The 45,119-nt window shown below is 35.6% G+C and carries 46 protein-coding genes, 6 tRNA genes and 1 rRNA gene; 37 read left to right on the top strand and 16 right to left on the bottom strand.

Going from position 1 to position 45,119, the window contains the following annotated elements; translation table 11 throughout:
- From JSS34_02160 to JSS34_02135, 6 genes are all read left to right on the top strand, one after another.
- Nucleotides 1-454, top strand: a 454-nt coding sequence (locus tag JSS34_02160) for a transposase (GenBank protein MBS0185145.1), incomplete at its 5' end; no start/stop codon positions are given.
- A gap of 301 nt (nt 455-755) precedes the next feature.
- Entirely contained in the window at nt 756-1,700 is a 945-nt protein-coding gene (locus JSS34_02155; protein MBS0185144.1) for a hypothetical protein, read from the top strand.
- Between the two features lie 250 nt (nt 1,701-1,950).
- Nucleotides 1,951-2,027 (top strand) — tRNA-Arg (locus tag JSS34_02150).
- 328 nt (nt 2,028-2,355) lie between these two features.
- Nucleotides 2,356-3,853, top strand: a 16S ribosomal RNA gene (locus JSS34_02145).
- Nucleotides 3,854-4,021: 168 nt separating this feature from the next.
- A tRNA-Ala gene (locus JSS34_02140) sits at nt 4,022-4,097 on the top strand.
- A 42-nt stretch (nt 4,098-4,139) separates the two neighbouring features.
- Nucleotides 4,140-4,216, top strand: a tRNA-Ile gene (locus JSS34_02135).
- Nucleotides 4,217-4,442: 226 nt separating this feature from the next.
- Here JSS34_02135 and JSS34_02130 read toward each other — a convergent pair.
- The 4 genes from JSS34_02130 to JSS34_02115 form a co-directional block, all read right to left on the bottom strand.
- Nucleotides 4,443-5,432, bottom strand: a complete 990-nt coding sequence (locus tag JSS34_02130; GenBank protein MBS0185143.1) for a hypothetical protein — start codon at nt 5,430-5,432, stop codon at nt 4,443-4,445.
- A 28-nt stretch (nt 5,433-5,460) separates the two neighbouring features.
- On the bottom strand, nt 5,461-6,498 hold the full coding sequence (locus JSS34_02125; GenBank protein ID MBS0185142.1) for a DUF2125 domain-containing protein: 1,038 nt from the start codon (nt 6,496-6,498) through the stop codon (nt 5,461-5,463).
- Nucleotides 6,479-7,066: a 1-acyl-sn-glycerol-3-phosphate acyltransferase gene (locus JSS34_02120; GenBank protein ID MBS0185141.1), complete on the bottom strand. Its 588-nt coding sequence runs from the start codon at nt 7,064-7,066 to the stop codon at nt 6,479-6,481. Before JSS34_02120 ends, JSS34_02125 begins: the two co-directional genes overlap by 20 nt.
- A 241-nt stretch (nt 7,067-7,307) precedes the next feature.
- Complete coding sequence (locus tag JSS34_02115) at nt 7,308-8,054, bottom strand: YdcF family protein (protein ID MBS0185140.1); 747 nt, start codon at nt 8,052-8,054, stop codon at nt 7,308-7,310.
- Between the two features lie 901 nt (nt 8,055-8,955).
- On the opposite strand from JSS34_02115, the gene JSS34_02110 reads away from it, so the two are divergent.
- The 12 genes from JSS34_02110 (at nt 8,956) to JSS34_02055 (ending at nt 21,205) form a co-directional block, all read left to right on the top strand.
- On the top strand, nt 8,956-10,122 hold the full coding sequence (locus JSS34_02110) for a transporter substrate-binding domain-containing protein (protein ID MBS0185139.1): 1,167 nt from the start codon (nt 8,956-8,958) through the stop codon (nt 10,120-10,122).
- Between the two features lie 268 nt (nt 10,123-10,390).
- Nucleotides 10,391-11,542, top strand: a complete 1,152-nt coding sequence (locus tag JSS34_02105) for a transporter substrate-binding domain-containing protein (GenBank protein MBS0185138.1) — start codon at nt 10,391-10,393, stop codon at nt 11,540-11,542.
- Nucleotides 11,543-11,567: 25 nt separating this feature from the next.
- Nucleotides 11,568-12,509, top strand: coding sequence for an FAD-dependent thymidylate synthase (locus tag JSS34_02100; protein MBS0185137.1), 942 nt, complete (start codon nt 11,568-11,570; stop codon nt 12,507-12,509).
- Between the two features lie 84 nt (nt 12,510-12,593).
- Entirely contained in the window at nt 12,594-13,757 is a 1,164-nt protein-coding gene (locus tag JSS34_02095) for a transporter substrate-binding domain-containing protein (protein MBS0185136.1), read from the top strand.
- A 49-nt stretch (nt 13,758-13,806) separates the two neighbouring features.
- Complete coding sequence (locus JSS34_02090; protein ID MBS0185135.1) at nt 13,807-14,961, top strand: transporter substrate-binding domain-containing protein; 1,155 nt, start codon at nt 13,807-13,809, stop codon at nt 14,959-14,961.
- Nucleotides 14,962-15,259: 298 nt separating this feature from the next.
- Nucleotides 15,260-15,730: a 30S ribosomal protein S6 gene (rpsF, locus tag JSS34_02085; protein ID MBS0185134.1), complete on the top strand. Its 471-nt coding sequence runs from the start codon at nt 15,260-15,262 to the stop codon at nt 15,728-15,730.
- A 109-nt stretch (nt 15,731-15,839) separates the two neighbouring features.
- The gene (locus JSS34_02080; GenBank protein ID MBS0185133.1) at nt 15,840-16,106 is read left to right on the top strand and encodes a 30S ribosomal protein S18; all 267 of its coding nucleotides are present in this window, start codon (nt 15,840-15,842) and stop codon (nt 16,104-16,106) included.
- A gap of 47 nt (nt 16,107-16,153) precedes the next feature.
- Nucleotides 16,154-17,152: a hypothetical protein gene (locus JSS34_02075; GenBank protein ID MBS0185132.1), complete on the top strand. Its 999-nt coding sequence runs from the start codon at nt 16,154-16,156 to the stop codon at nt 17,150-17,152.
- A gap of 64 nt (nt 17,153-17,216) precedes the next feature.
- On the top strand, nt 17,217-17,702 hold the full coding sequence (gene rplI, locus JSS34_02070; GenBank protein MBS0185131.1) for a 50S ribosomal protein L9: 486 nt from the start codon (nt 17,217-17,219) through the stop codon (nt 17,700-17,702).
- Between the two features lie 27 nt (nt 17,703-17,729).
- Nucleotides 17,730-18,671, top strand: coding sequence for a nucleoside hydrolase (locus tag JSS34_02065; GenBank protein ID MBS0185130.1), 942 nt, complete (start codon nt 17,730-17,732; stop codon nt 18,669-18,671).
- Between the two features lie 202 nt (nt 18,672-18,873).
- Entirely contained in the window at nt 18,874-20,055 is a 1,182-nt protein-coding gene (locus JSS34_02060; protein ID MBS0185129.1) for an MFS transporter, read from the top strand.
- Nucleotides 20,056-20,218: 163 nt separating this feature from the next.
- On the top strand, nt 20,219-21,205 hold the full coding sequence (locus tag JSS34_02055) for a hypothetical protein (protein MBS0185128.1): 987 nt from the start codon (nt 20,219-20,221) through the stop codon (nt 21,203-21,205).
- Nucleotides 21,206-22,215: 1,010 nt separating this feature from the next.
- Here JSS34_02055 and JSS34_02050 read toward each other — a convergent pair.
- Nucleotides 22,216-22,386, bottom strand: a complete 171-nt coding sequence (locus tag JSS34_02050; GenBank protein ID MBS0185127.1) for a hypothetical protein — start codon at nt 22,384-22,386, stop codon at nt 22,216-22,218.
- A 527-nt stretch (nt 22,387-22,913) separates the two neighbouring features.
- Nucleotides 22,914-23,387, bottom strand: coding sequence for a hypothetical protein (locus JSS34_02045; protein MBS0185126.1), 474 nt, complete (start codon nt 23,385-23,387; stop codon nt 22,914-22,916).
- A 695-nt stretch (nt 23,388-24,082) separates the two neighbouring features.
- On the opposite strand from JSS34_02045, the gene JSS34_02040 reads away from it, so the two are divergent.
- Complete coding sequence (locus JSS34_02040; GenBank protein MBS0185125.1) at nt 24,083-25,639, top strand: Fic family protein; 1,557 nt, start codon at nt 24,083-24,085, stop codon at nt 25,637-25,639.
- A 131-nt stretch (nt 25,640-25,770) separates the two neighbouring features.
- Nucleotides 25,771-26,190, top strand: a complete 420-nt coding sequence (locus JSS34_02035; protein ID MBS0185124.1) for a VOC family protein — start codon at nt 25,771-25,773, stop codon at nt 26,188-26,190.
- Between the two features lie 71 nt (nt 26,191-26,261).
- Here JSS34_02035 and JSS34_02030 read toward each other — a convergent pair whose 3' ends face one another.
- Nucleotides 26,262-26,651, bottom strand: a complete 390-nt coding sequence (locus JSS34_02030; protein ID MBS0185123.1) for a VOC family protein — start codon at nt 26,649-26,651, stop codon at nt 26,262-26,264.
- 220 nt (nt 26,652-26,871) lie between these two features.
- Between JSS34_02030 and rpe the strand changes: the two genes are divergently transcribed.
- The 4 genes from rpe to JSS34_02010 all read left to right on the top strand — a co-directional run bounded on the left by rpe (nt 26,872) and on the right by JSS34_02010 (nt 29,380).
- On the top strand, nt 26,872-27,552 hold the full coding sequence (gene rpe, locus JSS34_02025) for a ribulose-phosphate 3-epimerase (protein MBS0185122.1): 681 nt from the start codon (nt 26,872-26,874) through the stop codon (nt 27,550-27,552).
- 7 nt (nt 27,553-27,559) lie between these two features.
- Nucleotides 27,560-28,345 (top strand): methyltransferase domain-containing protein, encoded by a 786-nt coding sequence (locus JSS34_02020; protein ID MBS0185121.1) that lies wholly within the window; start codon nt 27,560-27,562, stop codon nt 28,343-28,345.
- A 22-nt stretch (nt 28,346-28,367) separates the two neighbouring features.
- The gene (locus JSS34_02015; protein ID MBS0185120.1) at nt 28,368-28,955 is read left to right on the top strand and encodes a peptide deformylase; all 588 of its coding nucleotides are present in this window, start codon (nt 28,368-28,370) and stop codon (nt 28,953-28,955) included.
- Between the two features lie 140 nt (nt 28,956-29,095).
- On the top strand, nt 29,096-29,380 hold the full coding sequence (locus tag JSS34_02010; GenBank protein MBS0185119.1) for a hypothetical protein: 285 nt from the start codon (nt 29,096-29,098) through the stop codon (nt 29,378-29,380).
- Nucleotides 29,381-29,683: 303 nt separating this feature from the next.
- On the opposite strand, the gene JSS34_02005 is transcribed toward JSS34_02010, so the two are convergent.
- Together JSS34_02005 and JSS34_02000 are read right to left on the bottom strand one after the other, a co-directional pair.
- On the bottom strand, nt 29,684-30,961 hold the full coding sequence (locus tag JSS34_02005) for a hypothetical protein (protein ID MBS0185118.1): 1,278 nt from the start codon (nt 30,959-30,961) through the stop codon (nt 29,684-29,686).
- Nucleotides 30,930-31,361, bottom strand: a complete 432-nt coding sequence (locus tag JSS34_02000; protein MBS0185117.1) for a hypothetical protein — start codon at nt 31,359-31,361, stop codon at nt 30,930-30,932. Before JSS34_02000 ends, JSS34_02005 begins: the two co-directional genes overlap by 32 nt.
- 310 nt (nt 31,362-31,671) lie before the next feature.
- On the opposite strand from JSS34_02000, the gene JSS34_01995 reads away from it, so the two are divergent.
- Nucleotides 31,672-32,313 (top strand): hypothetical protein, encoded by a 642-nt coding sequence (locus tag JSS34_01995; protein ID MBS0185116.1) that lies wholly within the window; start codon nt 31,672-31,674, stop codon nt 32,311-32,313.
- Between the two features lie 13 nt (nt 32,314-32,326).
- Here the strand turns inward: JSS34_01995 and JSS34_01990 are convergent, their stop codons facing one another.
- The 5 genes from JSS34_01990 to JSS34_01970 all read right to left on the bottom strand — a co-directional run bounded on the left by JSS34_01990 (nt 32,327) and on the right by JSS34_01970 (nt 34,772).
- Nucleotides 32,327-32,548, bottom strand: coding sequence for a hypothetical protein (locus JSS34_01990; GenBank protein ID MBS0185115.1), 222 nt, complete (start codon nt 32,546-32,548; stop codon nt 32,327-32,329).
- A gap of 178 nt (nt 32,549-32,726) precedes the next feature.
- Nucleotides 32,727-33,143, bottom strand: coding sequence for a (deoxy)nucleoside triphosphate pyrophosphohydrolase (locus tag JSS34_01985; protein ID MBS0185114.1), 417 nt, complete (start codon nt 33,141-33,143; stop codon nt 32,727-32,729).
- Nucleotides 33,144-33,154: 11 nt separating this feature from the next.
- Nucleotides 33,155-33,766 (bottom strand): SIS domain-containing protein, encoded by a 612-nt coding sequence (locus JSS34_01980; protein MBS0185113.1) that lies wholly within the window; start codon nt 33,764-33,766, stop codon nt 33,155-33,157.
- A 90-nt stretch (nt 33,767-33,856) separates the two neighbouring features.
- The gene (locus JSS34_01975; GenBank protein MBS0185112.1) at nt 33,857-34,588 is read right to left on the bottom strand and encodes a hypothetical protein; all 732 of its coding nucleotides are present in this window, start codon (nt 34,586-34,588) and stop codon (nt 33,857-33,859) included.
- A 108-nt stretch (nt 34,589-34,696) separates the two neighbouring features.
- Nucleotides 34,697-34,772: transfer RNA gene (locus tag JSS34_01970), tRNA-Thr, on the bottom strand.
- A 296-nt stretch (nt 34,773-35,068) separates the two neighbouring features.
- Here JSS34_01970 and JSS34_01965 point away from each other — a divergent pair.
- The 7 genes from JSS34_01965 (at nt 35,069) to JSS34_01935 (ending at nt 39,531) form a co-directional block, all read left to right on the top strand.
- Entirely contained in the window at nt 35,069-35,464 is a 396-nt protein-coding gene (locus JSS34_01965) for a hypothetical protein (protein ID MBS0185111.1), read from the top strand.
- Between the two features lie 37 nt (nt 35,465-35,501).
- A complete protein-coding gene (gene mlaD, locus JSS34_01960) occupies nt 35,502-36,011 on the top strand; it encodes an outer membrane lipid asymmetry maintenance protein MlaD (protein ID MBS0185110.1) in 510 nt (169 codons plus the stop codon).
- Nucleotides 36,012-36,050: 39 nt separating this feature from the next.
- Nucleotides 36,051-36,554 carry a DUF2155 domain-containing protein gene (locus JSS34_01955; GenBank protein ID MBS0185109.1) on the top strand — a complete coding sequence of 168 codons (504 nt, stop codon included), beginning with the start codon at nt 36,051-36,053 and terminating at the stop codon, nt 36,552-36,554.
- 12 nt (nt 36,555-36,566) lie between these two features.
- On the top strand, nt 36,567-37,514 hold the full coding sequence (trxB, locus tag JSS34_01950; GenBank protein ID MBS0185108.1) for a thioredoxin-disulfide reductase: 948 nt from the start codon (nt 36,567-36,569) through the stop codon (nt 37,512-37,514).
- A gap of 50 nt (nt 37,515-37,564) precedes the next feature.
- On the top strand, nt 37,565-38,497 hold the full coding sequence (locus tag JSS34_01945; protein ID MBS0185107.1) for a LysR family transcriptional regulator: 933 nt from the start codon (nt 37,565-37,567) through the stop codon (nt 38,495-38,497).
- A gap of 434 nt (nt 38,498-38,931) precedes the next feature.
- Nucleotides 38,932-39,261: a hypothetical protein gene (locus tag JSS34_01940; GenBank protein MBS0185106.1), complete on the top strand. Its 330-nt coding sequence runs from the start codon at nt 38,932-38,934 to the stop codon at nt 39,259-39,261.
- A gap of 27 nt (nt 39,262-39,288) precedes the next feature.
- Nucleotides 39,289-39,531: a hypothetical protein gene (locus tag JSS34_01935; GenBank protein MBS0185105.1), complete on the top strand. Its 243-nt coding sequence runs from the start codon at nt 39,289-39,291 to the stop codon at nt 39,529-39,531.
- A gap of 354 nt (nt 39,532-39,885) precedes the next feature.
- Here JSS34_01935 and JSS34_01930 read toward each other — a convergent pair whose 3' ends face one another.
- A complete protein-coding gene (locus tag JSS34_01930) occupies nt 39,886-40,980 on the bottom strand; it encodes a hypothetical protein (GenBank protein ID MBS0185104.1) in 1,095 nt (364 codons plus the stop codon).
- Nucleotides 40,981-41,157: 177 nt separating this feature from the next.
- Entirely contained in the window at nt 41,158-42,270 is a 1,113-nt protein-coding gene (locus tag JSS34_01925) for a hypothetical protein (protein MBS0185103.1), read from the bottom strand.
- Nucleotides 42,271-42,542: 272 nt separating this feature from the next.
- Between JSS34_01925 and JSS34_01920 the strand changes: the two genes are divergently transcribed.
- The 5 genes from JSS34_01920 to tuf form a co-directional block, all read left to right on the top strand.
- On the top strand, nt 42,543-43,448 hold the full coding sequence (locus JSS34_01920) for a glycosyltransferase family 25 protein (GenBank protein MBS0185102.1): 906 nt from the start codon (nt 42,543-42,545) through the stop codon (nt 43,446-43,448).
- Nucleotides 43,449-43,701: 253 nt separating this feature from the next.
- Nucleotides 43,702-44,415 carry a hypothetical protein gene (locus tag JSS34_01915; protein MBS0185101.1) on the top strand — a complete coding sequence of 238 codons (714 nt, stop codon included), beginning with the start codon at nt 43,702-43,704 and terminating at the stop codon, nt 44,413-44,415.
- Between the two features lie 218 nt (nt 44,416-44,633).
- A tRNA-Tyr gene (locus JSS34_01910) sits at nt 44,634-44,719 on the top strand.
- A 69-nt stretch (nt 44,720-44,788) separates the two neighbouring features.
- A tRNA-Gly gene (locus JSS34_01905) sits at nt 44,789-44,862 on the top strand.
- Between the two features lie 120 nt (nt 44,863-44,982).
- The coding region (gene tuf, locus JSS34_01900) for an elongation factor Tu (GenBank protein MBS0185100.1) at nt 44,983-45,119 on the top strand (137 nt) is incomplete at its 3' end.

Genomic DNA, 45,119 nt, shown 5'->3' with positions numbered 1-45,119 from the left:
CAAAAACCAAGCAATCCTTGTTGTGGAAAAGTTGAAAATCGGCAATATGTCAGGGTCTGCTAAAGGAACGAAGAAAGAACCTGGACGCAATATAAAGGCAAAAGCAGGAGTGAATCGCTCTATTCTCGATCAAGGATGGGGAGAGTTCATCCAATACTTGGGCTATAAGCAGAAAGAACGGGGTGGCCTCTTAATTTTTGTTGATCCTCGGTACACAAGTCAAACATGCAATCGGTGTGAATATGTAGATGCGACCAATCGCACCTCACAAGCCATGTTTAAATGTCAATCTTGTAGACACGAAGATCATGCGGATGTAAATGCAGCGAAGAACATATTAGCGGCAGGGCATGCCATGCTCGCCTGTGGAGAAGAGGTAAGACAAACTCTATCAAAAGTAGAGAAGGCAGCTTCGATGAAGCAGGAACCACCCTTAAATCACCGTGTTGCGTGAATTTAAGGAATCTCGTTCTTTTAAGGACGAGAGGATGTCAATATAAGCTCGGGAACCAGCTCGGATCTTTCAAAAAAGGATAAAATGATCCGCTTCTCATGATTTCTCATAGGATCATAAAGAAACGAGCTTTCATCAGGTTTAAATGAGTCTCTGCCTTTTCTGACAACGCAGGTTCATTGATATTATTTAAATATTTCAGAAGGATTGATAAATTCCTTGAAATGAGGAAACGATGTTCTTATATTTTAGAAAGGTGTTTATATATATTTAAAAAAGACATTTTTAAAGAAATTTTAAAATGAGAACGGGATTAATTTTTCGAACAATTGCCATCGTTCTGTGTTGCAAAGCTGCTTTTGCAATGGAGGCTTTTGAACAAGGTAACCAAGAAGAAATCGGAAGAATATGCGCTCAAAAAATCCAGCAGTTTCAACATAACCCAGAAGTTGTTGAAAAATTTATTATGTTACAATCTTGTTTGGGGGATTGTTTTTGGAATTCAGTTTCTGATGGTTCCTATGAACAAGCTTTTAAAGCAATTAGACCTTATCTTGGAGAAGTCAAGGAAGAAGGTGCTGCTGCTGACGGCAGAGCACGTATACTTCAAACAGAAATGGGTGATACCGTATTTTCTCTAAGAGACATGAACTTAGCAGCGTCTGGAAGCCTTTCTAAAAAATTTTTGGGAACTTTGGATAAAATTCGAGAAAATCCTGCTCTTGAAGGAATGAAAAGTCAGATAATGCCTATTTGGCGTCATCTTGAAAGTCTTCCAAATATGATGGATGTTCACGTTCTTGATGCTTATGTTGGGGCAAACTTAAAAAATGTCATCGAGATTGGAAAGACACTCAGGATTGGAAATCCTGATCTTTCTTTTGAGGATGTTCATGTAAATATGAAGCGTTATTTTCAGGAAAATCCGATCACGTTGAAACTCAATGGAGAAGTTATTCCTCAAGCTACGTTTTTAGGGTATGTTGATAATGTGTTTCAAGCAGATTTTAAAAGCCAAGGTGCCTTGTTCCAGGAGCTTGTTTCACGTTCATGGAGCTTTGCGATTGAAGTGCGCACAGAAAAGTATCATCATACAGGAAAATTTGAAGATGGTTTTTTAACCGAGCTTGCGTCTGGGATCGTTGAAAACTATGTCACAGGTGAAGGATGTCTTGAAGAAAGGGTAAATCGATTTTTTGCAGCTTATGTTCGAATGATTTATGATGCGATACACCGTGCTCAATAGGATATTTTTTACTAATATCAATTAATTAAGTGGAAAATAGTAAAATAATTTCTCTTTCTCTTGAAATTTAAATCGAGAATACCTATCTCTCTTTAAGGACGTAAAATCCTTAAAAAAATTTAGATTTTTGAAAATGGTTAAAGAGATTTGGTATTTTAAGAGAAATTTGTTTTCTTAAAATAAAATCAAGAATATTTTTCTTGAAAACCAATTCAGCTTGCAGTAGGGTGCCGGAGACGTTTCTAAAAATGCGCCCGTAGCTCAACTGGATAGAGCACCTGACTACGGATCAGGAGGCTAGGAGTTCGAATCTCTTCGGGCGCGCCATTTCAGCTTGATTTTCCTTGAAAAAGGGCTTTTTTAAAATTTAATTTAAAAAAAGTAAAAAAAAAGCTTGAAAAGATCAAAAGAATTGATTAGGTTACGTTCTACCGGGCGACGGACCTTTTTAAAAGGTTTAAATTGTTTCGGAAAATTGTTCTTTGACATTGTAGAAAAGTAAGAGAAATCTATAATTAAATGTAAAAATTTAATTATGTTAAAAATGGGATGCATAGGCAGAAGCTATATCGATTAATATAGTTTGCTGTATATGTATTTAAGACAGCGTAAATAAATTATATTCGTCAAGATTTAAAGTTTTATACTTTAAAGTGAACATGAGAGTTTGATCATGGCTCAGAACGAACGCTGGCGGCACGCCTAACACATGCAAGTCGAACGGAGTATAAACTTCGGTTTATGCTTAGTGGCAAACGGGTGAGTAACGCGTGGGAATCTACCCATCAGTGGGGAACAACTTCGGGAAACTGAAGCTAATACCGCATACGTCCTTAGGGAGAAAGACTTCGGTCGCTGATGGAGGAGCCCGCGTTAGATTAGGTAGTTGGTAGGGTAATGGCCTACCAAGCCTACGATCTATAGCTGGTCTGAGAGGATGGCCAGCCACACTGGGACTGAGACACGGCCCAGACTCCTACGGGAGGCAGCAGTGGGGAATATTGGACAATGGGGGAAACCCTGATCCAGCGATGCCGCGTGAGTGAAGAAGGCCTTCGGGTTGTAAAGCTCTTTCAGTGGGGAAGATAATGACGGTACCCACAGAAGAAGGACCGGCTAACTTCGTGCCAGCAGCCGCGGTAATACGAAGGGTCCTAGCGTTGTTCGGAATTACTGGGCGTAAAGGGCGCGTAGGCGGCCTATTAAGTCAGGTGTGAAAGCCCCGAGCTTAACTTGGGAACTGCACTTGATACTGGTAGGCTAGAGATCGGAAGAGGTGAGTGGAATTCCTAGTGTAGAGGTGAAATTCGTAGATATTAGGAAGAACACCAGTGGCGAAGGCGGCTCACTGGTCCGATACTGACGCTAAGGCGCGAAAGCGTGGGGAGCAAACAGGATTAGATACCCTGGTAGTCCACGCCCTAAACGATGAGTGCTAGATGTCGGTGGGTAACCATCGGTGTCGTAGCTAACGCGTTAAGCACTCCGCCTGAGGAGTACGGTCGCAAGATTAAAACTCAAATGAATTGACGGGGACCCGCACAAGCGGTGGAGCATGTGGTTTAATTCGAAGCAACGCGCAAAACCTTACCAGACCTTGACATGGGTACTATGAGCTTGGGAATCTGAGCTCTTCACTTCGGGTGGGTACCACACAGGTGCTGCATGGCTGTCGTCAGCTCGTGTCGTGAGATGTTGGGTTAAGTCCCGCAACGAGCGCAACCCTCGTCTTTAGTTGCTAACGGTTCGGCCGAGCTCTCTAAAGAAACCGCCGGTGATAAGCCGGAGGAAGGTGGGGATGACGTCAAGTCCTCATGGCCCTTATGGTCTGGGCTACACACGTGCTACAATGGTGGTGACAACGGGAAGCGATAGGGCAACCTGGAGCAAATCCCTTAAAAGCCATCTCAGTTCAGATTGCACTCTGCAATTCGAGTGCATGAAGTCGGAATCGCTAGTAATCGCGGATCAGCATGCCGCGGTGAATACGTTCTCGGGTCTTGTACACACCGCCCGTCACACCATGGGAGTTGGTTTTACCTTAAGCTGATGAGCTAACCGCAAGGGGGCAGTCAACCACGGTAAGATCAGCGACTGGGGTGAAGTCGTAACAAGGTAGCTGTAGGGGAACCTGCGGCTGGATCACCTCCTTTCTAAGGATGTGGACTTCGAAATTCTCACGAGTTTCCAGGACACATTAAAAATCCCTCAAATGAGGGTTAGCTTCTGCCTATGGATCCCTTTTTATCTCTAATGTTTTATAAAAACGCATTAACAAAATAAATTGTAAGTTTCTGCATTTTTAGATATAAAGAGTTTACGGGGGTGTAGCTCAGCTGGGAGAGCACCTGCTTTGCAAGCAGGGGGTCATCGGTTCGATCCCGTTCACCTCCACCAGTTTTAGCAGATTTAGAAAAAATTCTAATCTGGATCCATCGCGGGCTAGTAGCTCAGTTGGTTAGAGCACACGCTTGATAAGCGTGGGGTCGGAGGTTCAAGTCCTCCCTGGCCCACCATAGCCCTTTAAAAATCTTACTTTCTACGATGGTTTAAAATTTCCTTATCTTTTTTACAGATGTTTCTTTCTTTTAGAAATGAAAATAAGATTTTCTGTTAAACAAGAAGAAAATAATTTTTTTTATGTGCCTTTCGGATGAAAAACCCTAAAGGCACTTTTTAATTTATTTATAAGATGTTTTTTAACTTAGTTCTATTTTTTCTTTAAAAATTCCTTTGATTTGTTTAAGAGCGATTTAAATTTTCTCGCAGTTTTTTAAGCCAATAATTATTAAAAAAAAGGCGATCAATCTTACGCATGAGCGTATATCCATAATAGGGTATCAAAGACTCATAAATAAAGAGTTTGTCTGCACAAGGTTTTCGATGTTTCCAGGCAAGATGATTTTTCATAAGAAGGTCATCATAGGACATAAGATATTTATTTTTGGGATCTTTGTGATACAAAACAGTTAGAATAGCTTGGTCATGACAATGGCCAGCCGCATCTGGAAGAGATTCATATTTACTTGGTAGGTCTGTTAAAAGCTCTGGGTCTTGTGCATATTTAAGCCACATTTGAACAAACTCACGGGCTTCAGGCGTATTTCTAAAAATCATAAAACCAGCCCATAAAACGGAACCGTTATGACATTCTGGAGTGTCACAATTTAAAGACATAAAAACATCGCGTTTAACTTTTTTTGAGGCCCATCCCCAAATCTCTTTGTTTTCATAAACGCTGAGAAGAATAGGATGCTGTTCAGCTAATTTTATAAGAGGTGTTAGAGACGCTTTAATAAGATTTCCTGTGTCGGAATAAATAACAATTGCGTTTTCAGGAACACTTTTAAGTGTTTTTAAAATAATCCAAGGTTTCCAAAGCCAGTATCCCGCTCCTTTCGGTTGATCTATAATTTCTTTGTTTTCTGAGACAAATTGAGGATCAAGGAGAGATTTACGGTAGTTTAAGATGAAATCTACGCCGCGTCCCAGGCTTGATTGTGCAAGGGCGTATTGATTTTGAAAAAATACCTCTGGCCCATCTGCATAAGAAATAAGATAAACAGGCGCTCGAGAATTATATAGAGGAGCTTGAAAATCAGGATTTGAAAATTTTTCAAGGGGTCTTGTTGAAAGATCAGTCAAAAAGAGCAAACGTTCAGCTTTATAAAAACAAAACCCAAACCCAATACATAAAATAATCAAAAGCATAAAAAAAATTCGATAGAACATATTTAAATTGATCCTTAATAAAATGTTTTTACCAAGAAAGGGGGGTGATATCTACATTAATGAAATTCCCAAGACGAAGAATTTGATTTTGGAGTGTTAAAGGAAGCGTGATTTCTCCGGATGTTCCAGAAAGAAAACCAAGAGAAAGCTCTAAAAACAAGCGATCTTGCGTCGAGTATGTTTGATTTTGAGATAAGTGTTTTAAAAATTCAGGAATGCCTTTCACAGTCGATGTAAAAGAGCCCTCAGGATTGAGTGTATCGTCCAAGGCGAGTGTTCCCTCGAGGCTAAACGTTAAATCTCCCCATGACAGAGTTGCTTTCTCGATATCCAAAGCACCTCCCCGATCTTTCCATTGGCTTAAAATAGTTTTGAGAGACTTTTTAGGGAAATCTGAAAGATCGATTTTTTCCATAAGAAAAGCAGTAAAGGAGATGTTTTCAATATCAGGTCCAATATTTTTTGAAGATTGGTTTAAAGAAAGTTTTTTAAAAGAACCAGTTATATTTAATCCTGGTGTTTCGTAAGAAGTCTCTTCATTTTTTACACGTAAGGTCTGAGGCGTAAGGGAAAGATAAAGATTTTCGAGAGATGCGCTTGGGGATGTTAAAGTTTGAATGTTTATAAACTCAGCATTTCCCATTGCATAAAAAGACTCAGAAGAAAAATTGATATCAAAAGAAGTAGGTCCAAAAATAATATTACGTGGTTCTTTTAAAAAAGAGGCTGTTAACGTATCAAAAGACCCTTTTATTTGTTTTGAAGAGAAAGGCGAAAAAGAAAAAAGAAGAGAATCGATTTTTATAGAAAAAGAAATTGTGTTTGAAAGAAGAAGATTTTCAAAAACAAGACCCGTTGCTTTTAAGGTAATAATTGGAAAAAATTGATGAATTTTGAGTGTCTCGTACCGAATTTCTTGCCCCTGTTCTTTAAGAGATGAAAGTTTCTTTTCAAAGAGGTGTTTTGCTTGAAAGACGCTAAACGTCCAAAATCCTCCCAAAAGAAGAATTAAAATACTTAAAATTATGCTGAAAAAACGTATTCTTCTAGGAGGAGTAACGGTCATTAATAAGGTCCTTACTTCTTTCTTCTAATTGTGTTTCGAGGCATGTTAAAAATGATTTAGGATTAAGACCCGGTGAGATCGGAGGAAGGAACTCAATAATAACACAACCTGGTCGTTTTAGAAAAGATCTTCTGCCCCAAAATAATCCACTATTCAGAGCAACGGGAACAACGGGGACATTTAAAGCTTGGTAAAAAAGAGAAATACCTGTTTTATAGGGAACTTTTGCTCCTGGGGATGTTCTTGTCCCTTCTGGAAAGAGAATAATATGAGATCCTGAACTTAAAGCTTGAGCGGCTCTTAAACAAAGATTTTTGAAAGGTAATTTCTTGCGATGACGACTCAAAGGAATCATCCCTTCTTTTTTCAAATACCATCCAAAGATAGGGATATAAAGCAGCTCCTTTTTTAAAAAATAAACAGGGTTTTTCAAAATTTTATGAAACACAAAAGTTTCAAAAGTCGATTGATGTTTTGATGCAATTAGACAAGGAGTTTGAGGCACCTCTCCGCGAATTTCAAAGGTCAGGTGAGTAATATGTTTTAAAAGGAAAAAAATAATAGACACCCAAAATTGTGGGATCCATAACGTATATTTTCGTGGAAGAATTAGAAAAGGGAGAAATAAAATACTTAGACAAGCTGTTATCACAAACATACTGATATTAAAAAGTAATGATCTAGAATAGAGATTTAAAGTTTGAAAAAATGTCATAATTTTTTTTAAAGTTAAAATGAAGACCTAAGGATCTAAAGAATAAATGTGAAAAGCCTCGTTTGTAAAGCTCTTATGATTAAAAGACATATTTTTATTTCGACCAGGTTTCTTTAAAAATTAATTCTTTTAAAAAAAAGCGAATCTCTTCATAACAAATTCGAAAAATCGCAAGATTATATTTAATATATTCAGAAAAAGACAGTTTTAATGCTGGTAAAGTTTTCCACCAATAAATCCCATGAAAAAGAGACGAAAAGACGGGGTGAGGAACGAATGTTATATTTGGTAAGGCTCTCTTAAATTCTAATAAACTTCGGGGCATATGATAAATAGAAGTAACAAGACGTATAGATTTTAAAGGAGCTTGGTTTTTTAAATGGTTCAGCATGTTTTGATGTTTAATCCAAAGAGCGACTTCTTGAGCATTCTCATGCGTATTTTTTGCGTGATGACCAAGCTGCATTTTAGAAAGATCGACGGGAATATTCAGGGAAGATGCTGATTTTTTGGTGGCCTCTAAAAGAATATCAGGTCCCGTAACATTTTTTTCAACCCCTGAAATAAATAGATGTGTTGCAGCATCTTCATTTATAAGGGACAGCCCTTTTATAATACGCCCTTTCCCACCTGTTAAAACAACAAGAAGATCTGTCTTTTCATAAGGAGGAAGAGGCTCTTTAAAAAAAGAAAGATACCCAAGAAAAAATAAAAACCCTAAAGCCCAAATAAGGATAAATGAAGTTGAACTCCAGAGAAGGAGAGAGAAAAGTTTTTTTAAAAAAATAAGGATTAATTTTAATTTTTCAAAAGGTTGAGATTTTCTAATCAAGAAAGCCATAATATTATAAAGGGTCCTTAATTTAGATGAAATTAAAAAGGCAGAAGAACTTTCTGAAACTTGTTTTTAATAGACGCTTAATCATCATTGACGTGTCAGTATCTTAAAGCAAGTACTTTGTGAGCATTTTTTGCTACCCAAGCTTATGGAATTGATAAAGCTTGGCTTTCATGCGGTTGCTTTTAATTGAATCGAAAATCGATAAGGATATACATGATTTTATACCATTTCCTTTGACGTATACTTTCAAAAAAACCAATACTTTTTCGCTTATTTCATTTGTGCCGAACCCCATTAGATTGAAAAGGTCTCGTCTTATATATCATAATTTTTTATAACTTCTCTTTTTTTATAGATTGTTTTTAAAGCTCAAATTATCTATAAAAAAAATCATCAATTTTTTCTATGGTAACAATAAAATTAGCATATCTGAATCCTTAAAGCGTTTCTTTAATTACAATTTATAAAAACCTTTAAGTTTTTTTGTTTATTCTATTTGGTGATGACTCATAAAGTTAATTTCAAAGGTTTTTATATTTTTTTCTTTTTTGTCAGTTATAAATAGTATAGTCTATTTTAAGTTATAAAAAAAATTTAGAATAAGAAAGAAAGTATAAGAATCTAACCAGTTCTTTTGGGAGAAACGATGTTAAAAAAACTATTAATAATAGCTATTGCTTCATTACAACTATCTTCTTTAAGTGCAGAAGGAGCAAATTGTAATTGTTCACCTTCCAGCCCTGACTTTATTGGTTGCTGTAATACTAAGTGTGGTGCGAATACTACCTGCTCTCTCAATTGTATGGTTCACCAGGATGTATCTGACTCCCCACAAACCTCAGGAAATAATTTTTTTTAGTTTTATAAAATTTAAACAAAAATAAGAAAAGAGTAAAAAGAGATGTTTGTGCGCCTTCTTATGTTTTTTTGTTTTGTGGCATTAAGTACTTTAAGTGCAAAATCTTTTTCTGAAAAAGGAGAAGTGATTACAGATTCTTTTTTGCCTGCTAATCGTATCATTCATTTTACAAAAGATGTGCTTCCGGAAGAGATGCGCAATAAAGTTTTAACGGTGGCAATCTATGAAGAAATTCCTTTTGTATTTCCTTCAGAGGTTCCAAATGTTTATACAGGAATAAGTATTGATATATGGGAAAAGATTGCACGTGAGCTGGGTCTTTCTTTTAAATATATGCTTGTGTCGAAAGAGGAGGGGATGAAAGGTGTTGCTGAGGGGAAATATGATGTTCTTCTTGGCGCGATTCCAGATTTTGTTCAAGATGATAGCGCGCGATTTGATTACACACTTCCTTTTTATTCAGCTGGAATTGGCATTGCTATTTCGAAAGATAGTTTTTTAAGAATGGTTCTAAATTATTTTATTTCATGGGACTTTTTTAAAGTGGTTATCGGTTTTAGTATTTTTGTTATTTTGCAAACACTTACGCTCTGGTTTTTTGAACGTAAGATAAACCCTCATTATCAAGGAGGATTTTGGAGAGGAATCGGAAATGGTTTGTGGTGGTCTGCTGGAATAGGAGCTTTAAATGAAGCAGGAGATGTAAATACTCAAACTTTGTGGGGTCGGTGTATTGCTGTTTTTTGGATGTTATTGGCACTGGTAATGGTTAATATTTTTACAGGTTCTATTGCCTCAGAGTTAACAATTGGAAAGTTATCAACAAATATTCAAACAGTAGCAGATCTTCGCAAGTTAAATGTTTTGTGTCTTGATGAAAAGTCTTCAAAAAAATTTCTTAAGGAGCATTTTGTTAAATTTAAAACCGTCAGTTCCTTAGAGGAAGGCTTTGAGTTCCTTCAAAAAAATAAAGGAAGTGCATTGATTTATTCTGAACCGATGTTGAAATATATGATTAATACAACATCTTTGCCAAATATTCAGTTTGTTCATGCTGGAATAGTAAGCCAATATTATAGTATTAAAGTTCCGCGTGGAAGTAAGCTTTTGTATTCTCTTAACCAGGTCATTCTAAAACTTCTAAATGGGGAGGAAATTAAGAACATTTTATCTCGTTACTTTGGGAATGTTACAGATCTTCGGACTTAATCTACAACGTATGTTTTTTTATAAATTTAAGATAAAAATTGAACAAAAAAAGTTTTTTTCTATGTGAAAAGCTTTAAAAATGTACTGTCAGCCCTATTGATACCTCATAAAAATTGCTGTAAAATCTTTTTGCTTGCTTCTTTATCTGATAATCAAGCAGGATGTAGCACATTGAGTCACATCCACGAGAAAATACAATAAAAAATATTAAAAATTCTTAAAGAGATCATTTCAGTGATTTTTAGGAAAAAATAATAAAGGATTCCTTATGATTGCACGTATACTCTTAATTTTATTGGCTTTAAGTGTGAGTATTTTAGAAGCAGGTGTTTCATCCTCTGTTTTCTCGATAACTCAGACCAAAGTGGAACGCTTTGAAAAAAGTCGATTACCAAGTCATCTTATTCATAAAGTTTTAAACATCGCTGTGTGCGAAATGGCTCCTTTTGCTTTTCTTAAGAAAGAAAATAACTCTTATCAAGGGATTAGTGTTGATATTTGGGAATTTATTGCCCGGAAGAATGGGTTATCTTTCAAGTATATTCCCGTTACCAAAGAAGAAGGGATTAAAGGAATATCTGAAGGCAAGTATGATATTTTGTTAGGTGGAATTCCAGATTTTGTACAAGAGAAAGGGATGGCATTTGAGTATACAATTCCTTTTTATGTTTCTGGGTTGGGCGTTTCTATTTTAAAAAGTAACCCAATTAAAGTTATGATAGATTACTTTATTTCTTGGAATTTCCTAAAGTTTATTGTTTTTATTATGCTCTTTATTGTTGTTCAAACCTTTACGCTTTGGTTATTTGAAAGGAAAAAAAATCCTTATTACAAGGGAGGATTTTGGAAAGGTGTTGGAAATGGGTTATGGTGGTCAGCAGGAATTGCAACCTTGAATGAAGCAGGAGACGTTGCTACAAAATCCATAGGCGGGAGAGTTATTGCTGTTTTTTGGATGTTTGCAGCACTTATTATGATTAATATTTTTACAGGTTCAATTGTCTCAAAATTAACTGTGGGAGAACTATCATCTCACATAGAAGATTTATCAGATCTTCGGCGTATGAAAGTTCTTTGTCTTAATGGGACAGATTCAAAACAATTCTTAGATGATCATTTTATTTCCTATGAAATTGTTCCTTCTTTAAAAGAAGGGTTCAATCTTTTAAATAAAAATCAAGCCCAAGCTCTTATTTATAATGAACCTATTTTAAAATATGAGATGAAGAAATACCCAAATCCAGATATTAAATTTGTTCCTGCAGGTCTTGTGAATCAATATTATAGTTTTATGGTTCCTCAAGGAAGTGATATCCTGTATTTCCTTAATCAGGAAATTTTAAATCTTATAAACATGCAAGAAATTCAAACGATTTTGTTAAAGTATTTTGGAAGTGGACGTGATATGAGAAATGGTTAAAGCATTTTAAAGATGAGGCTAAAAAATGACATCCTACGAAGAAGAAATCCAAGAGCATCGACTGGAAACATTTCAGACCCGTCGTCCAACAGTTTTTGAATTAGAAGAAATTCTTTTTGAAATGATTCCCATTTTGGATCATGGATTTATACGTCTTATCGATTACATGGGCAATGATAGTGCAATCGTACAAGCTGCTCGTGTTTCTTATGGGCGTGGGACAAAAAAAGTCAGTGAAGATAAAAGATTGATTAATTATCTTATACGGCATCGGCACTCAACGCCTTTTGAGATGTGTGAAATTAAGTTTCATGTTAAAATGCCCATTTTTATTGCGCGACATTGGTTGCGTCATCGAACCGCGAGTGTCAATGAGTATTCTGCGCGATATTCCATTTTAGATCGGGAGTTTTATATTCCTGATCCAGGACAACTGGCAAGTCAATCCCTTCAAAATAAACAAGGAAGAGAAGAAGTTTTAAAAGGAGAAGAAGCCGCGCGTGTTCTTCAGATTCTTAAAGAAGATTCAGCCCGGTGTTATGATCATTATGAAGAAATGCTCAATGAGCATGAGGATGGAACGGTAATTGATCCGCATCGCCAGGGACTGACACGTGAATTAGCCAGAATGAATTTACCTGTCAATTGCTACACACAATTTTATTGGAAAATTGACCTTCACAACTTTATGCACTTTTTAAGTTTAAGAGGAGATGGACATGCTCAGTATGAAATTCGTGTCTATGCTCAAAAAATGCTTGAAATTTTAAAATTATGGGTTCCTTTTACCTATGATGCTTTCATGAAATACCGTCTTGAAGGTGCGCTTTTATCAAGAGATGGCTTAAAGACGCTTAAAAAAATTCTCAAAGGAGAAAGAGTCTCGCAAGAAGAAAGTGGGCTTTCTAAAGGAGAGTGGCGAGAGCTCGGAAACATGTTAGAAGTAACACTTGAGGAAAAAAATTGACCCTTGGAGAGAAGTAATGTAATCTTATAAAGACTCTTTTTTTAATAAAGACCATACATAAAAAAGAAAAGAAAGGAAGAGGGCGTGCGAACAGGGTATATCTTACTTATTGTGGGTGTGATTTTTCAGAGCATTTTTCTTAATACTAATGCTGTAAATTCTCATGAATCTTATCCTATCCTTTTATCCGAACAAGTTGAGAATTTTAAAGACATTCGAGAAACAATACCTGCCTCGCTTCTTAACAAGACCTTAAGTATTGGTGTTTATGAAGGAGCTCCTTTTGCTTTTCAAGATGAAAAAACGAAAACTTACAAAGGAATAAGCATTGATCTTTGGGAAATGATTGCGCGTAAAAATGGGTTATCTTTCACGTATGTTCCTGTGACGTTTGAACAAGGTCTTAAGGGTATTTCTGAAGAGAAATATGATCTTTTACTTGGAAACATTTCTGATTTCCCAAGAAAGGCAGGAATGAAATTTCAATACACCATTCCCTTTTATGTAGCTGGTATTGGCATTGCTTATTTAAAGGAAAGTAGTTTTCGTATTCTTTCTGATTATCTTATTTCCTGGGACTTTTTAATTGTAAGCTTGATTCTTCTTGCCTGTCTTTTTTTTCAAGCAGGCTCATTTTGGATTTTTGAGCATAAGAAAAATCCAGATTATAAGAAAAGTTTTTGGCGAGCAATTGGGAGTGGGCTCTGGTGGTCCACTGGCATTATGACCAATGCAAATATTGATGAAGGAGAAACGAAGACCTTTTTTGGAAGAATTGTTGCTGCATTCTGGATTTTCGGATCTTTGCTTGCAATGAATATTTTAATTGCGTCTGCTACATCCGTGTTAACGGTTGGAAAAATGTCTTTTGAGATTGGAGATATTGAAGATCTAAAAAGATCTAAAAATATTTTTTGCGTTGAAGGAACCTTTGGGCAACATTATTTAAATGATCATTTTATTCCCTATAAAGGCATAGCGTCTTTGGACACAGGATTAAAAGCTTTAGAAAATCGGACGGCTTCTGTGTTAATTTACTCATATCCTGCTTTGAGGTATGGATTGCTAAAACGGCAGCTTTCAGATATTGATTTAATTCCCTCAAAGCTTGGTATTCGGTATTATGGGATGGTCGTTCATGATCCAAGTCCTCTTTTAAGGATCATAAATCGAGATATTCTTGCGCTTATAAATACAGAAGAAATGGGGATTCTTGAGAAGAAATATCTCGGAGAAAGGAAGATCTGATGACTTTTCCTATGTTTATAATAAATAAGAAAAAAGGAGAAATTCTATAATGTTTAGACACTTGAAGTTATTTTTTTGTGGGATTATTTTTTCATTTTTAATGATTGATGTTTCAAGAGCAGATGAAGCTAATCCTAATTTTATCTCAGAAGAAGTTGAGGATTTTGAATCTTTTCAGGAAGTTATTCCAGCTTCTCTTCATAAAACATTAAAAGTTGGTGTTTATGAAGAAGCCCCTTTTGCTTTTCGAGATGAGAAAAAGGGAGAGTATCAAGGAATTAGTATCGATATTTGGGAGAAAATCGCGCGTAAAAATGGATTTACTTTTCAGTATTTCCCCGTCACACAAGAAGAAGGCATTAATAAGATTTGTAAAAAGGAATATGATCTCCTCGTGGGTCGCATCCCTGATTTTCCGAGAAAGCCTGGTATGGATTTTCAATATACAATTCCTATTTATGTGTCGGGCATCGGTCTTGCTTATGTCAAGCCAGGTAATTTTAATATTATTTTTAATTATCTTATCTCGTGGGACTTTTTAATGATTCTTCTGGCGCTTCTGGGATGCCTTTTTCTTCAAGCAGGAACTTTTTGGGTTTTTGAGCACAAAAAAAATCCAGATTATAAGAAAAGTTTTTGGAAAGGTATTGGAAGTGGCTTATGGTGGTCCACTGGAATTGTGACATCAGCAAATATTGATGAGGGCGAGACAAAAACCCTTGTTGGGCGTGTTGTTGCTGGATGTTGGATGTTTGCTTCTTTGCTTGCAATGAATATTTTAATTGCATCTGTTGCTTCAGAGTTAACGGTTGGAAAGCTTTCGTCACAAATTCAAGATCTGGAAGATCTAAAAAAGTTGGGGAAAGTGATCACTGTCAGCAATACATTCGGTCAGAATTTATTAGAGAAACGCTTTATTCCACATAAGATTGTTAATTCTTTGGATGAGGCGCTTAAAGATTTAGAAAATGGAAAAGCTCGAGTTCTTGTTTATTCTGAACCGCTTTTGAGGTTTTTTCTCCATGCGCATCCTATTCCGGATGTTAATTTTACATCCTCAGGCTTTGGTGTGCGTTATTATAGCATGATTGTTCAAGAGCCAAGTGATCTTTTACGCATTATAAATCGAGATATTATGGATCTTATGAATGCGGAAGCGATTGCAATAATTGTGGAAAAATATTTAGGAAAAAGAGATATCTAAAAAATTTTGAAATGGGATGTTCCCTTTAGAAGAGAAAGAAGGGAGGTCTCATTTCAAAAAAATTATGCAGAAAATACGTATAAGACTCAAAATAATATGGAAATAATATTTTGTGCAAGAATTTTGCTTGAATTAAAGAAAAAGGCTGTATATAAAGAACAGACCTTTGCGGGCTGATAAGAATTTTCTTGAAAAAGAAGGTTCTTAGATTTCGTAAAGAGAGTTTTAACTCCTTGCCGGATAATCCGGCTAGGTCCTAGAAAAGTTTCTAGGAAGAGCAAGCCATAAGGAGAGTTATATGCCCTTTTATGAATGTGTTTTTATTGCACGCCAGGATCTTACCCAATCCCAAAGTGAGGGATTGGCTCAAAAATTTTCAGAGCTTCTTAAGGATAACGGTGGAAAAGTAACCAAAGTTGAACATTGGGGACTTCGTCAGCTGGCTTATCGTATTAAAAAGAATAAAAAAGGTTATTACCATCTCATGAACATTGAGGCAACACCCGAAGTTGTTGCGGAAATGGAAAGAAACATGAGATTAGATGAAGATATATTAAGGTTTTTAACGGTCCGCGTTGATGCCCTTGAAGAAGGACCTTCCATTCAGATGCGTTATCGTCCTGAAAAAGAAGAAGGTGTATCTGCTGGTGCAAATTATCGTCCACAGGATGGGTATCGTTCTCGTCCAAACGAGTCGGTTCTTGACGAAAATAGCATGGATGATGTCAATCTGGAGGATATTGCTTCAGAGGATTTCGTTTCTGAATAAAGTCTCTACATATATTTTATAAAGATGAAAGGCATGGTATTTTATGACAAGTTATTCTGATACAAGCTCTGGGAGAGGAAATAGATCCTATGGACGTTCTGGTCCTTCAATGGAAGGAATTCCTGAAGAGTTTACGGTTGCACGTGCAGGGGTAAAGAGACCTTTTTTTAGAAGAAGAAAGACGTGTCCATTTTCAGGTGGAAATGCTCTTCCGATTGATTATAAAGATGTTCGGATGCTCCAAAAATTTGTTTCTGAACGTGGTAAAATTATTCCGAGTCGCATAACTGCTGTTTCTCAAAAGAAACAACGTGAGCTTGCAATAGCAATTAAAAGATCACGATTCCTTGCTCTTATGCCCTATGTTGTTCAGTAATTAATAAAGGCTGTTTATCTTTATTTTTTAAAATGCAGGAATTTTTGATGGGCACGCAACCCAATTCTTCCTCTGATGTCAGGGCGTTTCTTTTCTCATCATGGAAAGGAAGAATGGGACTTGCGATTGGGGCTGGCCTTTTAAGTTGTTTATTGTCTCTTAGTTTTATTGTGAACCCTTTCCTTGGGCTTATTTTTTCAACCTGTGCTCTTCTGCCTATTTTTTTGAGTGGATTTACGTTAGGTGTCGAAGGTGCCGTAATTTCAGCGATCACACTTTGTATTATTGAGGGTCTTCGAGGAAATATTGTGATGCCGCTTATGAGCATGACTTTTATTGTTCTGGCTATTCGGCAAAGTCTTTTGGTTCGTCGTTCAAATGGAAAGCTTTTTTTCTACCCCATAGGACGTTTTGTTACTTTTCTTTTAATGTTGACGCTTCTTTTTTTGATAGGAATAGTGGTGGGGACAAAGACTTTTTTTCTAAAAAGTCTTTCTCTTTCCTATCATGTCAATTTTACTTCTTTTGAAGATCTTATTTCTTTTTATGTTCAAGAATTTATTAAAAACGCAGGCTTGCAAGCCCAATGGGGAAAAGAGGGGGTCTCTTTAATTGTAAATTATGGGCTTTCTTTTTTATTGATTTCTTGGGTTTTACATTTATTTGTTAATGTTATGATTTCTTTATCTCTTTTAAAAGACCGCTCTTGTGCTTTAAGACCTCCTTTTCTTATGCAAAATATAACGCTTCCCGTGTGGTATCCCTGCTTATTAGTGATATCCGTGGGTTTAATTTTTATGGGAGAAGACCTTTCCTATCTTGGCAAAAATGCATCTCTGCTTGTCATTATGGGATTTGTATTTCAAGGATGTTCTCTTGTACATCTGCAGGTTCAAAAGTGGTTTAAAAATCAAGTGGTCTTTCAAAGAATTACGCTCGGTTTTTTTTATGGAAGTATGATCATTATGTTGCCATGGTTTTTAGGAGTTGCAGCTTTAGGAATTTTAGATCATTTTATGAACTTGAAAGCACGTCTCTCATCATGATTTTTTATGAGCGGTTTCTTAAAAATTGAAAAGTTGAATTGTTTAACATTAAGGAGTGAAAAAAATGCAAGTTATTCTTTTGGAACGTGTTCCAAATTTGGGTCAAATAGGATCCGTTGTCGACGTTAAGCCAGGATATGCACGTAATTATCTATTGCCTAAAAAGAAAGCCCTTCGTGTAACCCCTGAAAATATTGCTATTTTTGAAAAGCAAAAAGCGCATCTGGAAGCTTCCAACTTAACGAAAAAGGCAGAAGCAGAAACATGTGCTCAAAAAATTCAAGGGTTTACGATTACATTGATTCGTCAAGCTGGAGATAGTGGGCATCTTTATGGATCTGTAACACCTCGCGATATTAGTGTTATATTAATGCAAAAAGGAATTGAGATAAAAAGATCTCAAATTGTTTTAAAAGCTCCAATAAAAGAAATTGGGATTTATGAGTGTGATCTTATTTTACATCCAGAGGTTATTGTTCCATTAACGCTGGTTGTAGCTCAGTCAGAAGAAGAAGCTCAAGCTAAAATGGCAGAGTCACAAAAATCATAAAGTTAGTCTTTAAAAGGAGAGGCGATCATGGCGCCGCGCGCCCTTATTTTTGATTGTGACCCTGGAACAGATGATGCTGTCGCTTTATTAATGGCTTTTGCGCATCCCGATCGCTTGAATATTTTAGGGGTTACAACGGTCGGGGGAAATGTTCCTCTAAAATATACATCTGTTAATGGCCTTAAGATTGCAGAACTTGCGCGGCGAGAAGATATCCCTGTCTTTGCAGGATGTGATCGACCTTTGGTTAAGCATGAATATTTAAGTGTAGAGGAAATTCATGGAAAAACGGGTCTTGCGGGGGTTAATTTCCCGGAGCCTAAAAGAGCTTTAGAAACAGAGCATGCTGTTGATTTTATCATACGCATGCTTATGCAAAGCCCTAAAAAAGTTACACTTGCAGTAACAGGCCCTCAAACAAACATTGCAATGGCCCTCGTAAAAGAACCTAAAATAGTTTCAAAAATAGATGAGATTGTTTTTATGGGGGGGTCTATTACAGAAGGGAATATAACACCGGCAGCTGAATTTAATTTCTTTATGGATCCCCATGCCGCGCATGTTGTTCTATCAAGTAAAATTAAAATGACTATGATGGGACTTGATGTCACCCATCAACTTGTCACGACCCCAGAGCGTCTTAAAGATATCCAAAAAATAGGCAATAAGCAATCTCAAGCTATTTTTGATATCTTGTCGTTTTCAGGAGCTTACGACATGAAACGTTATGAAATAGATGGTGGGCACATTCATGATGCGGTTGTTACGGCTTTTCTCCTAAAGCCTGATTTATTTTCGGGCCGTGATTGTCCTGTACAAGTAGAAATTGCAGGACATGTGACAATGGGACGTACATTAGTCGATTGGTATAACGTTAATAATTTAACCACAAACGTTAAGGTCATGCGGCATGTTGATATCGATGGCTTTTATGATCTTTTATTAGAATGTTTAAAAAGATATTCATAAGGGTAAAAATTTACGATTCCAACCTTGAGCAGGAAAAATGAAAATTTTGTCATAATTATTTCTAGATCATTGAATTTTTTTTCAAGACGTGTCTTTTTAAATATGATTTAATAAATAAAAGTAAAATGAGGGGGGTCTTTCTCTAAAAAATAAAAAATACCTTTAGCTTTAAAAATAAAATTTCATAAAGGGAGCTTAAAAAATGATACTATTAGAAAAAATCCTTAACAAATATGGTATAGAAAATCAGAAAGATTTTTATTTTATTATAACAATATTTGGAATTATATGTTTTATATCATCTTTTGGGAAGACATATGTCAATTTAGATCTTTATCAATTTTTTAAAAAAGGCTTAGTTTCCTGGAATTTTAGTATGCCTTTTTTAGGAGCTTTATTGGGAACGCTTTTTTTCCCAAAAATTCGTGGAAGAATGCTTTCAAAAAATATTCTGCAAATTTCTTTTGTGAGCCTATTTATTATCCTTGGGTTGATGATTTTTTTGATGTATACATGGTATGATTTTCCTTTGCGGTTTTTTATTGGCTTTTTTGTCGTGCTCATTTTTTTAGAGATATCTTGTTTTGAAGCAGAAATTTTTCAAGCCCCTTATCGTGCTACTTTGTTTAGTTTAGTGGGAATTGAAGGAGCACTTTTAAATTCTCTGGGATCTTCTTTTATCGGTTTTGTTCATTCTCCTTTGGAAGCTTTTGGCGTTTGTATGAGCGGTCTATTAATATGTTGTGGGCTTATTTTTATATGGAAAACACCTTCTGGGCAGAAGAAAAAATCTCTTGATAAAGGAACACCCAATTCTAAACAGGCTTTTTACAAAATTATTTGTATGTTTCCTTTTGTGTTTATTGCAATATTTATGATGGGGGGGTTAGGAGAAGGAATCTCGACTTATTTGCCAATATATTTTGAAAATCTTGGTTTGAATAAGGCAGATGCCGCTTTTGCATATTCTTTTGCAGGATTAGGAGGGTTGGTGTTAATGCCTCTTGCAGGAAGGATTGGAGATAAATATGGATATGAAGAAGCCTTTTTTCTTACAATTATACTGGGCCTTTTTGCAGTAAGTATGACGTTCTTTAATTCACAGACATATGTTCTTTCTTTTCTATTTTTTTTGATTAGTGGAACAAAGCAAGCTTTTATATCTTTGTCATCTGCATGGATTGCAACACAGTATTCTGGAAAAAGTCTTTCTTATGGTATGGCTACTTTTTCTTTAACGAAGATGGCAAGTCATGTTTTTGCACCTCTTAGTTTTGGAGCTTTAATGAACTCTTATGAAAATAGAGGTTTTTTACTCGGATGTTTGGGCGCATTCGGTATGACCTTTATTTTAATGATTTTACAAAACAAAAAATCATCCTAAGAAAATGTTTCTTTAAGGACTGATTTCGTTATATTCTCTTAAGCGGTTATTACAATGTATAGGCATGGAGTTCTTTATGCGTTTTTTTTTCAATAGATATTTTTTTGTTTTTTTTATGGTGTCAGTTTCAGTCTTGTTTTCGAATGCCAACATAGGAAAGGCTATGTGTATTTCAACAAAAGAAGAAATTGAGAGACTTATACCTAAAGGATGGCCTAAGAATGGTCTCTTAGTCTTCCCAGAAATGGGACGAGGTCCTTATTTAAAAGCAATAAGCAGTGCTAAAAAAAAGATTGAAATGGCGGCCTATAAATTATCGGATCCAAACATAATAAAAGCCCTTGTTGATCTGCGCAGAGAGAATTCCGATATTGAAATTGATCTCTTGATTCAACCAGAAACCTTCGCACATGAAAAAAGTGGTAATGTTGTCTCTCCCATCGAGTTCTTAAGAGAAAATGGAATTAAAGTTCACATCCTGTCTGGCAAATTTAACCAAGCCCATTATAAAATGCTTCTTATTGATGGAAAGTGGGGGATTGTTAGCACAGGAAATTTAGATCAAGAGTCTTTTGATGGGCTTAAAAGTGTGACGGCTGAACCATGCCGCGATTTTGCTCTTACAATTACAAACGCTGAGATGATTCAAGAGATGAGCCGTGTTTTTCAAGCGGATATTCATCACGAAGATGTGGTGCCAACACATCCTTTCTTAGTCTGGGGGCCTGATCAACAACGGCATGTTTTTTCCAAAATGATTAAATCTGCGACGCGATCCATTCGAATTTACCAGCAAGATTTCCAGGATATGGAAATTGCGCAGTTGGTAGCAAATGCTGCTGCTACTGGTATTAGGGTTGAAGTTATTATGATACCCTATCCCTTTAGCAAGACCAAAGATAACAATATTCCCAATCAACAGCTCATTCGGAAGGCTGGCGGGCATGTCTATCTTCATGGACGGCATTATATCCATGCAAAAATGCTTCTTATCGATGCGGAAGATCCTGGAGCAAGGCTTTTATGTCTAACATCGTGCAATTTCTACACACCTTCTCTTAATGGGACACGTGAACTTGGTGTTCAGACAAGGGACGAGGATCAAATTAGAGCTATATTGGGAATTTTCGAGTGCGATAAAAAAGCTTAAGAGAAGCAACTCAAATAGGGCAAACGTTTTAGTATATAAACTGACTATAGAAAGAATTGTATGCGGTTTTTATAAAAATTAATTTATTTTTCAAGGTGTTATATAGAAAACTTTAAATAATGAGATTTTTTTCTGTTTTTTTTGTTTAAACAGAATAAACTAAAGGGTAACAGATAAAAATAAAACCGAATGACTTAAATAAGGATAATAAAAATGAAAATCAAACAAATAGTCTGTGGGGCTTGCTTAGGATGTGTTCTCAGTAGTATTTCTCTCATCAGTATGTAAGTGCTGGTAAATCAACGGGCCCTTCCTATGCGGCTCTTGAAAGAGAATTACAACAGTATAATACTTTAGCAGATAAGACAAAAGTGTGTGAAGACTTATATCAAGAAAATATTGTATCTACGCGAATGGAGAAACTACATATGAATGATAGGGATAACAAGACCTATAGGTCTTATGCGAAGGTTACGCATCAGATTTGGGAAGAATATCACAAACTGGGATGTCCTAAAATTCTGGGGAAAAACCTTACCATATAAAGTTATTCTTTGGCTCTATAAAAGACTCTAAGAATTTAATGAGCTCTTTATAAATAAGAGGAAGAAATAGAAGATTTCTTTCTCTTTTTTAATTTAGTTTTTTTGACTTTAAATCTTTAAATAATAAGGAGGCACTTAACCAAAAGACGATATTAAAGAAGATATAAAAGACTCGAGAGTTTCGGAAGATTGAAGATGGTGGGACAAAAGAAGCGCAGCTTCTACCATATGAGAGCTTCTCAATGAGACTTTAGATTTGCGATGAATGCGAGCAGGCCTATATCTTACTACTTATGCTTTCAATAGGAAATGTTAGATCTTTTCCTTGGGGATGCCTTTTTTTAGGCAACAGTCTAAAAAAACCTCTCTCCTCATCCGTTATAAAACAACATGTTTCTGTATCTATGCGTGAGATAAGTTTTTTCGTACTGGCCTGGACATCCAAGAGATCGACGCGATATCCCATCAAGGGTTCTCTAGATCCATATTTTGTTTTTTTCCACTTACCAAATGCCAAAGCTCATCAATCATAACAATAACAGATTCAGAAACGGGATTGAGAGGCTTTACTTCTAAAGCTGATGTACTCTGAAGAGACAAGCAATTATATCCCCCTAAAGGCGCTACAATATGCATAAAGAACTATCCCGAATGATTTAAGATCAGAGTGAATTTCTTATCTCTTTGTGTCGGTATATTGGCATCCACACTTCTTATATTTGTATCTTTGAAATCCGCGTGTTTATCCAATTTTTACATATTTCGCTGATTGGCATTTCTTGCAAGTTATTTCAGACATTTGCTCACCTCCTTTATGGCTAAAAGGGTAGCATAGCGTTATTGTCCTTTCGTTAAGTATCTCATAATTTCAATAAGATAAAGTATTACTATCATATTTAGAGAATATGACCAAGAGACTCTTCATGGCTTTTCTTTAAAAGAAGAAAAGTTATTGCAAAATATAAATTAAATTTAATAAAAATTTTGGTAACCATTCACCCTAATAAACTTTAATGCCTTTATAAAATTGTGCTATTTTTTTAGGTATTCTCAAAATAACAAATTTTTACAAGATTGTGTTATTAAAGAGGTGAATAGTTATAAAGCCAAAATTTTCCCTTAAATTTATATGCTCATTTACTAATTTTAAACTTATAAGAAGCCTATACGGATTTTAGGATTAAAGTTCTTATATCTTCTTCAAAATGAGATAAAGAAGTCCTAGCATGCATCATATCTTGTTCCTCAATATTGATACCTTTTCCTGAAATAAAAGCATTGACAGATTGTAGGGTAGACGCGTTTACAGGAAGTCCTTCACCCATATGGATAAGAGCATTTGCTATCTTCATATTATGCATCGTAAGCATATTACGCATCATAGGCTCATCACCATTAGCAGCTTCGACAAGAGCAGAGGCGGCATAAATAGCGTCTTTATCATTTTGAAGTACATTGTCTTTTATAAAGTCCAATAGTGATTCGAAAAAAAGGAGAATATCGTCGGGAATATCCTTCTGAATCTGCAGAAGAATCTTGGTTATTTCTATGTTTTCTCGACTAAGTGTTGTTCCCGCTAGAGTAAGTTTTCGTGCAGCCTGACCAGCTCCTTTATCATTTTTAATTAAAGTGAACAAGCCTCCTTCTTCCTCATCTCTCTCAGCATCTGCAGTAGCACGTGGGGCAACTGGATGGGAGCTGTGATAACTTTTTCAGTGTCTTCAGGGCTCATAGAGAAAGCTACAGATTAAATACATGCAGTAATTAAAGCCACTGGTATTGTAAGCTTAATAAAATTAATTTTGATCATTTAAAGTTTTCCTTATTAATGTATTAATTAAGTAATAATATTCTTAAATTTAAACATATAGGAAACCTTATGATTTTATCAAGTTTTTTATAAAAAAAGCGCTTTTTGCATAAGAAAAACTCCTTAACTCTTTCAAGTATAAAGATTATTTAAAATGAATATTTTTTCATGTCCTACAATTTTTCTAAACCACACCTCTGCTATATTTATTAATAAGCAGCTCGGTAACGTACTACTTCAATTTGACTCTTTGCTTTTAGCATAAAAAGTTGAGAATCGCGTTACTTTTGTAATTTTTGTAAAAATTGGGCAAGTTCTGATGTGCAAGAAGTTTTTATTAAAACCTACCCAAAATGCGCGCTCTTTTTGCCGGCTGTCTATATTTTCTGCACGTCAAGCTGGAAAAAGTATGCTATTTAAATTTCATAAAACGAGGTTTATTTAAGAGTATTTCATGGAATGTAAGTGTTTTTCATGATATTCTCTTGAATATTACCATTTAGCATAAAGAAAGTATTTTTCATGAATCGAGTAAAAAATAATTGTTTTTCAGAAAAAATAAGCGTTTTTCAGGGAAAGGCTTTGCCCGAGAGTGATGGAAGTTTGGCAGGATATGCTGCTCTTATAAATGCGTATGATTTAAAAGTTCCCTTACCAGAAATGCTTTCTTTTATTAGTAACAAACATGTCCGTTATCAAACAGAAGAATGGGAGATCTATACCCTGCGTCATAAACCCGAAGATACGCTCCAAGGACATTTAAAGTTTTCTTTAAAATATGAGGGCGTGGATCTTGGAATTTTAAATGCGCTTTTTAAGAAAGTATCTCCAAAAGAAATTGAAGCATGGGTCAAAGAAGAGCCCGTAGGTCAATATAGTCGGCGGGTCTGGTTTTTCTATGAGTGGTTAAGAGATCAAAAACTTAACCTTCCAGATGCAGATACTGGAAATTATATAGAAGCAATAAATCCTTTGCAGCAGTATGAAACATTTCAAAGTATGTCTCATCGTCACCGCGTTATTAATAATTTGCCAGGAGGAAAAAACTTTTGCCCTCTTGTCAGGCGTACAGAAAAAATTGAAAATTTTAAAACACTTCATTTAAGTGAACTTGCCCATCAACAAACGGGCATGATCCATAAAGATGTTTTGACACGCGCGGCGGCATTTTTATTACTAAAAGATTCGCGTGCTTCTTTTGCAATTGAAGGTGAGAGTCATTTAAAGAATAGGGTTGAGCGATGGGGGCGTGCCATATCTCAAGCAGGCATTCGCCCTATAAATTTAGAAGAACTCTTAAGACTTCAAAGAATCGTTATTGAGGATACACGTTTTGTAAAACTCGGTCTTCGGGAAGATGGGGGATTTATTGGGGTTCATGAGAGAGGAACAGGTATGCCTCTTCCCGATCATATATCCGCTCATCCTAAGGATTTACCTCTTCTTTTGGAAGGAATGACACAAGCTTATAATGATCTTCATAAAAAAGAAAATATAGATCCTGTTATCCTTGCCGCAGTTATTGCGTTTGGTTTTGTTTTTATACATCCTTTTGTAGATGGAAATGGCCGTATTCAGCGTTACCTTATTCATCATGTTCTTGCAGATTTAGATTTTGCTCCAAAAGGAATCGTTTTTCCGATATCAGCTGTCATTTTAGAGCGCATTGATGAATATAGATGTGTCCTTGAGTCCTATTCAAAGCCTCGGCTCGAGTTCATTAATTGGCGTCCGACTAAAGAAGGAAACGTCGAGATCCTTAATGAAACCATTGATCTCTACCGGTATTTTGATGCCACACGTATGGTAGAGTTTCTCTATGATTGCGTCTCAGAAACAATTGAGAAGGTTCTTCCGGAAGAAATACGATATTTAGAATGCTATGATCGCATGAAAAAAGAAATTGAGAAATTCTTTGACATGCCAGATTATTTAACGGATTTATTGATTCATTTTTTAGAACAGAATAAAGGAAAACTTTCTAAAAGAGCAAAAGAAAGAGAATTTAAGGCGCTTTCAGAAGAAGAATGCGCTCACCTTGAAAACCTCTATAGGGAAATATTTATAAATCAAACTTAAGTTTAGGAAACGTCCTTCATTTCTAATTTCTTTTTGTTAAAGATAAGACTAATAATATTGCCAAGACACGTCCTTTATTTTATAGAGAGTAAGGTTCATCTGAGAACGCTTTCATAAAAAAGGAATAGCCCATGATAGACCATATTTCTTTCTCCGTGAATAATTATGCCCAGAGCTTAAAATTTTATGACGAAACATTAAAAATACTCGGCATTGAACGTCTTATGACGTTTGAGACACCGGAACAAAATGTGGCTGGATATGGAAGTCATGGAAAACCATTTTTCTGGATGGGATGTGATACTTCTCCAAACGAGGAGGAATTTGTTGGAAAAGCGCGGGGATTTCATATTGCTTTTCAAGCTCCAAATATAGAAGCTATAAAAGCTTGGCATAAAAAATGTTTAGAGCTTGGAGGAAAAAACAATGGAAATCCAGGCCCACGACCAGAATTCCATCCAGATTATTATGCAGCTTTTATTATTGATCCCAATGGGTGGAGATTAGAAGCTGTTCTTCTAAAGAATGAAAAAAATAAATCCCTTTCCTAAGGAGAGATCACTTCAATCCTTTGTTGTCTTGAAGTGAGCCACCTAGAAAATATGGTTTCCACTTTTTAAAATTAACAAGGTTTGGAACATTGCCACAATGCAATGTAAGCGCCTGTTGGATCTTGCAGAACCGCAAACTGTCCGTCTTCACCTGCAGAGCGCGCAGGAACTGTGATCTTTGCACCTAGGGTTTGAGCCTTTTCAACCGTGGCATCAAGATTATCAACACTGATATAGCTTGTCCAATGGGGAGGAATCGTTCCCTTTCCCTCGGGTGTCTGTAAAAGACCACCTACTTTTTTTTCGCGGCAGCAAATCATTGTATAGACCATGCCATCTTCCATGGTATGGTCTTCGTAAGTCCATCCCAAAAGTTTTGCATAAAAATCCTTGGCTTGCGGGACATTGTCTGTCATCAGTTCGTTCCAGCAAAATTCTCCATGTTGTGATCGTGTGCTCATGTGAAGTCCTCCTTTTTTTATGATATGGAAAATATTAACTTATAGAATACCAGCTTTGAAATCGAAAGTATATCTCTCAGTTAAAATTGAGTTGATTTAAAATTGCTTTAGATCTCAGTAGGATTTTTTCTTGCCCTCCTAAAAAATTTCATTTACCTTTTGGGCATATAAAATCTTCAGGAATTTTAAAGACATCTTTTAGTTGGAAACGCATAGAAAAATGTTCAAGATAAATACGCATCCTCTCATTGCTCCTTCTCTTCTTTCTGCGGATTTTTCTTGTTTAAAAGAAGAAGTTTTAGCTCTTGAGCATGCAGGAGCAGATTGGCTTCATTGGGATGTGATGGATGGGCATTATGTCCCCAATCTAACTTTTGGCCCTATGGTGGTTAAAGCCTTGAGACCCATAACTGAGCTCCCTTTTGATATTCATTTAATGATCGAGCCTGTCACACCTTTCATAGAAGCTTTTGCAAAAGCAGGGGGCGATTATATTACTTTCCATCCAGAAGCAAGCCTTGATCCTCTTAAGGACATCAACTTGATAAAAAGTTTTGGAAAAAAAGTGGGATTGTCTTTGAATCCAGAAACACCGCTTGAAACACTATTTCCGTTTCTTGATAAACTTGATCTTGTTTTAATTATGACAGTTTCACCAGGATTTGGAGGACAAAGTTTTAAAGAAGCTCCCCTTGAAAAAGTTGAAAAACTCCGCATATTAATTAAACAAAATAATCTTTCTCTTCTAATCTCTGTTGATGGTGGTATTACACCTCAAACAGCAAAAAGTGCTTTAACGTATGGCGCCGACGTTCTTGTTGCAGGGACGAGCATTCTTTCCCATAAAAATCATTACAAAAAGGCTATTAAGGCATTGCGTTATCCCTTTGAAAATGCATAAAGAACTTATGACAAGTTCTGTACCTCCTCAAATTTTTTGTAAGTCGACCTTAAAACAGCATCGTTTAAAAGCTTTTGCTCTTTTAAAGGACAATGATCCTCTTGTTCGCATCGTGGAAGCTAACCTTCTCCTTCGCATTAAAGACTTTAAAAGAGATTTTCATAAAATTTTGACTCTTGGTTTTAGAAGCGGCGCATTAAGAGATTTTATGCCACAGTTTTCTAAAAATTCCAATGTAATTTCAGGGTTTCCTTTAGCGCCGATACCTTATACAGACTTTGTTTTTGATGAAGAAAACTTGCCTATTTCTTCTGAAAAATTTGATCTTATTATCAGTGCTCTTCATCTTCATACCGTAAATGATCTTCCTGGAAGTTTAATACAGCTCTATGATGCTTTAAAACCCCAAGGCCTTTTTATAGGTGCGTTTCTAGGAGGAGAAACCTTAAAGGAATTTCGAACAGCTTTTTTAAAAGCTGAGATGTTTTTAAAAAATGGAATTTCTGCGCGCTTTTCTCCCCAGATCGATATAAAGCAAGGAGCGGCTCTTTTGAAGAGAGCTGGATTTAAAACACCTATCTCTGAATCTCATTCAATGACATTTTATTATGAAACACCATTTGACTTATGTTCTCATCTAAAAGCGCTTTCTGAAACAAATAGTCTTTTGAGGCGCTCAAAAGGGTTGACAACACCACGTCTTTTAAAAGAGGTTTTTCAAGTTTATGAAAGCGTTAATGATCATTTTCCATTAACATTTGAGGTCATTTATATGACGGCTTGGCGCGTATAAATTTAATGAAGGATAAAGAATTATGACAACTTCGTTTCTTCAAAATGTACCTTTTTTTGTTATTGAAAATAAAGACCATCAAAATGTTTTGAGAAGTATTTCTCATCCTGTCACTTTTCCCTTATCACAGGAAGATAAGGAGCTTATTAAAACCTTGAAGCATAAGGTTAATATTACAGAGTTCTGCGGGGGTCTTGCAGCTCCTCAAATTGGGATTTCAAAGCGTATTATTGCCTTTCAAGTGATGGAAAAGGTTCTTAAATTTAGGCGCGATGTTGAATTTTTAATGCCTATGACAATACTTATAAATCCTTCTTATATGCCCCATGCAGAGGAAGGAAAGTCTTTAGATTGGGAAGGTTGTTTTTCAGTGCAATCACAGATGGGAAAAGTATGGCATTTTAAAACAATAACATATTTTGGACAGACAGAAGAAGGTGAGTCTATTGAAGGGATAGCCCGTGGATATCTTGCCCGTCTTCTCCAACATGAAATTGATCATTTAGATGGAAAATTAGCGATTGATTTTTATGATCCTTTATCTCCTCGAGGCCCTCTGGAAGAAATGCGTAAAATTCGGCTCAAAGAAATAGAAGATCTTCAAAGTTGAGTATTTTTAAATTTTAATTATGAAAAATTAAAAATTATTTTTTTAGGACTCTTTTAGGCCAAAGGTATTCATAATGTTTACGTTTCGTCAAATTTAAGATATGTTTTTAGCCATAGGCTCAGTTTTTCTAAGAGGCAAAAATGGATTGGACACAAGCATTTACAATTATTTTAACGATTATAACCTCTATGGTTGCTGTTTGGTATGCCTTTTATCAGATTGCGAAAGCCGATATTAAAGAGAATCGTGAGGAGTTTTTAATTTTTCGACAAAAATCAGATAAAGAATCTGAATATTTTCGAAAAGAAATGAGAGAAGAGTTCTCCAAAGTCCATGCGTTGTGGGCAGATTTATTGAAGAAAATTTATGAGATTGAAAAACAGACATATGCAATCAAGTTGGATCAGTCTCGGAGAAAATCTTAAAGCTAAAATTTACAAAAAGCAGATGCTTGTTTTTTTTAAGTTGTGGAAAAAACTCTTAACTTTAGACAGAATGTTAAATTTTTAAGACCAATAGGAACGGTTATAAATTATTCTATTGATTATTTAAATGGAAAATCACGCCAAGGGTCCCATAGGAGAAATGCATAAAATCCCACTCAAAGAAGTGGAAGACCTTTAAAATTGAAAACTTTAAAAATTATTTTTTAAGACTCTTTTAGCTGACCTTTGACTTTTAAAAATTTAATAATTTTTGATGTCAAAATCCTTTATTTTCCATGCTCCTCACAGAGGTGTTACAACAAGAGGTGCTATGGAACGTGATAATTCTTCTTCGAGAGCTTCCAAAAACTCATCAGACTTACTTTTTTTCTTACGGGAAGAAGCAGGTGGTGACAATAGCCCTTGAGATGGTTTAGATTGATATTTCTTTTCTAGTTTTTTAAAGGCAGTGATAAATCTATCGCGTTCAGAAGCATCTTTTTTGGAAAGAGCTTCGATCATTATAAAATAGAGTGAAGGAGATGTTAAATTTAACGTATCAACGACCATTTTAATCTTTTTCCTATCATCAAAAGGGCGCTGAGCTAATCCCTGTAGAGCTTCTATCTTCTGTTCTAAAAGCCTTGGGCCGCTTCTCTCACGAAAGACTCTTATTTTTTCGGATAGGTCCCTAAAAAATTCAAAAAACCAATCCTTTTCTTCTTTTTCTTTAGAAATTTCTTGATTCTCATTTGCACTCTTCGCTGCAACAGATAAAAGTATTTGTACCTCCCTTCCATTTTGGAGGTTCAAGCATATTAGGTTATGCAGCGCATTATCCAATCGATTTGAACCAGGAGATGTTTCAGTATCAATTCCTTCTATCATTAATGCATGACTCATTATTTTAATAAAAGAGTCTTCATCCATGACCCAACCTTGTTTATTTAAATCAACCATAAATGGCGTAAATTTTCGAAGAGTTGGAACAATAATGCTTTTATATTTTATTGGAGCGAGTTTTTTTAGGATCTGTAAAAATCTCTCACCATTATGGGGAACTAAACAAGTAGGAGCGGAATCTAAACAAGTAACAGTCTCAAAAATTGGTTTGATAGGTAAAAGTGATTTTAACAGATGAACGATCTCTATGAAAGAGGTAGTTCTTGTCGATGTTTCAAAAGATAAACCTCCAAGTACTGTCCTCATCTGTTCATCAAAGCTCTCGTCTGTGTCTTCTAAAATTTTTAGAAAAGACTCAAAAACACCGATTGCGCGTGGGTCTCGCTCTGAAAATACAAGCTGCGTTAAGGATATACATTTTCTAATTTTGGGTTCTGAAACGTGGTCATACGCGCTAAGTTTAAACATAAGACTTGGGGATTTCTGATCAGGTGTGCCGTGCCAGATAATCTCTGATGTCATCAAAGGAGAGAAAAGGCTAACGTGGTGTCTTATTCTTTCCAGACGTTCTGTAAAATTTATCACAAAATCGGTTTTTGGTAAGGAGGAGATCAGTAAAATACTTTCTCGATAAGAGTTTATAACGTCATAAAATATACATAAAAAAAATTTGAACATCACCTTTTCCATAAATTTTCATTATATTTGTTGTTTCTCTTAAGACAACTTCTACAGAATTATCTTCTTTTTCTTTGTGTGGAATGGTAGCAAAAGTTCTAAAAAATCTGAAAATTGGTTCGTCATGTGTTAAAGTAGACGATTGTGGGGCCTGGTTTATTCCTATCCCCGATGTTGCGAGTGCTTCTAAAATCCATGGTTCATCCTTGACCTGAACAAGTTGTCTTATCCTTGATTGATCTTGAGAATCTAAGTGGTTGATATAATTTTGTAAGGTGTTAGATTTTAAGGCATGCTCCGTGGGATCTTCTAGAATAGGTTCTAAGGCCCTAGCATTTTGCATTCCAAAAAGAAAAAAATTTATGCTAACCAAAAAAAGAATGTAGGAAAAAATATTCATTGAAAGTCCTATAAAAAGAGCAAAAAACCACAAAAAAACGCTAAGTTTTTTATCGATAAAAGAGAAAAGGGGGTATATCATAAGATATAAAGGTTATCAATCCTGTTTCTTTTTGATTCTTACCAGTCAAAATTTTTATCTGTTTTCAAACCATTAAACAAGAAAAAAGAGTTTTTACAGAAAGTACTTTACACATAATCTATTTTTAAATTAAGGATGTAGGTATAGATTTTTTAAACTTAATAAGGGAGAAACTATTTTCTTATTTATTTTTTTAGTATGTATTCTTTTAATCAAACCAGTTTGGAGTATGGAGGAAGAGGACATTAAGAAAGAAGTATACTCTTCACATTTACAATCGGCAAAATCGAGTATTCTAGATCCAACTCTCAAAAACTTAAATTGTTTTCAATTTGTTGCCCATGTTTTACAAAAAGATCCCTCTAAGTGGGATGCGATATTTGTTCTCCATGAGGAAATTCAAAAAGATCTACCTGCTGAACATCACTATTTTATGCCGATTCCTTATCATTATAGTCTCATAGCGATGGGGCTTGAAAATAAAACTTTGGTTTCTTCCTCTTTATCAGCTGTCCCTCTGGGGGAGGTGAGATCTGGCGATATTTTAATCTATATTGGTCTTGAGTATAATCCAGATGTAAAAATGATGAAAGAGCCTGGGAAAGGAACACATGTGGCCTTTATTAAGGAAGTGATAATGAATATAGATCAATCTGATATTTCACTAAGTCTTATTGATGCATCATGTCGTCGTAAAAAACGATATACAGATCCTTCAAATCCCGAAAAAAGTCAGCTTACTGATTCTAATCTTGGGCATAGTACAGCAACCATAACAGCAAGTAAAACACATAAAGATTTATGGTTTTATGAGACCCCAGGTTTAAGAAAAATGTTAAAGAAGATTTTTATTTTGAGGTTTATGATATAAACTTGAAAGCATCTCAATAGGGATGTGTTTTGAAATATTGTGATTTTTTGCTATCGATGCATGATTTGCAGCTGTCCAAATCTGTGCATTGGCCATCTTCTTTGCACTCTTCCCATGCTTCTTTATAGAAATCTGCCCATGCTATAAATTTATAGTCCATTTTCTCCGTACTTTTTGCCGTTTCTATCCCCACCAAAGACAAAACACCAGAGATGATAGCTATTTTTTTAAACATGATCTTTTTTCTCTCTTTTTTGTTTTTAATAATTTATTATTTTTAGATTTAACCTACTTATATATTTTATTATATCTAAATTGAGTATCAAACTAAAAAACGGGTTTACAGTTAAAAAATAGAGGCTTCCGCTCCTGCTGATTGAATTAAGTGTTCATGTTCATTAAGCTAAAAAAACCTAATTCTTTAAGAAGAAAGACTCATCTTGTATCAAACGTGTAACAAGGATTTGGTTTGCAGGAAGCATAGGGAATTGAGAAATTTCATCAAGGGTAATCCAACAAAATTGTTGCAATTCAAGCCCTTGAACTTCTCCTTCCCATGTCGTCGTAAAATAAACAGGAATAAGCGCATGAAATTCTTCATAGCGATATGAAATAAAGCTATAGGGGATAAGATCTTTTTCTTGAAGAGTTATTCCCAGTTCTTCTTTTATTTCGCGCATAAGCGCCTTTTCAGGTGTTTCTCCAGATTCAATTTTTCCTCCTGGAAATTCCCAAAATCCTTCCATGAATTTTCCTGCAGGTCTTTGGGTGATAAGAACTCTTCCTTGAGTATCTTTTAGAATACACGCAACAACAAGCTTAAGCGTCATTAAAGACCTTTTTAATGAAAATTGGCGGCGAGTATTTCTTCAACACGTGCACATAAATAATGATAAAGACATGTATGAATTTCTTGAATGCGTGGGGTAGAAGGGCTTGGAACAGCAAGAAGAATATCGCATCCTCCCATTTTATTGTGTTGGCCACCTTGCCCTGTAAGACCTATGGTCGTCATTTCCATAAGTTGTGCTTTTTTAAAAGCTCTTAAGACATTCGGAGATTTTCCACTGGTGCTAATGCCGAGGAGAACGCCTCCTTTTTCACCATAAGCTTCAACTTGACGTTCAAAAACTGTTTCGTACCCAAAATCGTTTGCAAGACATGTTAAGATTGCAGGATCAGAAGATAAAGAAATTACTTTAAAGGCTTTACGATTGATGTGAAATCTTCCGACAAGTTCTCCTGCAATATGGAGAGCATCAGAAGCTGAGCCTCCATTCCCACATACAAGAAGAGGAAGCCCCTGAGAGAGAGCTTTAACAATGCTTTGGATCGCTTGATCCATATGAAAAGAAAGATCTTCTGCAATATGTCCATGACAAAGGCTTTCTAAAAGCATTACAGAACCTTTTAGATAGCTTGAAAGAGATTTATCTCCGCCTGTATGATTCATTGGAAGAGTATCTTTGTGCATGATAAGCTCCTTTGTTCAAAGAAAAAGGGCCAGATTGGCCCTTTTTCAAATGGTGATGAAAACAGAATTTTAGTTTCCAAGGCTTGCAATCACTTGGGATTTGAAAGATTTTGCCCATTGTGTGTAATGTTCTAAAATGGACTTTTCATTTTGTTCCCAAAGATCATGTTGGGTAGGATGCCAATGTCCCGCAGTCGCATGGCTTCGGCTCAATGTGCCTCCTTGAGCGCCTGGGTTGAAAATGTATTGAACTTTCAAAAATCCACCATGTTTAACAAGATTGAAATTTACAGTAACAAAAGCGGAATCTGAAACCGTTAAATGATTGCTTTGAATAAAATCATTTACGAGACCACCAAAACTGCTGGAGAGATAATGATAGGGTTCAATAAACATACCACTTGGTTTGCCGCGTGCATTTCCAATGGTGAAGAAAGATTCAGCATGATAGGCATTTTTTAAGGTAATCGGATGGGGAGAAGAATAACCTTCATCAGCCTCAAAGGTAGCTGTAGCATCAATTTTAACAATTCCAGCAAGAAGATTTTGATGTGCTTGAGCAAGAACCAACTTATACATTGGAACATGGCCGATGGGTCCGTATCTAAATGTTACAGGGCGCGTCTCTTGAACTTCAGCAGCTTTCAAAACAGTCCAGGATCCTTCTGGCAAAGGTACATTGTAGTGCCCCACTGGAACAGAACCTTGAACAACAGATCCAACTTGGGGTAAATCAGCATAAACGGCTGAGCTTATAAAAATAGCTGTTATCACCGCAAATAAATTGACTAATCGATTCATAATATTTCCTCATCCATCAAAATTTATTGAGGGGCTTTTAAATCTTGAAAATTATAAAAAATTTTCTTTTTTCGAGCGCCTCACAATATCATAAGCCTTAAATGTGTCTGGTGCCGGAAGAGGGACTCGAACCCCCGACCTACTGATTACAAATCAGTTGCTCTACCAACTGAGCTAATCCGGCTTCTTCATAAACTTATGCTCTCTAAGTTTCTATAGCGCATCTTAAAAAGAGACGCTAGTAAAAATTATACTAAATTCTTAAGAATTTTTAAAAAGAGCTTTCCAAAAGAGCATGAGGACTCTCTTTTTTAAGCACAAAATCTAGAAAAATCAATTATATCCAGCGAAATCAGAGCATTATATTTTTTTGAAAATATGGAGAAAAACACTTATAATTTTTTAAAGCATTCATCATTAATATATGGTAAGAATCGTAAGAACCCTTTACCGAAACTTTTTTCTTAGGTATATTGCGATATGCTTAAACTTAGACAGTGTTTTATTCATCTTTTTTTGCGTCTTAGAAAGTTTTGTTTTGAAGGCGAGGATAGCTATGGAAACCGTTATTATAAAAATAGACGATCTGAAAAAAAAGGAGGAAAAGAGCAAGAAAAGAGAATTGTCATTTATTTTGGATCCCCAGAGGCTGCACATATTTCTCCGGAATGGTATGGATGGATCCACTTTATGTCTGATAAAATTCCGTTTAAAAAAGTCTTATCTCAAAATCAAAACCGTTGTGTGCCGAGTTGGACGAAACATTTGTTTGAAACACGGAATTCTGTAAAATCTTTAAATGTTTCCAAGAACAGTGCATATGTTCGATGGATTCCGAAGGAAGAGATAATGAAGGAGCCTTCGGAAAGAGGTTAATTTTTTTGTGTAACAGAACTAATTAGGAATTATTTTTATGCGTCAAAATATCTTAGAAACGTTTATGGGAACAATCGTTCTTATTTTTGCAATTGCTCTTTTAATGTTTGCCTATACGAGCAGCAAATCCTCTATTACAAAGGGGTATCCTGTTATTGCTAAGTTTGATCGCATTGATGGCTTAGTTGTTGGAAGTGATGTTAAAATGAGTGGTATAAAAGTGGGAACCATTTCGAATGTGACGTTAGATCCAAAAACTTATTTAGCTATTGTAACAATGACCCTTAATCCAACCGTTAAGCTTCCAAAAGATACTGCAGCGGAGGTTTCAAGTGAAGGAATTTTAGGGGGTAAATTTATGGCTCTTGTTCCTGGGGGAGCTGATGAAATTCTCCCGCCCCATGGTGAAATTCTTTATACACAATCTTCTGTGAATTTAGAGTCTTTGATTGGTAAGGTCATGTTTGGAAAAGAGAAGGAAAAAGATAAAACGTCATCTTCTGAACAAGAAAATTCTGCTGAAATGTCTTCATCTCCTCATCCCTAATGAAGATGATAAGAAAGTGGGCGTGAGGAAAAAACTTGAATGGCATATTTTATAAATTTTTTCAAAGTGATCAGTTCGATATTGTTTGTAAGTCTATTTGGGAGAGAGATTTATGCCCAAAGTGTTGATTTAAAAGCTAACGCGCAAGATAATTTACCAAAAGACGATTTTTTGAAAGAGCGTGATAAACAGGCTGAAGATATTAAAATCGGACAGTTTTCAGAGAATTCTCTTCCCGCTCTTCTGCCGGCATCCAAGGTTGTTATTCAAGGATTGGACAAAATTACCGGACGTGTTTTTACCATTGAAACGCATGTTGGAAAAAGTATTGATTTTGGGCGTTTAAAGATTATTGCCCATCGGTGTTATAAAGCGCCTCCTGAAGAAATTCCAGAGGCTATTGTAGATGTTGATATTTATGAAAAAACGACATCTTCAGGGGAAGAAGTTTTAATTTTTAAGAATAAAATGTATGCATCGAGTCCAGCTGTTTCAGCATTGGACCATCCTGTTTATGATATTTGGATTAAAGACTGTTTTTAGAGAGGATACCTGATGGTTATAACGAAACAAACTCCTGTATTAATTATTGGAGGCGGCCCTGCAGGTTTTACAGCTGCTATTTATGCCGCGCGTGCCAATCTTAAGCCTATTGTTGTGATGGGTCATCAACCGGGAGGCCAACTTATGGTAACAACAGATGTTGAAAATTATCCAGGGTTTTCAGAAACAATTCAAGGGCCGTGGTTAATGGAACAAATGCAGGAACAGGCAAAACATGTCGGAGCAGTTCTTATACAGGATATGATTTCATCTGTTGATTTTTCTAAAAAACCTTTTATCTCTCAAGGAGAATCAGGGACGTTATATGAATCTGATGCGGTTATCATTGCGACAGGTGCCTATGCAAAGTGGTTGGAGATTGAAAGTGAGCGAATCTATCGTGGGGCGGGTGTTTCAGCATGCGCAACCTGTGATGGCTTTTTCTTTAAAAATAAGAAAGTTGCAATTGTAGGGGGTGGAAATACAGCTGTAGAAGAAGCTCTTTTTTTGACAAATCATGCTTCTCATGTCACTCTCATTCATCGTCGTGACACTTTAAGAGCTGAAAAAATATTACAAGAGAGGCTTTTTAAACACCCTAAAATAAGTGTTCTATGGAATAAAGAAATTGAAGAAATTCAAGGAGATATGCTTCCTTTTCGCCATGTGAAGGGGGTTAAGTTGAAAGATACACAAACAGGAGACATAAGTTCCCTTGATATTGATGGAGTTTTTATTGCCATTGGACATAAGCCTATGACAGATATTTTTAAAGGGCACCTTAAAATGGACGAAGAAGGATATATCCCTGTTTCTCCTGGAACAACGCAAACTTCAATACCAGGTGTCTTTGCAGCAGGAGATGTTACAGATAAAATTTATCGTCAAGCTATAACAGCAGCGGGCCTTGGCTGTATGGCTGCTCTTGAGACATTGAAATATTTGCAAGAAAAAGACTAGAGAAAATTAAAATCCTTAAAAAACATCTGTAAAGGTGAAACCCTATGAGAATGGATTGGGATAAATTAAGAACCTTTTATGCGGTTGTGCAAGCAGGGAGCTTTACGCAAGCAGGAGAAAACCTTTCCTTAAGCCAGTCAGCCGTAAGTCGCCAAATTTTAGGATTAGAAGAATCTTTACATGTTTCTTTGTTCCATCGGCATCAGCGTGGTTTGGTTATGACTGAACAAGGAGAAATTCTCTATAAAGCGGTAAAGGAAATTTTCGCAAAACTTGCAATGACAGAATCTCTTATTAGTGAAAATAAAGATCAGCCAAGAGGTATGTTAAAAATTACAACAACCGTCGCTTTTGGGGCTCTTTGGCTTGTTCCTCATCTTGATGCTTTTATGAATCTTTACCCAGAGATCCAAGTTGATCTTATTTTGGATGATCGCGAGCTTGATCTGACCCGTCGCGAAGCAGATGTTGGTATCCGAATTATTCCATCACGAAGTCCTGAATTGATTCAAAGAAAAATCATGTCCTATGGGCTTAATATTTATGCAGCCCAGGGATATCTTAAAAAAAAAGGAACGCCAACAAAACTTCAAGATCTCAAGAATCATGCCTTAATTTCATTTAGCCAAGGAGGAGGAATCCATCCTGTGGAAGATGTAAATTGGATTTTAAATCTTGGACTTCCGCGTGGGCATTTTCATGAGCCTTCTTTGAGCATTAATGATCTTCAAGGGATGATGATTGCCATTCAAAAAGGAATTGGGATTGGTGTATTGCCTGAATATTTAGTTTCTACTTTAAAAGATAAGGCCGAGAATACCGATGAAGAGCTCATTCGGCTTTTACCAGAAATTCCAACGCCACAAGTGCAAGCTTATTATGTTTATCCAGAAGAATTAAGAAATTCTAAACGAATTAGCGTTTTTAGAGATTTTTTAATTGCCAAAATTGCTGAATGTAATTTAATGAGTGCGTCTCTTTAGTAGCGATAACTCACTGATTTGTCATGAAAAATATATGCATGTTGTTTTTGCATGACAATCATGCAAAAATTAATATTGCATTTTATCAAAAATTACTTATTTATAGGGAACACAGTTTGAAATACTTAAATTTCACGAGTTTTTACGAGTTCGGGCGCAATGCCTGAAACCGGGTTCTTCGGAACCCATTTACGTCTTTTTAGACGTAAAGCCTCCCTGTTTGATTTGGCCGAATCTTTCGAGATTCGGCTCTTTTTTTTATTAAAAGGGACCGAAAAAGTTAAATCTTAATTCTCAGAAAGGATAAAGAGGCAAAAAAACAGCGGATAGTTTTTTCCGCTGTTTTTTTACGTATACCTATAATAACACCACTTTGTTATTCGCCGGCATCATTATTCTCATCTGGGCCAATAACATCTTCTGGTATAAATTCATTGACATCTTCATCTCTTTGCTCAAGACCCAGGCCCTTAACTCCAGAATCATCTGTTTGTACATTTATGGATTGTGACCATGTTGGAGAAGAGGACGACGTTGTTTCAACCACTGTTGTTGAGGCCGGCGTATTATTGTTTGGACCGACAACAGGAGCTTTTGAGTGGCTCGGAGTAACAGGAGCTTTTGAGTGGCTCGGAGTAACAGGAGCTTTTGAGTGGCTTGGAGTTACGGGAGCTTTTGAGTGGCTCGGAGTAACAGGAGCTTTTGAGTGGCTTGGAGTTATGGGAGCTTTTGAGTGGCTTGGAGTTACAGGAGCTTTTGAATGACTTGGGGCTACAGGATGACTTGATGTATTGGTTCCACTCTTAGCAGGAGTTGTCTTGGTGGGAGTTGTCTTGGCAGGAGTTGTCCTCGCTGGAGTCGTCTTAGAAGAAGTTGTCCGAGCAGGTGTTGTCTTAGAGGAAGTTGTCTTAGCATGGGTTGGAGCAGCTGACCCTGATGTCATTGCGGATGAAGTTTCTATCATTCCACTTAAAGCAAAAGCTCCAACAGAAACGAGAGCTGTTGTTTTGCTTATTTTTGAAATAAGATTATAATGCATTTAGATATCTCCATATTATGATTTAAATTATTATTTTATAGCAAAAAAGAAGGGCTTTTTTAACCGCTCCCTATTTACATTTCCTTATTCGTTGAGTGGTATTTTGATTTTTTGTACCTTAAACCAACGTTACCTCTTTCTCATAATTCACTTTTAAGTGTACATGTAGGAATTTTGTTGTCAACAGGGAATTTAGGCTTATGTCTCTATTTTAAGATAAGAGTGTATTCTGGTTGCAAGGTTCTTAGGGAAAATTATATATAAATTTCTTCTTATTTTTGAAGCTACATAAATAAACATAAGCATGGTTATACGAGTAATTCTATAGGTTTTAGAAGTTTTTCATGTTCTAGGAGAAAGCTTCTTTCGAGGGAGCTTCTATGAATCCACCTTTAGGGTCGCATAGATTCACAGAAGTTTTATTTACAACATCAATTTTGTATGTTTTATAAAAATTTTTGACACATTGAGGGTCAATACCATAAGGATATTTTTTATCTTCTTTCCCAGGGATAAGGCCAAGAAGAATTTTAACACGCTCTAAAATTTTTGGATTAATTTCATTAAAATTTGGGTCGTCTTCCCATATTTTAGGTTCATTCGGTCGTTCATAATAGTGAAAAATAAGGTTTTCGGTGGGGCTATAAAAACGATATCCCTTACACCAGAGACGAAGAGAGAGCAGAGGTTCTTCTCCATGAAATAAATATAAGAGATTGGGATCGTAGGGAACTTCTTCTAAAAAAGTGCCAGGTGCAAAGAAAAACTGTCCTGCAATGAAGGGACTTTCATGAAATGTAGAAGTTTTATCTGTGAGGAGAAAAAGAGGATGAGGAAGATCATCATATGAAAAATCGAGACCACAGCATCTGGAAACTTTTGTTTTATGTTCTGATGGAATTTTATCAGTAGCTGGATCCCATTCCAGAGGATAAACAGTTAAAATAACCTTAGGTCCTTTTTCTTGTTCAAGTTTATGCCACATCTTTAGAAGTTGTGTATCCCAATGAGGAGTGAGCCGTGTATGGGCATCGATCTCAAGAAAGAAATCTTCATTTTTGTATAAGTGAGAAGCATGATATCGTGCGGCAGCAGGGCCTCTTGCGTCTTCTGCAGGAACAGAGTTGAGAGAAATATTTTTTTGAAACTTTGGATCTATCTTGGATGTTTGGCAGGAGAGATCATATGGGCCATTTTGCTGATAGACTCCGACAAAGATTCTCTCGGGATGATCTGCCTTATTATAAATTTCTTCAAGCGTTCTGGGACAGTTTTTATCTCGATAACTGACAATTGATATAAAAATGGATTCTTGTTTTTTTGAGAAAAGGAATTGAAAACATGAATTAATCTCTTGTCTTTTCCAGTATCCTAAAAAGCTGCCTCCGATGAAAAAAATTAAGAGCAAGCTTAATAAACACATAGGGCGAAAGAATTTTTTCATAAAAAACCTTCTTTAATTGTTGTTATCGAGAGTTCACTTGTAATGAATTAAAGAAAAATATGATGTGAAAAGTTCTTCTGGGAAATTTTTTCTTTTAAAAGAAATAAAAGAATGCCAGATGATTTTTTTGGATTCATGATATTTTTCTATCTTAAGCATTTTTAAGTCAAAATTTTCTTATGTCCCATCTTTATTGGAAGAAAGATCTTTTGAGGAAGTTTCTAGAACTCGTTCCTCAGGATCGCACAAATTAACAGAAGTACGATTGATTGGATCAATTTTGTATGTCTTATAAAATTCTTTAACACACTGTGAATCAATTCCATAAGGATAATTTTTATCTTCTTTTCCAGGAGCGAAACCAATAAGAATTTTTACGTGTTCTGAGGTTTTTGCATTAATTTCTTGATAATTCGGATCATCATTCCATATTTTAGGTTCATTGAGACGTTCATAATAATGGAAAATAAGATTTTCAGTGGGGTTATAAAAACGATATCCTTTACACCAAAGGCGAATTGAGAGAAGAGCTTCTTCTCCCCAAACAAGATAAGCTAAATTAGGATCATAAGGGACTTCTTTTAAAAATTTTCCAGGGGCAAAGAAAAACCCTCCTGCAATAAAAGGACTTTCATGAAAAACAGACGTTTTTTTATATACATGTGAGGCGATTCTAGGAAGCTCACCTTCATGCGAAAAATCCATTCCGCAAGATAATGGAAGATGAGTTTCGTGCGATGGATCAATCGTATCACTTTCAACATTCCAGTCTAAGGGACAAGTTGTTAGAATAACCTTGGGACCTTTTTCTTCAGCAAGCTTGTGCCACATTTTTAAAAGAAGCGTATCCCAATGGGGAACAAGTCGCATATGTGCATCAATTTCAAGGAAAAAGTCTTCATCCTTAAATAAAAGGGAGGCATGGTATCTTGCAACGGCAGGTCCTCTTGCTTTTTCAGCGGGAACCTTTACCAAAGATATGTTTTTTTGCAGTTTAAAATCTATATTGGGAGTTTGACAAGAAAGATCATAAGCTCCATTTTGTTGATAAATACCAACAAAAATTCTTTCAGGATGATCTGCTTTATTATAAATCTCTTCGAGTGTTTTTGGGCAATTTTTATCACGATAAGAGACAATGGAAATAAAAATTGTCTCTTGTTTTTTTATGAGTAAATTTTTGCAATAAGAAAAAAGTTCATTTCCTTTCCAGTATCCTAGAAAGCTACCAGCGATGAAAAAAAGAAGAAGTATGATTAAAAAAAGAGAAAAGCATTTGAAATTTTTCATAAAACACCTTTGGTTTCTTCTTATTTTTTGGAAGGGTCTGGCTTCATCTAGTGTGCATAAAGGAATGATTAAAAATAATATGATTTTATAAAAATTACAATCGACAAAAGGTAAGTTTAAAGCATTTAAAGATTTTAATTAGAATTCACTTTATTTATCTATCTCAAGAGATTCTTTCTTACCTATACAAAAAATTAAAAAATGATACATATATTTGGATTAAGATTAACTGGGGGCATAATAACGTTGAAAAGTTGGAAGTAAAAACAATAATGGCTATCAAAAAACACTTTAAATTAATTGCTTTTTATAAATCCTTGATGGTACTTGCATGCCTTTCTATGGCCTTAAACACAGGTTGTACAACTTCCTCTTTCAAAGAGGCTTCCTTCTCAAAACATGAAAATGTCTATGATCAGGCCTATGTTATTAATTTAGATCGAACACCTGAGCGATACCAAACAATAAAAGAAATCTTAGATAAGCGTCAATTAAGACATAAGCGGTTCTCAGCGATTGATGGTTTCAATGTAAGATTAATTCCTCTTTCAGGAGGGAAAATAATTTCAGGGGCTGACTTATGGGAAGGAAGAGCAAAACTTAATCCTCAAGAAAAATATCGTATTTTATGCACTGAAGTACCTGAGCAGCAAAAATATCCTCTTTATTATCATTATGATAAAAGATTTTTTTCTGCATTAATTTCTGCAGGTGAATTAGGATGTTTGTGCAGTCATTTTCTCATTTGGCAGGATATGGTTAAACATAATTATAAAGTGGCCTTAATTTTTGAGGATGATATTATGGATATTTCAACTGAATTTCTAAGCTCTTTGCGGAATATCATTAAACATTTACCCGAAGAATCTTTTGTTCATTTAGGTTTGGTGAATTCCAACATTTACAAAAAAGGAGATAAAGTGATCTTGGAATGCAAGTTAGGTGAAGACGTAAAATTATGTGAAGTTTTATCTTCAACGCGAGGCCTTGGAACATTTGCCTATATTATCAATGCTAAAATGGCCCAAAAACTTTTGAATACTTCTGATTTTCATGGGCCTGTTGATGTGACACTTTTAAATAGAGCAATGTCTCAAGAAATTTCTATGCATGCAGCTTTTCCTTCGTTTTTGCATATAGAAAATAATTATGATCAATCAATTATCGCACACATGTGATATTTGATAAAAACACTTAATTTTGAGCTAAGAATAAATTTTTTTTAATTAAATTCAATAATTAAAATTAGCATATTTTTTGTAATATACAAAATTTTTTTTATAATATGCAGGCCATTTAAAACAATTATTGCCCAATAATTTCTGAATCATTGACAGTGTGAATTATTCTCTGCAAAACTAGATTTAATTAATTATTAAAAAAATTATTACAGGGTTAATTTTTTAATTCAATTATACTTTGGAGTTTTTAATGTCAAAGATGAGTTGGACTGAGGAAGAAATTGATTTTCTAAGAAACGCTTACCAGGTAGGATTAAGTCTTAAAGAAATGGGTTATTTTTTAAACCGAAGTGTGACAGCTATTAATAAAGCATTACATCGATTTTCAATAAGAAAAAAAGAAATTAGATTAAAAAAACCAAAAGATACAAATGGAGACATTCGTCAAGAAATGATGGAATCAATTATGCAGATGTCCAAACGACGTGGACAGGCCTTGGATTGTTTAAGGTTAGAACGATCAGCGCAGAAAGATTATCTCGCTCAAGGTATTTATAAGGATAGGAGGAATTTTCGAGATCTTTCTGCAGATGTTTTGATGTCTGGCATTTATCAGGAGAATGATATTTCTGAAAAAGAGGGGTATCATGGCTCTTTTTCTTCTTATGAAAGAGTTAAAAAAAAGAAAATATCATATGGACACCTTGAAAAGTTCGTCTTTTTTGAGGATGTTTTAATCTGGTTGACCCAAAAAGGTTTTATTCTTGAAAAGGTTCATCATGAGTTTATATCAAAGGATGTTTTTCATTTATCTCGTCCACTCTATAAGCTCACAGGGCCTTTTTATGAAGCACACACGCATCATTCTTTTAAAACGGAATCTCAGCTTCTTTTATTTGCGAATAAAATTCGCTTAAAAGAAGCCCTTCCTTTATTTTATGTATTTGATGTGACGGCCGAATAGCCTCGCTCATTTTTTTTATTTTTTTAAACTTATCTTTTAGGGTCTGATTTTTGTTAATATGTTGATTTTATTATATTTTTTTAAACTATTGAACGTTTTAGAAAAAAAGAGAAAAGAAAGGAAGCGTCTTTCTCGTTGACAAAAAGTAGAAAATTTTCTAGACCCTTGAGAGGACATAAAATCTTTGTTTAAAGAGGGGTGTCCTTAAAGATCTTTAAGGAGGGATGGCCGAGCGGTCAAAGGCAACAGACTGTAAATCTGTCGACGTATGTCTACGTAGGTTCAAATCCTACTCCCTCCACCAAAACGCTTGACAGATGGTTTTTTGGTGCGGTATTTTTCGTGTTTTTGGAGGTTTAGAAAAGTCTCCTGTGCGGGTGTAGCTCAATGGTAGAGCCCCAGCCTTCCAAGCTGGTCACGTGGGTTCGATTCCCATCACCCGCTCCATTCTTTAATTAATTAGCGTAATAAAGGATGGTTTATTCGGGATTAATGATAGATTCCAAAAGAGTATATCAGAGTTATTATAGGGTAATTGACGGAATAAACAGATAAGGGAATAAAGAGATGTCCAAGGCAAAATTTGAGAGGAACAAGCCGCATTGTAACATAGGAACAATCGGGCACGTTGACCACGGGAAGACAACGCTGACAGCGGCGATAACGAAAGTATTGGCGGAAAAAGGTGGTGCGCAATTTATGGC

The organism is Pseudomonadota bacterium (assembly GCA_018242545.1).
Lineage (GTDB): Bacteria > Pseudomonadota > Alphaproteobacteria > 16-39-46 > 16-39-46 > 16-39-46.
This window is presented reverse-complemented; position numbering and strand designations above follow the sequence as displayed.

Bases quoted from the DNA above. Each gene is read 5' to 3' on its own strand.
- JSS34_02155 (MBS0185144.1), top strand. From the start codon at position 756: ATGAGAACGGGATTAATTTTTCGAACAATTGCCATCGTTCTGTGTTGC.
- JSS34_02130 (MBS0185143.1), bottom strand. From the start codon at position 5,432: ATGTTCTATCGAATTTTTTTTATGCTTTTGATTATTTTATGTATTGGG.
- JSS34_02125 (MBS0185142.1), bottom strand. From the start codon at position 6,498: ATGACCGTTACTCCTCCTAGAAGAATACGTTTTTTCAGCATAATTTTA.
- JSS34_02115 (MBS0185140.1), bottom strand. From the start codon at position 8,054: ATGGCTTTCTTGATTAGAAAATCTCAACCTTTTGAAAAATTAAAATTA.
- JSS34_02110 (MBS0185139.1), top strand. From the start codon at position 8,956: ATGTTTGTGCGCCTTCTTATGTTTTTTTGTTTTGTGGCATTAAGTACT.
- JSS34_02105 (MBS0185138.1), top strand. From the start codon at position 10,391: ATGATTGCACGTATACTCTTAATTTTATTGGCTTTAAGTGTGAGTATT.
- JSS34_02100 (MBS0185137.1), top strand. From the start codon at position 11,568: ATGACATCCTACGAAGAAGAAATCCAAGAGCATCGACTGGAAACATTT.
- JSS34_02090 (MBS0185135.1), top strand. From the start codon at position 13,807: ATGTTTAGACACTTGAAGTTATTTTTTTGTGGGATTATTTTTTCATTT.
- rpsF (MBS0185134.1), top strand. From the start codon at position 15,260: ATGCCCTTTTATGAATGTGTTTTTATTGCACGCCAGGATCTTACCCAA.
- JSS34_02080 (MBS0185133.1), top strand. From the start codon at position 15,840: ATGGAAGGAATTCCTGAAGAGTTTACGGTTGCACGTGCAGGGGTAAAG.
- JSS34_02075 (MBS0185132.1), top strand. From the start codon at position 16,154: ATGGGCACGCAACCCAATTCTTCCTCTGATGTCAGGGCGTTTCTTTTC.
- rplI (MBS0185131.1), top strand. From the start codon at position 17,217: ATGCAAGTTATTCTTTTGGAACGTGTTCCAAATTTGGGTCAAATAGGA.
- JSS34_02065 (MBS0185130.1), top strand. From the start codon at position 17,730: ATGGCGCCGCGCGCCCTTATTTTTGATTGTGACCCTGGAACAGATGAT.
- JSS34_02060 (MBS0185129.1), top strand. From the start codon at position 18,874: ATGATACTATTAGAAAAAATCCTTAACAAATATGGTATAGAAAATCAG.
- JSS34_02055 (MBS0185128.1), top strand. From the start codon at position 20,219: ATGTGTATTTCAACAAAAGAAGAAATTGAGAGACTTATACCTAAAGGA.
- JSS34_02050 (MBS0185127.1), bottom strand. From the start codon at position 22,386: ATGCATATTGTAGCGCCTTTAGGGGGATATAATTGCTTGTCTCTTCAG.
- JSS34_02040 (MBS0185125.1), top strand. From the start codon at position 24,083: ATGAATCGAGTAAAAAATAATTGTTTTTCAGAAAAAATAAGCGTTTTT.
- JSS34_02035 (MBS0185124.1), top strand. From the start codon at position 25,771: ATGATAGACCATATTTCTTTCTCCGTGAATAATTATGCCCAGAGCTTA.
- JSS34_02030 (MBS0185123.1), bottom strand. From the start codon at position 26,651: ATGAGCACACGATCACAACATGGAGAATTTTGCTGGAACGAACTGATG.
- rpe (MBS0185122.1), top strand. From the start codon at position 26,872: ATGTTCAAGATAAATACGCATCCTCTCATTGCTCCTTCTCTTCTTTCT.
- JSS34_02020 (MBS0185121.1), top strand. From the start codon at position 27,560: ATGACAAGTTCTGTACCTCCTCAAATTTTTTGTAAGTCGACCTTAAAA.
- JSS34_02015 (MBS0185120.1), top strand. From the start codon at position 28,368: ATGACAACTTCGTTTCTTCAAAATGTACCTTTTTTTGTTATTGAAAAT.
- JSS34_02010 (MBS0185119.1), top strand. From the start codon at position 29,096: ATGGATTGGACACAAGCATTTACAATTATTTTAACGATTATAACCTCT.
- JSS34_02005 (MBS0185118.1), bottom strand. From the start codon at position 30,961: ATGTTCAAATTTTTTTTATGTATATTTTATGACGTTATAAACTCTTAT.
- JSS34_02000 (MBS0185117.1), bottom strand. From the start codon at position 31,361: ATGAATATTTTTTCCTACATTCTTTTTTTGGTTAGCATAAATTTTTTT.
- JSS34_01995 (MBS0185116.1), top strand. From the start codon at position 31,672: ATGGAGGAAGAGGACATTAAGAAAGAAGTATACTCTTCACATTTACAA.
- JSS34_01990 (MBS0185115.1), bottom strand. From the start codon at position 32,548: ATGTTTAAAAAAATAGCTATCATCTCTGGTGTTTTGTCTTTGGTGGGG.
- JSS34_01985 (MBS0185114.1), bottom strand. From the start codon at position 33,143: ATGACGCTTAAGCTTGTTGTTGCGTGTATTCTAAAAGATACTCAAGGA.
- JSS34_01980 (MBS0185113.1), bottom strand. From the start codon at position 33,766: ATGAATCATACAGGCGGAGATAAATCTCTTTCAAGCTATCTAAAAGGT.
- JSS34_01975 (MBS0185112.1), bottom strand. From the start codon at position 34,588: ATGAATCGATTAGTCAATTTATTTGCGGTGATAACAGCTATTTTTATA.
- JSS34_01965 (MBS0185111.1), top strand. From the start codon at position 35,069: ATGCTTAAACTTAGACAGTGTTTTATTCATCTTTTTTTGCGTCTTAGA.
- mlaD (MBS0185110.1), top strand. From the start codon at position 35,502: ATGCGTCAAAATATCTTAGAAACGTTTATGGGAACAATCGTTCTTATT.
- JSS34_01955 (MBS0185109.1), top strand. From the start codon at position 36,051: ATGGCATATTTTATAAATTTTTTCAAAGTGATCAGTTCGATATTGTTT.
- trxB (MBS0185108.1), top strand. From the start codon at position 36,567: ATGGTTATAACGAAACAAACTCCTGTATTAATTATTGGAGGCGGCCCT.
- JSS34_01945 (MBS0185107.1), top strand. From the start codon at position 37,565: ATGGATTGGGATAAATTAAGAACCTTTTATGCGGTTGTGCAAGCAGGG.
- JSS34_01930 (MBS0185104.1), bottom strand. From the start codon at position 40,980: ATGAAAAAATTCTTTCGCCCTATGTGTTTATTAAGCTTGCTCTTAATT.
- JSS34_01925 (MBS0185103.1), bottom strand. From the start codon at position 42,270: ATGAAAAATTTCAAATGCTTTTCTCTTTTTTTAATCATACTTCTTCTT.
- JSS34_01920 (MBS0185102.1), top strand. From the start codon at position 42,543: ATGGCTATCAAAAAACACTTTAAATTAATTGCTTTTTATAAATCCTTG.
- JSS34_01915 (MBS0185101.1), top strand. From the start codon at position 43,702: ATGTCAAAGATGAGTTGGACTGAGGAAGAAATTGATTTTCTAAGAAAC.